General features: G+C 71.5%; 50 protein-coding genes and 1 other RNA gene (1 of these 51 running past the window's edge). 31 read left to right on the top strand and 20 right to left on the bottom strand.

Annotated features, from left to right (window positions below; translation table 11 throughout):
• The 5 genes from DEJ02_RS13295 to DEJ02_RS13275 form a co-directional block, all read left to right on the top strand.
• Window positions 1–271 carry the 3' portion of an Lsr2 family protein gene (locus DEJ02_RS13295; RefSeq protein ID WP_017888250.1) on the top strand. 80 nt of this gene lie to the left of the window's left edge, so only the last 271 of its 351 coding nucleotides appear in the window; its start codon lies off the left edge, out of view; it ends in the stop codon at window positions 269–271.
• A gap of 163 nt (window positions 272–434) precedes the next feature.
• Window positions 435–812, top strand: coding sequence for a YraN family protein (locus tag DEJ02_RS13290; RefSeq protein WP_244993148.1), 378 nt, complete (start codon window positions 435–437; stop codon window positions 810–812).
• On the top strand, window positions 809–2332 hold the full coding sequence (locus tag DEJ02_RS13285) for a YifB family Mg chelatase-like AAA ATPase (protein WP_111033395.1): 1524 nt from the start codon (window positions 809–811) through the stop codon (window positions 2330–2332). The genes DEJ02_RS13290 and DEJ02_RS13285 overlap by 4 nt, the downstream gene beginning before the upstream one ends.
• Window positions 2332–3567: a DNA-processing protein DprA gene (gene dprA, locus DEJ02_RS13280; protein WP_111033394.1), complete on the top strand. Its 1236-nt coding sequence runs from the start codon at window positions 2332–2334 to the stop codon at window positions 3565–3567. The genes DEJ02_RS13285 and dprA overlap by 1 nt, the downstream gene beginning before the upstream one ends.
• Before the next feature lie 25 nt (window positions 3568–3592).
• Window positions 3593–4525, top strand: a complete 933-nt coding sequence (locus DEJ02_RS13275; RefSeq protein WP_111033393.1) for a tyrosine recombinase XerC — start codon at window positions 3593–3595, stop codon at window positions 4523–4525.
• 65 nt (window positions 4526–4590) lie between these two features.
• On the opposite strand, the gene DEJ02_RS18505 is transcribed toward DEJ02_RS13275, so the two are convergent.
• Window positions 4591–5166 carry a murein hydrolase activator EnvC gene (locus tag DEJ02_RS18505; RefSeq protein WP_181440360.1) on the bottom strand — a complete coding sequence of 192 codons (576 nt, stop codon included), beginning with the start codon at window positions 5164–5166 and terminating at the stop codon, window positions 4591–4593.
• 334 nt (window positions 5167–5500) lie between these two features.
• On the opposite strand from DEJ02_RS18505, the gene DEJ02_RS13265 reads away from it, so the two are divergent.
• From DEJ02_RS13265 to DEJ02_RS13220, 10 genes are all read left to right on the top strand, one after another.
• Window positions 5501–6943: a sugar porter family MFS transporter gene (locus tag DEJ02_RS13265; protein ID WP_258378735.1), complete on the top strand. Its 1443-nt coding sequence runs from the start codon at window positions 5501–5503 to the stop codon at window positions 6941–6943.
• Between the two features lie 322 nt (window positions 6944–7265).
• Complete coding sequence (gene rpsB, locus DEJ02_RS13260; RefSeq protein ID WP_027465874.1) at window positions 7266–8183, top strand: 30S ribosomal protein S2; 918 nt, start codon at window positions 7266–7268, stop codon at window positions 8181–8183.
• 88 nt (window positions 8184–8271) lie between these two features.
• On the top strand, window positions 8272–9099 hold the full coding sequence (gene tsf, locus DEJ02_RS13255) for a translation elongation factor Ts (protein ID WP_027465873.1): 828 nt from the start codon (window positions 8272–8274) through the stop codon (window positions 9097–9099).
• Between the two features lie 127 nt (window positions 9100–9226).
• Window positions 9227–9946 (top strand): UMP kinase, encoded by a 720-nt coding sequence (pyrH, locus tag DEJ02_RS13250; RefSeq protein ID WP_071406376.1) that lies wholly within the window; start codon window positions 9227–9229, stop codon window positions 9944–9946.
• Between the two features lie 47 nt (window positions 9947–9993).
• On the top strand, window positions 9994–10548 hold the full coding sequence (gene frr / locus DEJ02_RS13245; protein WP_027465871.1) for a ribosome recycling factor: 555 nt from the start codon (window positions 9994–9996) through the stop codon (window positions 10546–10548).
• 65 nt (window positions 10549–10613) lie between these two features.
• Window positions 10614–11558: a phosphatidate cytidylyltransferase gene (locus tag DEJ02_RS13240; RefSeq protein WP_111033433.1), complete on the top strand. Its 945-nt coding sequence runs from the start codon at window positions 10614–10616 to the stop codon at window positions 11556–11558.
• Between the two features lie 77 nt (window positions 11559–11635).
• Window positions 11636–12184, top strand: coding sequence for a DivIVA domain-containing protein (locus DEJ02_RS13235; protein WP_111033391.1), 549 nt, complete (start codon window positions 11636–11638; stop codon window positions 12182–12184).
• 147 nt (window positions 12185–12331) lie between these two features.
• Window positions 12332–13246: a lytic transglycosylase domain-containing protein gene (locus DEJ02_RS18700; protein ID WP_245166192.1), complete on the top strand. Its 915-nt coding sequence runs from the start codon at window positions 12332–12334 to the stop codon at window positions 13244–13246.
• Window positions 13247–13258: 12 nt separating this feature from the next.
• Window positions 13259–13561: a hypothetical protein gene (locus tag DEJ02_RS13225; protein WP_110863985.1), complete on the top strand. Its 303-nt coding sequence runs from the start codon at window positions 13259–13261 to the stop codon at window positions 13559–13561.
• Entirely contained in the window at window positions 13558–14307 is a 750-nt protein-coding gene (locus DEJ02_RS13220) for an alpha/beta hydrolase (RefSeq protein WP_111033390.1), read from the top strand. Before DEJ02_RS13225 ends, DEJ02_RS13220 begins: the two co-directional genes overlap by 4 nt.
• Before the next feature lie 87 nt (window positions 14308–14394).
• On the opposite strand, the gene DEJ02_RS13215 is transcribed toward DEJ02_RS13220, so the two are convergent.
• The gene (locus DEJ02_RS13215; protein ID WP_181440359.1) at window positions 14395–16236 is read right to left on the bottom strand and encodes a hypothetical protein; all 1842 of its coding nucleotides are present in this window, start codon (window positions 16234–16236) and stop codon (window positions 14395–14397) included.
• 184 nt (window positions 16237–16420) lie between these two features.
• Here DEJ02_RS13215 and DEJ02_RS13210 point away from each other — a divergent pair, with 184 nt between their 5' ends.
• Together DEJ02_RS13210 and DEJ02_RS13205 are read left to right on the top strand one after the other, a co-directional pair.
• Window positions 16421–18163 carry a hypothetical protein gene (locus DEJ02_RS13210; RefSeq protein ID WP_111033389.1) on the top strand — a complete coding sequence of 581 codons (1743 nt, stop codon included), beginning with the start codon at window positions 16421–16423 and terminating at the stop codon, window positions 18161–18163.
• Window positions 18160–19170, top strand: coding sequence for a tetratricopeptide repeat protein (locus DEJ02_RS13205; protein WP_111033388.1), 1011 nt, complete (start codon window positions 18160–18162; stop codon window positions 19168–19170). Before DEJ02_RS13210 ends, DEJ02_RS13205 begins: the two co-directional genes overlap by 4 nt.
• Window positions 19171–19381: 211 nt before the next feature.
• On the opposite strand, the gene glgB is transcribed toward DEJ02_RS13205, so the two are convergent.
• The 3 genes from glgB to DEJ02_RS13190 all read right to left on the bottom strand — a co-directional run bounded on the left by glgB (window position 19382) and on the right by DEJ02_RS13190 (window position 26214).
• Window positions 19382–21943 carry a 1,4-alpha-glucan branching protein GlgB gene (gene glgB / locus DEJ02_RS13200; protein ID WP_111033387.1) on the bottom strand — a complete coding sequence of 854 codons (2562 nt, stop codon included), beginning with the start codon at window positions 21941–21943 and terminating at the stop codon, window positions 19382–19384.
• Window positions 21940–23940 (bottom strand): alpha-1,4-glucan--maltose-1-phosphate maltosyltransferase, encoded by a 2001-nt coding sequence (locus tag DEJ02_RS13195; protein WP_181440358.1) that lies wholly within the window; start codon window positions 23938–23940, stop codon window positions 21940–21942. The genes glgB and DEJ02_RS13195 overlap by 4 nt, the downstream gene beginning before the upstream one ends.
• A gap of 174 nt (window positions 23941–24114) precedes the next feature.
• The gene (locus DEJ02_RS13190) at window positions 24115–26214 is read right to left on the bottom strand and encodes a glycogen-debranching protein (protein WP_111033386.1); all 2100 of its coding nucleotides are present in this window, start codon (window positions 26212–26214) and stop codon (window positions 24115–24117) included.
• Between the two features lie 59 nt (window positions 26215–26273).
• On the opposite strand from DEJ02_RS13190, the gene DEJ02_RS13185 reads away from it, so the two are divergent.
• The 4 genes from DEJ02_RS13185 to DEJ02_RS13170 all read left to right on the top strand — a co-directional run bounded on the left by DEJ02_RS13185 (window position 26274) and on the right by DEJ02_RS13170 (window position 28789).
• Window positions 26274–27455, top strand: coding sequence for a cysteine desulfurase family protein (locus tag DEJ02_RS13185; RefSeq protein WP_111033385.1), 1182 nt, complete (start codon window positions 26274–26276; stop codon window positions 27453–27455).
• 15 nt (window positions 27456–27470) lie between these two features.
• Window positions 27471–27653, top strand: a complete 183-nt coding sequence (locus DEJ02_RS13180) for a hypothetical protein (RefSeq protein WP_111033384.1) — start codon at window positions 27471–27473, stop codon at window positions 27651–27653.
• Between the two features lie 119 nt (window positions 27654–27772).
• Window positions 27773–28234 carry a hypothetical protein gene (locus DEJ02_RS13175; RefSeq protein ID WP_258378734.1) on the top strand — a complete coding sequence of 154 codons (462 nt, stop codon included), beginning with the start codon at window positions 27773–27775 and terminating at the stop codon, window positions 28232–28234.
• Between the two features lie 57 nt (window positions 28235–28291).
• Entirely contained in the window at window positions 28292–28789 is a 498-nt protein-coding gene (locus DEJ02_RS13170) for a hypothetical protein (protein WP_111033382.1), read from the top strand.
• On the opposite strand, the gene DEJ02_RS13165 is transcribed toward DEJ02_RS13170, so the two are convergent.
• Complete coding sequence (locus tag DEJ02_RS13165) at window positions 28782–29417, bottom strand: hypothetical protein (protein WP_111033381.1); 636 nt, start codon at window positions 29415–29417, stop codon at window positions 28782–28784. The two genes, DEJ02_RS13170 and DEJ02_RS13165, sit on opposite strands and share 8 nt — an antisense overlap.
• 139 nt (window positions 29418–29556) lie before the next feature.
• Between DEJ02_RS13165 and DEJ02_RS13160 the strand changes: the two genes are divergently transcribed.
• Entirely contained in the window at window positions 29557–30063 is a 507-nt protein-coding gene (locus DEJ02_RS13160) for a GNAT family N-acetyltransferase (protein ID WP_111033380.1), read from the top strand.
• A 43-nt stretch (window positions 30064–30106) separates the two neighbouring features.
• On the opposite strand, the gene DEJ02_RS13155 is transcribed toward DEJ02_RS13160, so the two are convergent.
• The 4 genes from DEJ02_RS13155 to DEJ02_RS13140 all read right to left on the bottom strand — a co-directional run bounded on the left by DEJ02_RS13155 (window position 30107) and on the right by DEJ02_RS13140 (window position 34353).
• Window positions 30107–31030: a PfkB family carbohydrate kinase gene (locus DEJ02_RS13155; RefSeq protein ID WP_111033379.1), complete on the bottom strand. Its 924-nt coding sequence runs from the start codon at window positions 31028–31030 to the stop codon at window positions 30107–30109.
• A complete protein-coding gene (locus DEJ02_RS13150; protein WP_258378733.1) occupies window positions 31030–32514 on the bottom strand; it encodes a cytosine permease in 1485 nt (494 codons plus the stop codon). Before DEJ02_RS13150 ends, DEJ02_RS13155 begins: the two co-directional genes overlap by 1 nt.
• 106 nt (window positions 32515–32620) lie before the next feature.
• On the bottom strand, window positions 32621–33646 hold the full coding sequence (locus DEJ02_RS13145; RefSeq protein ID WP_181440357.1) for an ADP-ribosylglycohydrolase family protein: 1026 nt from the start codon (window positions 33644–33646) through the stop codon (window positions 32621–32623).
• Window positions 33643–34353, bottom strand: a complete 711-nt coding sequence (locus DEJ02_RS13140) for a GntR family transcriptional regulator (protein WP_220038387.1) — start codon at window positions 34351–34353, stop codon at window positions 33643–33645. The genes DEJ02_RS13145 and DEJ02_RS13140 overlap by 4 nt, the downstream gene beginning before the upstream one ends.
• A 176-nt stretch (window positions 34354–34529) precedes the next feature.
• On the opposite strand from DEJ02_RS13140, the gene prfB reads away from it, so the two are divergent.
• From prfB to DEJ02_RS13110, 6 genes are all read left to right on the top strand, one after another.
• Complete coding sequence (gene prfB / locus DEJ02_RS13135; RefSeq protein ID WP_071244840.1) at window positions 34530–35639, top strand: peptide chain release factor 2; 1110 nt, start codon at window positions 34530–34532, stop codon at window positions 35637–35639.
• Window positions 35640–35700: 61 nt separating this feature from the next.
• Complete coding sequence (gene ftsE / locus DEJ02_RS13130) at window positions 35701–36456, top strand: cell division ATP-binding protein FtsE (RefSeq protein ID WP_111023996.1); 756 nt, start codon at window positions 35701–35703, stop codon at window positions 36454–36456.
• Window positions 36453–37367, top strand: a complete 915-nt coding sequence (gene ftsX, locus DEJ02_RS13125; protein ID WP_027465852.1) for a permease-like cell division protein FtsX — start codon at window positions 36453–36455, stop codon at window positions 37365–37367. Before ftsE ends, ftsX begins: the two co-directional genes overlap by 4 nt.
• Window positions 37368–37498: 131 nt before the next feature.
• Window positions 37499–37975 (top strand): SsrA-binding protein SmpB, encoded by a 477-nt coding sequence (smpB, locus tag DEJ02_RS13120; protein WP_027465851.1) that lies wholly within the window; start codon window positions 37499–37501, stop codon window positions 37973–37975.
• 95 nt (window positions 37976–38070) lie between these two features.
• Window positions 38071–38447: a transfer-messenger RNA gene (ssrA, locus tag DEJ02_RS13115) on the top strand.
• A 162-nt stretch (window positions 38448–38609) separates the two neighbouring features.
• The gene (locus DEJ02_RS13110) at window positions 38610–39497 is read left to right on the top strand and encodes a hypothetical protein (RefSeq protein WP_111033375.1); all 888 of its coding nucleotides are present in this window, start codon (window positions 38610–38612) and stop codon (window positions 39495–39497) included.
• Window positions 39498–39513: 16 nt separating this feature from the next.
• On the opposite strand, the gene DEJ02_RS13105 is transcribed toward DEJ02_RS13110, so the two are convergent.
• From DEJ02_RS13105 to DEJ02_RS13085, 5 genes are all read right to left on the bottom strand, one after another.
• Entirely contained in the window at window positions 39514–40818 is a 1305-nt protein-coding gene (locus DEJ02_RS13105; RefSeq protein WP_111033374.1) for an LLM class flavin-dependent oxidoreductase, read from the bottom strand.
• The gene (locus DEJ02_RS13100) at window positions 40819–42204 is read right to left on the bottom strand and encodes an O-acetylhomoserine aminocarboxypropyltransferase/cysteine synthase family protein (protein WP_111033373.1); all 1386 of its coding nucleotides are present in this window, start codon (window positions 42202–42204) and stop codon (window positions 40819–40821) included. It abuts the gene before it with no gap.
• 88 nt (window positions 42205–42292) lie between these two features.
• Window positions 42293–43006: a M50 family metallopeptidase gene (locus DEJ02_RS13095; RefSeq protein WP_181440356.1), complete on the bottom strand. Its 714-nt coding sequence runs from the start codon at window positions 43004–43006 to the stop codon at window positions 42293–42295.
• 163 nt (window positions 43007–43169) lie between these two features.
• Complete coding sequence (gene glmS / locus DEJ02_RS13090) at window positions 43170–44984, bottom strand: glutamine--fructose-6-phosphate transaminase (isomerizing) (RefSeq protein WP_111033371.1); 1815 nt, start codon at window positions 44982–44984, stop codon at window positions 43170–43172.
• Window positions 44985–45386: 402 nt separating this feature from the next.
• Window positions 45387–48086 carry a LuxR family transcriptional regulator gene (locus DEJ02_RS13085; protein WP_111033370.1) on the bottom strand — a complete coding sequence of 900 codons (2700 nt, stop codon included), beginning with the start codon at window positions 48084–48086 and terminating at the stop codon, window positions 45387–45389.
• A gap of 536 nt (window positions 48087–48622) precedes the next feature.
• Here DEJ02_RS13085 and DEJ02_RS13080 point away from each other — a divergent pair.
• Entirely contained in the window at window positions 48623–50182 is a 1560-nt protein-coding gene (locus DEJ02_RS13080; protein ID WP_111033369.1) for an MFS transporter, read from the top strand.
• Window positions 50183–50200: 18 nt separating this feature from the next.
• Here the strand turns inward: DEJ02_RS13080 and DEJ02_RS13075 are convergent, their stop codons facing one another.
• The 4 genes from DEJ02_RS13075 to aroA all read right to left on the bottom strand — a co-directional run bounded on the left by DEJ02_RS13075 (window position 50201) and on the right by aroA (window position 54994).
• Window positions 50201–50989 carry an inositol monophosphatase family protein gene (locus tag DEJ02_RS13075; protein ID WP_111033368.1) on the bottom strand — a complete coding sequence of 263 codons (789 nt, stop codon included), beginning with the start codon at window positions 50987–50989 and terminating at the stop codon, window positions 50201–50203.
• A gap of 19 nt (window positions 50990–51008) precedes the next feature.
• Complete coding sequence (locus tag DEJ02_RS13070) at window positions 51009–52181, bottom strand: hypothetical protein (RefSeq protein WP_146249288.1); 1173 nt, start codon at window positions 52179–52181, stop codon at window positions 51009–51011.
• A gap of 377 nt (window positions 52182–52558) precedes the next feature.
• Window positions 52559–53605, bottom strand: coding sequence for a ribosome small subunit-dependent GTPase A (gene rsgA, locus DEJ02_RS13065; RefSeq protein ID WP_111033366.1), 1047 nt, complete (start codon window positions 53603–53605; stop codon window positions 52559–52561).
• Window positions 53606–53608: 3 nt separating this feature from the next.
• Window positions 53609–54994 (bottom strand): 3-phosphoshikimate 1-carboxyvinyltransferase, encoded by a 1386-nt coding sequence (aroA, locus tag DEJ02_RS13060; protein ID WP_111033365.1) that lies wholly within the window; start codon window positions 54992–54994, stop codon window positions 53609–53611.
• 135 nt (window positions 54995–55129) lie between these two features.
• Between aroA and DEJ02_RS13055 the strand changes: the two genes are divergently transcribed.
• Together DEJ02_RS13055 and DEJ02_RS13050 are read left to right on the top strand one after the other, a co-directional pair.
• Window positions 55130–55927, top strand: coding sequence for a sigma-70 family RNA polymerase sigma factor (locus DEJ02_RS13055; RefSeq protein WP_217499889.1), 798 nt, complete (start codon window positions 55130–55132; stop codon window positions 55925–55927).
• Complete coding sequence (locus tag DEJ02_RS13050) at window positions 55924–56166, top strand: zf-HC2 domain-containing protein (protein ID WP_027465838.1); 243 nt, start codon at window positions 55924–55926, stop codon at window positions 56164–56166. Before DEJ02_RS13055 ends, DEJ02_RS13050 begins: the two co-directional genes overlap by 4 nt.
• A 35-nt stretch (window positions 56167–56201) precedes the next feature.
• Here the strand turns inward: DEJ02_RS13050 and DEJ02_RS13045 are convergent.
• Window positions 56202–57671: LamG-like jellyroll fold domain-containing protein (locus tag DEJ02_RS13045; protein WP_309147172.1), on the bottom strand; the 1470-nt coding region annotated here is incomplete at its 5' end.

The following is a 57671-nucleotide window of genomic DNA, read 5'->3' as shown; positions in this document are numbered from 1 at the left end:
ATTCGCGTTCGACGGCTCGTCGTACGAGATCGACCTGTCGAACGACAACGTCGACAAGTTCCGCGAGGCGATCTCCGACTACATCGCCGCAGCGCGCAAGGTCTCCGGTCGTCGCACCGGCGGCGGTTCCGCGCCGAAGTCCGCCCCGAAGCGCGGCAACTCCGAAGAACTCGGCAAGATCCGCGAGTGGGCCAAGGAGAACGGGTACGAGGTCTCCTCCCGCGGGCGCATCTCGACGCAGGTGCAGGAAGCCTACGCAGCAGCGCACTGACGCTCGTCGCAGCAGGACCCGGGTGATCTCGATCGCCCGGGTCCTTCTTCTTTCCTCCACAGGGGCAATTCGTCCGCACTGATTCCACAGACTCTCCGAGTTCGCCGATCGGTGTGTTCGTTCCGGAGATCGTTGTCGTGGAGGCAACGACATGGAACAAGACGTGCAACGAGCACCGGGGCGGTCGCTCCGGAACGGCCGACTCGGACGATTCGGTGAAGAGCGAGCGGTGGCCTGGCTCGAAGCCCGGGGATTCCGCGTGCTCGAGCGGAACTGGCGATGTGCGCGTGGTGAGATCGACATCGTCGCGTGGGATTCCTGCACGCTCGCCTTCATCGAGGTGAAGACCCGTTCCGGTGCCGCCACCGGTCACCCGTTCGAGGCGATCACGGCGGCGAAGCTCACCCGGATGCGACGACTCGTGCCCGAGTGGTTCGACGCGCATCCCGAGGTCTCGGCGCGCGCGGTCCGGGTGGACGTCGTCGCGGTCCACGTCGACGGCCCCCGCACCGTCGTCGAGCACCTGGCGGGTGTGCTGTGACCGGCATCGGACGCGCTGCCGCGGTCGCGCTCCTCGGGGTCACCGGTCGACGCATCGAGGTCGAAGCGCACCTGACCAGCCAGCTCCCGGCGTTCAGCATCATCGGTCTGCCCGACACCTCGTTGGGCGAGGCACGGGAACGTGTGCGATCCGCGGCGGCCAACGCGGGGTGTCCGCTGCCCGCCCGCCGCATCACCGTGAACCTGACCCCGGCGGCGATCCCGAAACGCGGTTCGGGGTTCGACCTCGCCATCGCGATGGCCGTGCTCGCCGGTGCCGGTCTCGCGCCGGACGTCTCGGAGCGCATCGTCTACATCGGCGAGCTCGGCCTCGACGGCAGGGTGCGTCCGGTCCCCGGCGTGATCCCGATGCTGATCGCCGCGCGCGACGCCGGTGTGGACCGCGTCGTGCTGCCCGTCGGCAACCTGACCGAGGCCCGTGTGGTCGGCGGGGTCCGGATCCGGGGCGTGGACTCGTTGCGGGCGGCGGCGATCGACGCCGGGGCGCTCCTGCCGACGGTCGAGGTCGACCCGGTGCTGCCGGTCCCGGTCACGGCCGTGCCGCGTCCCGTGGCCGAGCTGTCGGACGTCGTGGGGAACCCGGTCGGCGTCCGAGCGCTCATCGCGGCGGCCGCCGGTGGACACCATGCCCTGCTGCTCGGTCCACCGGGCGCCGGCAAGACGATGCTCGCCGAACGGCTGCCCGGGCTGCTGCCCGACCTCGACGACGAGACCGCGCTCGAGGTCGCCGCGGTCCGGTCCGTCGCCGGGCTGGGCCCCGCGTCGTGGAGCACGAAGCCACCGTGGGAAGCCCCGCACCACTCCGCGTCGGCGGTCTCGCTCATCGGCGGCGGATCCGGGGTCCTGCGCCCCGGAGCCGTGTCGCGCGCCACCGGGGGCATCCTGTTCCTCGACGAGGCGCCGGAGTTCCCGCGGGCCGTGCTCGACGCGCTCCGGCAACCGCTCGAGTCCGGGCGGATCACGATCCACCGTGCGGCGGGAGCGGCCGAGTTCCCCGCACGCTGCCAGGTCGTCCTGGCGGCGAACCCCTGTCCGTGCGGCAACGCCGGTGGTGCGCACGGGCAGCCGTGCGAGTGCTCGCCGAGCACTGTCCGCCGCTACCTCGGCCGTATGTCCGGGCCGCTGCTCGACCGGATGGACATCCGGGTGCTGGTGCCCCGGGTGACGACGGGTCGGATGCGGGACGCGGACGGCAGCACCCCGACGACGGCGGTCGCGCGTGCGGCGGTCGCGGCAGCACGAGCCCGGATGGCGGAGCGACTGCGCGGCACAGGATGGACGCGCAATGCCGAGGTCACCGGGACGTGGCTCCGAGCCGAGGGACGCATCGAACCCGGGTCGACGGCGGACCTCGACCGCGCACTCGACCTCGGGACCCTGACGATGCGCGGGTGGGACCGTGTGATGCGCCTGGCGTGGACACTCGCCGACCTCGACGCGGTGGAGCGGCCAACAGCTGCGCACGTCCGGGGTGCCCTGGCCCTGCGGAGCGCGCTGTGATGCCGGCGGGCACGGAGCTCCTCGACATCGTGGCTCGCCTGCTCGGGCCCAGCGGTGCCGCGGTGGATCCGGTGCAGGCCGCGGCGCGGGTCGCGTGGTCGGCCATCGTCGAACCGGGTGACTCCGTCGCCGGAGAGCTCCTCACCGGCCTCGGACCCGAGCGTGCGCTCGGTGCGGTGCTGCTCGCCGCGCACGGAGACTTCGATTCGCTGCTGGGATGTTGCGTCGACGCCGAGGTGCCGGGTGCGGAGGACCCAGCGGTGCTGCTCGGCGTGCTGCAGACCGCGGTGGAACGCTGGCGGCCCCGATTGGCCGCTGTCGAGGTGGGCGACGTGCTCGCGGCGGCCGGTGCGGTCGGAGCCGGACTGCTGGTCCCCGAGAGCGACGGGTGGCCGACCGCGATGGACGACCTCGGGCCGCACGCCCCGGTGGTCCTCTGGACACGCCGCACGGGTGCACGCCTCGGCGAGGGGATGCCGGCGTTGGGGGTCGTGGGGTCCCGGGCGAACACGGTGGCCGGTGCCGAGGCCGCGGCGGAGATCACCTCGACGGCGGCGGACGCGGGATTCCTCATCGTGAGCGGGGGCGCCTACGGGATCGACGCGGTGGCGCACCGTGTCGCCGTCGCCGCCGAGACGCCCACGGTCGCCGTCCTGGCGGGTGGCATCGACCAGCTCTACCCGGTGGGCAACGCGCAGCTGCTCCACAACGTGGCGCGGCAGGGGGCGTTGCTCGCCGAGTCGGCACCGGGGACGCGACCGACGCGGTGGCGTTTCCTCGCCCGGAACCGGCTGATCGCCGCGTTGGCCGACGTCACGGTCGTGGTCGAAGCGGGCGCCCGCTCCGGGGCGCTCAACACCGCCCACCACGCCGCACAGCTCGGCCGGCCCGTGTTCGCGGTGCCGGGAGCGTTCGCGTCCTCGGCATCGGTCGGGTGCCACCGGCTCATCGCACAGGGGCGGGCGCAGATCGTCGTGCACCCCGGCGATCCGGTCGCGGCGACGAGACCGGCGACCGGGACGAGCGGTGGAGCGGTGCCGGACGAACCGCTCCTGTCCGGCCGGCAGGATCCCGAGGTGCTCCGGGTGCTCGATGCGCTCGGTCGTCGCGCTCTGCCCGAGGCCGAGATCGCCCGTCGGGCGGGCATGTCGACGGCCGACGTCGCCGACGCGCTCGCCCTGGCGCAGCTGCAGGGACTCGTCGTCGCGAGCGGCGGCGGGTGGGGCCGGGCGTGACGGTCGACAGCCGTACGCTGACGTCGTGGTTGCGCGGACGGACGGTCGACTGGTGGTGGCGGTGGACGCCTTCCTCGGGCACGCCCGGCACGCGCGTGGGCTCAGCGAGCAGACCCTCCGCGCGTACGCCAACGACCTCGAGCAGCTCGTGGCGTTCGCGGACGCCCGAGGGGTCGACCGCGTCGCCGACGTCGAGCTCGAGCTCCTGCGTGACTGGCTGTGGGACGCCGACCACCGGGGGCTCGCTCGGTCGACGATCGCTCGGCGGTCCTCGTCCGTGCGGGCGTTCACGCGGTGGGCGAGCGAGACCGGGGTGACGACGACCGACGCCGGGGTCCGGCTCCGTGCACCGAAGGGCGGGGCGCACCTTCCCCGCGTCGTGTCGGCCGACCAGGTGCGCGTCCTGCTCGACGGGCTCGGTGCCCGAGCGGCGACGGACGACCCGACGGCGCTGCGGGACCTGGCCCTGGTCGAGCTCCTGTACGCGGCGGCGATCCGGGTCAGCGAACTCGTCGGGATCGACGTGACCGACGTCGATCGCGGCCGCTTGACCGTGCGGGTGCTCGGCAAGGGCGGCAAGGAACGCGTCGTGCCGTTCGGGGTGCCGGCGCGGGACGCACTCGAGGCGTGGCTCGAGCGCGGACGGCCCGCCCTCGCCGCACGGGCCGAGGGACCGGCAGGCACGGCGCTGTTCCTCGGCGACCGTGGCGCCCGACTCGGCGTCCGCAGTGCCTACCGCGTGGTGGCGCGGTTGCTCGGTGACCTGCCGGGCGAGGGCCCGAGCGGGCCACACACCTTCCGCCACACCGCGGCGACGCACCTGCTCGACGGGGGAGCGGACCTGCGCGCGGTGCAGGAACTCCTCGGTCACGCCAGCCTCGGCACGACGCAGATCTACACGCACGTGTCGTCGGCGCGGCTGCGCGAGGTCTACCGGACGGCGCACCCGCGCGCCTGACGGCGTGCCGACGGGCGTACCGGTCGGTTCCGGTCAGTTTCCGATCGGCTTCCGGTCGGCTCCGCTCACCCGGGCCAGGCCGACTCGGGCAGGAGCACCGGCCACTCGGCGGGTGGCAGGTACGCCATCGGGTCGACGTAGCGACCGTCGACACGAGCACCGAGGTGCAGGCACGGCGCCGACGCCGGACAGTGCCCGATCGAGACACGGCCGACCGGCGTGCCCTGCACGACCTCGTCCCCGGCGGCGACCAGGGGTGTCACCGAGTCGAGGGTGCTGACCAGTCCGTCGCCGTGGTCGATCGTCACGACGGTGCGGCCGCCGACCGGGCCGGCGAACGCCACGGTGCCGTCGTCCACCGCCGAGGCAGTGCTGCCGAGGGCTGCCGGGACGTCGAGGCCCCGGTGGCCGGCGGCGTAGTCCGAGGACGGTGCTTCCCAGGCGCGCTCGACCACCCGCGACCCGGTGGGCCAGACCCAGCGAGCCTCGACCCGGCCCGAATCGGTCGCAGTGCCCACCGACGCCCCGGCGCCCACCGACGCCCCGGCGCCCGTCGACGGCGCGCCACCGAACACCACGGTCCCGCCCAGCACCGCCGCGCACACCACGGACAGCAGGACGGGACGCGCGCTCGATCGCATGTCCCCAGCCTGGGCAGTGGAACCCGGCCCCGGGGGCGGACGGGGGCGATCCGTGGAGGGGAAGCCGCGCCTCCAGGCCTGGGGAGGAATGTGCCGAGGACGGAAACGACAGAACCGACGTCGTACGACGGCGACAGTGTCGTTCCGCGTCGGCACCCAAGCGAGCCCGCCCGACCCCGCGCCGTCCCGATCACGCCCCCGGTTATGACCAGATCCCGAGCGAGGAGTACAGTCGGGGCCGCTCCGGAACACGCAACGCCGCTCGGACGGCGAACCAGCCGACCGCCGGGGCACCGTGCTGCACACCGGCACGGCGGCAGAACCCAGGAGCATCGTGTCCACCACGACCACCGGGCACGGCGAAGACCGTGCGTTCAAGGGGAAGGTCACCCTGTTCGCCATCGCGGCGGCGGTCGGTGGCTTCCTGTTCGGCTTCGACTCGTCCGTCATCAACGGCGCCGTCGACGCGATCAAGGGCGAGTTCAACCTCTCCGACGCGGCCAGCGGTTTCGCCGTCGCCTCGGCCCTGATCGGTTGTGCGTTCGGCGCCTACTTCGCCGGCCGCCTCGCCGACCGCTACGGCCGCACCCGGATCATGTTCTGGGCCGCGGTGCTGTTCTTCGTCTCGTCGATCGGTTCGGCGTTCGCGTTCGCGACGTGGGACCTCGTGATCTGGCGTCTCGTCGGCGGTCTCGGCATCGGTACCGCCTCGGTCATCGCACCGGCGTACATCTCCGAGGTCTCCCCGAAGGCGATCCGCGGCCGGCTGGCCTCGTTCCAGCAGCTGGCGATCACGCTCGGTATCTTCGCCGCGCTCCTGTCCGACCAGCTGTTCGCCGTCACCGCGGGCAGTGCCTCGGCCGAGGTCTGGGGCCTGGCCGCCTGGCGCTGGATGTTCCTGGTTGGGGTGATCCCCTCGGTCGTCTACGGCGTCCTGGCGATCACGCTGCCGGAGTCCCCGCGCTACCTGCTCACCAAGGGTCGTGCTGACGACGCGCGCGTCGTGATGGGCAAGATCGTCCCGCGCGACACCGTGAACACGAGCCTGGAGGAGATCCAGGACGGCATCGAGAAGGAAGCCAACGAGAAGAAGGGCTCCATCCGGGGCAACCGCTTCGGGCTCCAGCCGATCGTCTGGGTGGGCATCATCCTGGCCGTGCTGCAGCAGTTCGTCGGCATCAACGTGATCTTCTACTACTCGACGACGCTCTGGCAGGCCGTCGGCTTCAAGGAGGAGGACTCGTTCCTCATCTCCACGATCACCTCGGTGGTCAACGTCGCCGTCACCTTCGTGGCGATCTTCCTGGTCGACAAGGTCGGCCGCAAGCCGCTGCTCGTCACCGGTTCCGCGGGCATGTTCGTCTCGCTCACCATGGTCGCCATCGCGTTCTCGCAGGCGACGATCGTCGACGGCAGCCCGAGCCTCCCCGGCTCGTGGGGCGTCATCGCGCTGATCTTCGCGAACCTCTTCGTGGTGTCCTTCGGCGCCACGTGGGGTCCGCTCATGTGGGTCCTGCTCGGCGAGATGTTCCCGAACCGCATCCGCGCCACGGCGCTCGGCATCGGCTCGGCCGCCAACTGGATCGCGAACTTCATCGTGACGATCTCGTTCCCGGTGCTCTCGGGCTTCAACCTGACGGTCACCTACGGCATCTACGCGCTGTTCGCGCTGCTGTCGCTGTTCTTCGTCATCGCCAAGATCCCGGAGACCAAGGGCCGCTCGCTCGAGGAGATGGGCATCTCCGCCGACGGCGACACGGTGGACGCCAAGGCCTGATCGGCCGGTCGCGCACCGCGTCCGTTCCGCACGGATCGCCGGACAGGAGGCCCGGATCACGTCAGCCGCGAGGCGCGCGTGATCCGGGCCTCCCTTCTGTTAGCATCTATCCAGCAGCGTGCTGATGCGCGCTGACTTCGCGTGTCCACCAAGCCCTCACGGGCTCGGTACCCGACCACCGGTCCCGCTCTCACGAGCGGGCGGTCGCGTGCCAGGACACCAGGGACCACGACCGACGGTCGTGATCGACACAACCGCAACAGGTCCGCAGCGACGTGCGAGAGCACGGCTGCGCGCCGAGAACACAGAAGGAGGACGGCACATGGCCGTCGTCACCATCCGCCAGCTGCTCGACAGCGGCGTCCACTTCGGACACCAGACCCGTCGGTGGAACCCGAAGGTGAAGCGCTTCATCCTCGCCGAGCGCTCGGGCATCCACATCATCGACCTGCAGCAGTCGCTGGCCTTCATCGACCGCGCGTACGACTTCGTCAAGGAGACGGTCGCGCACGGTGGCACGATCCTCTTCGTGGGCACCAAGAAGCAGGCCCAGGGCTCCATCGCCGAGCAGGCGACCCGCGTCGGCCAGCCGTACGTCAACCAGCGTTGGCTCGGCGGTCTGCTCACGAACTTCCAGACGGTCTCCAAGCGCCTCGCGCGCATGAAGGAGCTCGAGGAGATCGACTTCGACGACACGACGAAGGGCTTCACCAAGAAGGAGCTCCTCATCAAGAAGCGCGAGCTGGACAAGCTCCACAAGACCCTCGGTGGTATCCGCAACCTCACGCGGACCCCGAGCGCGCTCTGGATCGTCGACACCAAGAAGGAGCACCTCGCAGTCGACGAGGCGCAGAAGCTCGGTATCCCGATCATCGGCATCCTCGACACCAACTGCGACCCCGACGAGATCACGTACCCGATCCCGGGCAACGACGACGCGATCCGCTCCGTCGGTCTGCTGACCCGCATCGTCGCCGACGCCGCGGCCGAGGGCCTGAAGACCCGCCACAACGGTGGCGACGAGGACGAGGCCAGCGAGCCCCTCGCCGAGTGGGAGCAGGAGCTCCTCGGTGGCGAGACCGCCGCCACGACCGAGGCGCCCGCCGCCCCGGTCGAGGAGAACGACGCTGACGCGCAGGTCGCCGCGAAGGAGATCGGCGAGCCGATCGCCGACGAGGCGAAGAACGCGGAGCCGACGGCCGAGGCCGAGGCAGCCGCGGAGACCACCCCCGCCGAGTGAGTCGCCGGGGCGCCGGACCCCACCGGGTCCGGCGCCCCGACTGCACTCCACTCTCCACACACGTACAGTCCAGAAAGGACTCCAGTCAATGGCAAACTTCACCGCTGCTGACGTGAAGAAGCTCCGCGAGGACCTCGGCGCCGGCATGATGGACGCGAAGAACGCGCTCGTCGAGGCCGACGGCGACTACGACAAGGCCGTCGAGCTGCTCCGCATAAAGGGTGCCAAGGCCGTCGCCAAGCGCGACGACCGTGCCACCTCCGAGGGTGTCGTCGTCGCGACCTCCGAGAACGGCGCCGCCACGGTCGTCGAGCTCGCGAGCGAGACCGACTTCGTCGCGAAGAACGAGAAGTTCACGACCCTCGCCGACAAGGTGCTGGGCGCGGTCGCCGCTGCCGGTGCCGCCGACGTCGCTGCTGCCAACGCCGCACCGCTGGACGGCAAGACCGTCCTCGAGGTCGTCAACGAGTCGGCTGCCGCGCTGGGCGAGAAGCTCGAGGTCCGCACGGTCCGCCGTGTCGAGGGCTCGGCCTTCGAGATCTACCTGCACAAGACCAGCCAGGACCTGCCGCCGCAGATCGCCGTCGTCATCGCGTACGAGGGTGACAACGCCGCCGAGGCACGTTCGATCGCACAGCACGTCGCGTTCGCGAACCCGACGTACCTGACCCGCGACGAGGTCCCGGCCGAGGCCATCGAGAAGGAGCGTGCGACCGTCGAGGCGATCACGCGCGAAGAGGGCAAGCCCGAGGCTGCGCTCCCGAAGATCGTCGAGGGCCGGGTGAACGCCTACATCAAGCAGGTGTCGCTCCTCGACCAGGACTACGCGAAGGACAACAAGATCTCCGTCGCGAAGGCCGCCGAGAACGCCGGCATCACGATCCAGGGCTTCGCCCGCGTCAAGGTCGGCGCGTAACGAACCCGTGACGGGGTCAGGAACCAACCAGGTTCCTGGCCCCGTTTTTCGCGCGCGCCGGCACGACACGCGCGCGACACATCCGCGAGTACATTTCCACGAGACCACGACGAAGGGTGCGGACCAGATGACCGACGAGAAGACCGGACGACGCCGCGTTCTGCTGAAGCTGTCGGGAGAGGCGTTCGGCGCCGGCTCCCTCGGGGTGAACCCCGACGTGATCGGCACCATCGCCAAGGAGATCGCCGTCGCCGCGCGCGAGGTCGAGATCGCGATCGTCGTCGGTGGGGGCAACTTCTTCCGCGGAGCCGAGCTCTCGCAGCGCGGCATGGACCGCGGGCGCGCCGACTACATGGGCATGCTCGGCACGGTGATGAACGCACTCGCGCTGCAGGACTTCCTCGAGCAGGCGGGCGCTGCGACCCGCGTGCAGTCCGCCATCGCGATGACCCAGGTCGCCGAGCCGTACATCCCGCGGCGCGCCGAGCGGCACCTCGAGAAGGGCCGGGTCGTCATCTTCGGCGCCGGTGCCGGACTGCCGTACTTCTCCACCGACACGGTGGCGGCGCAGCGTGCCCTCGAGATCAAGGCGGACGAGGTCCTCGTCGCCAAGAACGGCGTCGACGGCGTGTACACCGCCGACCCGAAGAAGGACGCCACCGCCGAGAAGCTGCACCACGTGACCTACCAGGACGCGCTGCTCAAGGGCCTCAAGGTCGTCGACGCCACCGCGTTCTCGCTCTGCATGGACAACGGCATGCCGATGCACGTCTTCGGCATGGAGGGCGACGGCAACGTCCAGGCCGCGATCCGTGGCGAGCGCATCGGCACCGTCGTCAGCAACTGACCCCCGGCGCTGACTAGACTCGACGCCAGTACCGAAGGAGTAACACCGTGATCAGTGATGTCCTGACCGAAGCCACCGAGAAGATGGCGAAGGCTGTCGAGGTCGCCAAGGACGACTTCTCGACCGTCCGCACCGGCCGCATCAACGCGGCGCTCTTCCAGAAGATCCCGGTCGAGTACTACGGCACGCCGACGCCGCTCGCGCAGCTCGCGTCGCTGCAGACGCCCGAGGCCCGCACGCTCATCGTGACGCCGTACGACAAGACGGCGCTCAAGGAGATCGAGCGCGCGATCGCGACCTTCCCGAACCTCGGCGCCAGCCCGACGAACGACGGCGACATCGTCCGCGTGACGATCCCGGAGCTCACCAAGGACCGCCGCAAGGAGTTCGTCAAGCTCGTGCGGACGAAGGGTGAGGACCACAAGGTCGTCGTCCGGAACATCCGCCGCAAGGCCAAGGACGACCTCGACGCACTCAAGGGTGAGATCTCCGACGACGAGATCTCGCGCGGCGACAAGGACCTCGAGGCCCTGACGAAGAAGCACGTCGACCAGATCGACGAGTCGCTGAAGAAGAAGGAAGCCGAACTCCTCGAGGTCTGATGCGTCGCTCCGACCAGGGCGATGACCGCCCCACAGCAGAGCACGGGCCCGCGTCGAGCGGGCCCGTGAAGAAGGGGCTCCGTCAGGACTTCGATGCGCGCGCACGAGCGGCGCGCACCGACTTCGAGGCGCAGCTCCGCCAGCGCAAGGCCGACTTCGGCGCGCGCAACGAAGCGCTGACCGCGCGGACCGGGCGCAACCTGCCGGCGGCGATCGGCATCGCGCTCGCGTTCGCGGTCGTGATGCTCGGCACGCTGCTCCTCTGGCCGCCGTCCTTCATGGTCGTCGCGGCGTTCCTGCTGGGCGTCGGCGTCTACGAACTCACGAGCGCGATGCGGTTCGCCGGCCGCGACGTCCCGCGGATCCCGAGCGTCGCCGTCGCGATCGCGATCGTGCCGGCGGCGTTCCTGCTCGGCCAGGTGGCGGCGCTGTTCACCCTGCTCGGCGGCATCGTCCTGATCAGCGTCTGGCGACTGCTCGAGGTCGCCGTCGCGCGGCAGAAGCCCCCGGCCGGCAACGTCGCCCGAGACCTCACGAACGGGTTGTTCGTGCAGGCCTACATCTCGCTGCTCGGCGCCTGCGTGGTGCTGCTCTCCGCCCAGCCGGACGGCAACCTCTGGGTGATCGGGTTCATCCTCGTGGTCGTCGCGGTCGACACCGGTGCGTACGCCACCGGGCTGAACCTCGGCAAGCACCCGATGGCACCCCGCATCAGCCCCAAGAAGACGTGGGAGGGCTTCGCCGGGTCCGTGGCGGCGAGCATCGTCGTCGGCATCCTGGTGGCCGTGTTCATGCTCGGGCTGCCCTGGTGGACCGGTGTCCTGCTCGGTGTGCTCATCTCCGGTTCGGCCACGCTCGGCGACCTGACCGAGTCGATGATCAAGCGCGACCTCGGCATCAAGGACATCTCGTCGTTCCTGCCCGGACACGGCGGCCTGCTCGACCGCATCGACAGCATCCTGCCGTCCGCCGCGGTGGCCTACGTGCTGTACCTCGTCGTCAACCACTGACGGCTGTCGGGCCGGGCTGAACGCCGCACTCAGCGCGTCCAGGTTGTGCCGGGGGTCCGGACTGGCAGAATGACGCCGTGGCCACCACCTTCCCGACCGCAGCCCGTTCCGCCCTCGGTTACGACGTCGACGAAGTCGAGCGTTTCCTCGAGGACGCCCGGCGCGCGTACTCCGCCGACGACAGCGCCCCCGGCATCGAGGCCGCGAAGATCCGCGCCACGGCGTTCTCGATGCGCAAGGGCGGCTACTCCACGTCGCACGTCGACGCCGCACTCGAGCGACTCGAGGACGCCTTCGCGGCCCGCGAGCGTGAGCGGGAGATGAGCGAGGTCGGCAAGAAGGCCTGGTACGCCGAGGCGCGGACGAAGGCCTCCGACGTCGTGGCGCGGCTCGAGCGGCCCGACGGGCAGCGGTTCAGCCGGGTCAGCGTGCTCGGCACCGGCTACCACCCGAAGGACGTCGACGCGTTCGCCGTCCGACTCGCCGGGTACTTCCGCGAGGGCAAGCCGCTCAGCCTCACCGAGGTCCGCTCGATCGTCTTCCGCCCGAAGCACGGCGGGTACCGCGAGGCGCAGGTCGACGCCCTGCTCGACGCCGTCGTCGAAGTGATGCTCGCTGTCCGCTGACGACGCGCTGTCCCCAGGTGCTTCGCTTTCCGTGATCGTTCCGTTACCCTGGTCCTACTCATGGGCAGGCACACGGCAGACTCAAGCTCCGACCGCGATACCCGCGAGCACCTCAGCCTCCAGGCTTCCGGTGAGCGCCGCGCGGCAATGCAGCGAACCCGCACGACGGAGACGTCGGCGTTCGGGGTGACCCCGCAGGCAGCGCCCGCGACGACGGGTCCGGTCGCCACGCCGAAGTCGGTGGCGGCGAACCGCGTCTCCGACGAGCGCGTGGCGTCCTTCGCCCACGATGCCCTGGTCGAGGCCGACCAGCGTCCCGCGAAGCAGCGCACCGCGACGGTGCAGCGCCGTGCGACGCCGAAGCTCGTGAAGCCCACCGCGTCGTCGGTGAACGCCGTCGCCCGCAAGCGCGCGGTCGCCCCGATGATGTCCTTCGTCGGCGTGTTCCTGTTCGTCGGCGGCTCGCTGTTCAACCCGCTGCAGGCCGACGTGGCACAGGCCGCCGTCGACACCCCGGTGCTCGTGAAGACGCCGCCGGCGCCGCAGCAGTACACCGCGCACGGCACCTACGCCGTGGCCGCCGCCGACCGTGACGGCTACGACGTCACCGTCCCGGCCCCGAAGGTCGTCAAGCCCGTCGTCGAAGAGGACGAGGCCGACGCCGACGCCGAGACCACCGACGACAGCGCGGACGCCGCGGCCACCGAGACCCAGCCGGTCTCGGCCGCCAACACGCTCGCCGCCACCGCCGCGACGCCCGACCCGGGCAGCGCGCAGGCGATCGCCCTGCAGCAGGTCACGGCTCGTGGCTGGGGGACCGACCAGTACAACTGCCTGGTCTCGCTGTGGAACAAGGAGTCCGGCTGGCGGGTGAACGCCTACAACCCCAGCGGTGCGTACGGCATCCCGCAGGCCCTCCCCGGCAGCAAGATGGCCACGGCCGGCGCCGACTGGCAGACCAACCCGGCGACGCAGATCACCTGGGGTCTCAACTACATCGCCGGCGTCTACGGCACCCCCTGCGGTGCCTGGGGACACAGCCAGGCCAACAACTGGTACTGATCGGCTGCTCGGGTGCCGCGCAGCAACCGGCCGCGGCGTCCCCGTGGTCGCGACGTCGAGCCTGACGAGGAGACCACCCTCGACCGGCTGATGAGCTCGTGGAAGCGCACCGAGGTCCGCCACGGTCGCGAGTACCAGGTGCAGCCGATCTCGGCCGCGTCGGCGCAGAAGGAGTACATCTGCCCGGGATGCGGCGGAAGCGTCCTGCCCGGCACCGCCCACGTGGTGGTCTGGCGTGCGGACGGCGTGCTCGGCGACGCCGCCGACCTGGCGTCGCGCCGGCACTGGCACAACCACTGCTGGAGCATCGCATGACCGAGCACGACGTGCCGCACGACACCGAGATCCGGTCGGCCACCGTGCTGCCGGCCCGTCGCACCGAGGTCGAGCTCGTCACGGACGACCACCTGACGCTCGTCGGTGAACTCGCCGAGCCGGCCGACACCCCGGCTCGCGGGACCATCGTCACGCTCCACCCCCTGCCGACCGCGCACGGGTTCATGGACTCGCACGTCCTCAAGAAGGCCGCGGCACGGCTGCCCGCCCTCGCCGACATCGCGGTGTTGCGGTTCAACTTCCGGTCCGTCACGTCGCCGCGCGGCACGTCCGAGGGTGTCTTCGGCGAGGGCGTGTCCGAGGGCTTCGACCTGCGCGCCGCCGTCGCCGAGGTCGTCGACCGCGGCCTGCCGACCCCGTGGCTGGTGGGGTGGTCCTTCGGCACCGAGGTGATCCTCAAGCACGCGCTCGAACACGTCGAGGCCGGCACGGTCGCCGGTGTCGTCCTGCTGTCACCGCCGCTGCACCGCACCTCGGACGAGGAACTCGCCCGTTGGGCTGCCGTCGAGGTGCCGGTCGTGGCGCTCGTCCCCGAGCACGACGACTTCCTGCAGCCCGAGGCCGCGGCGGCACGGTTCGCGCTCGCCCCGAACGTCCGGGTCGTGCCCGTCGACGGTGCGAAGCACCTGTGGGTGGGGGAGCGGTACGTGCGGATCGTCCTCGACGCGATCGCCGACCTCGTCGTGCCGGGCAGCGCCCCGCTGCCGACCCACTGGCCCGTCTGAGCACGTCCGTACGACGCCCTGCGGCCCGCCACCTGCACCAGGTGGGACGGCCTGGAGGCGCGGGTCGCGCCTCCAGGCCGTGGACCGTCAGCGGTCGGTCGCGTCCACGTCGTCGGCAGCGTCCGCAGCGGACGCTGCGGCGGGTGCCGTGCCGAGCAGGCCCGTGGCGTTCGTGAGGACCCCGCGGAGGTTCTCGAGGTAGCCCGCGACGGCTTCGCGTTCGGTGCGGATCGCCGCCAGGCGGTCCTCGGCCTCGGCGATGACGCCGGCGGTGCGCTCCTCGGCGTCGGCGACCATCCGGTGCACCCGGTCCTGCGCGTCGGCGACGATGGTGCGGGCGTGCTCCTGGGCCTCGGCCGTGCTGGTGCGCTCGAGGTCGTCGGCCTCCTGCTGCAGGCGTTCCGCGCGTTCGCGGGCCTCGGTCGCGCGGCGCGTGGCCTCGGCGAGCTGCAGGTTGGCCTCGTCCAGGTACTTCTGCGTCTCGGTCACGGTCTCGTGGTGCTTCCGCAGGTAGTCCTGCTCGGCGTCGTCGCGGCGGGAGGCGAGTTCCGACTCGAGCGTCGTCCGGGCCTCGTCGCGCTCCCGGGCGATCTCGGCGCGGACCTCGTCGCGCTCCTTGACCAGGGCGGCGCGTGCGGTGTCGATCTCCTGCCGCAGGGCGGTGCGCTCGGCCTCGAGCACCCCGAGCTCGGCGGTGCGACGGTCGGCGATCTCGGTGTCGACCTCGGCGTGCTCGCGCTCGCGTCGGGCGGCGATGGCGTTCTCGTGCTCCCGGACGGCACGCTCGGCTGCCGCGTCGGCCTCGGCGCGCTCCTGCGCGATCCGGGCGTCGTGCTCCTCGAGCTCCCGGGCGATCCGGTCGGCGGTCTCCTGCACCAGGCGCGCGTTCTCGACGCGGGTCTGCTCCTCGTCGACGCGGAGCTGCGCGTGGGCCGCCTCGATCTCCTGCTCGAGTGCGGTGCGGGCTGCGGCGAGTTCGCGGTCCCACTCGGCGCGGGCGGCGGCGAGTTCCTCGTCGAGCTCGCCGCGGCGGTCGGCGACCTCGGTGTCGAGCTCGGCGCGGCGGCGGGTCACCTCGGACTCGAGTTCGGCGCGACCGGTCTCGAGTGCCAGCGCGTGTGCCTGCTGCTCTTCGTCACGCTCACGGTGCCAGGCGGCACGACCCTCGGTGACCTCGCGCTCGAGGGCCTCGCGTCGGGTCGTCTCCTCGCGGTCGAGGTCCTCGGTACGGCGTGCGTGGTCGGCCTCGAAGACCGAACGGCGGTGCTCGGTCTCACGGTCGAGTTCGGCGGCGGCGGTGCGGGCGTCGGCGGACTCGCGCTGGGCGATCTCGCGCAGCTCGGCGACCTCGTGCTCGACCTGGGCGCGCAGCGCGTTCGTCTCGCGGATGGCGACGGAACGGACCTCGGCGGCCTCGGTCACGGCTGCCCCGCGGATCGCGGCAGCTTCGTTGCGGGCGTCCTGCGTGAGGAGACCGGCCTCGGCCCGGGCACGTTCGACGGTGTCGGCTGCCTCGGCGCGGGCGCGGGTCAGTTCGTTGGTGGCGCGGGTGCGGGCGTCCTCGAGGGTGTCGCGCGCTTCCTCCTGGGCCTCGCGGACGGTGCGCTCGGCTTCGGCGCGGCTCGAGGCACGGAGCCGCTGGGCGTCGATGTCCGCCTGACTGATGAGGCGGGTCGACTGTTCCTCGGCCACACGCAGGGTCGACTCGAGGCGGGTGCCCAGTCCGCTGTACGTGGGGGTGCCGGCTTCGTCGAGCTCGCCCTGCAGTTCGGACACCCGGGCCTGCAGGAGACGGATCTCCTTCGCGGCGTCGGCGCGGTCGTTGTTCGACTTGATGAGCTCGCGGCGCAGGTCGTTCAGCGAACGCTCCACCTCGTCGCGGCGGTACCCCCGCAGCTCGGTCCCGAACTCGGCCTCGTCGTTCGCCACGTGTCGCTCCTGGGTGCTCGGCGGAGGGCCTGGATCGGCCCGCGGTCGATTGTAGTGGCGGCCGGAGGGGGTCGTCTGAGTCCGGCGACAGCGCGGATTGATGCGCTGTCCAGCGTTGCTCGCTATCCTGAGTCGCTGATTCGCGCGCCGACATCCCCACCCCGGCGCGGTAGGGAGAGAGTTCGTGCGATTCGTCCTGGCGATCGTCAGTTTCGTCATCGGTCTGCTGCTCGTGGCGCTGGCGGTGGGACAGCGGACCGTGTTCGCGCCGCCGTCCTCGCTCGTGGCCGAGAGCTCGACGACCAGTTCCGCCCCGGTGACCGTGATCCCGGGGACGACGCTCAACGCCAACCCGGGCTACCAGCGCATCAACGTGTCCGGTTCCGGCAAGGTCTTCGCGGCCTACGGCAAGACCGCCGACGTCGACGCCTGGATCGGTGACGCCGAGCACACCACGCTCCGCTTCGACGCCGAGAAGGGCTCGCTGGTCGGGTCGACCTCGGGCAGCGAGACCAGCGTCCCCTCGCCGAAGGGCAGTGACCTCTGGTACCAGGAGTACGACGGTGCCGGACAGTTCACCGTCCGCCTGCCGCAGGACGTCTCGGTCCTCGTCGTGAGCGACGGCAAGGCCGCAGCGCCGAGCGACGTGTCCGTCACCTGGCCGCAGGACACCGCGACGCCGGCGGTCGGTCCGCTGCTCGTGGCCGGCGGCGTGTTCGTCCTCGGGGGCCTCGTGTTGCTCGTCCTCGCCTTCCTGCACCAGCGCCGTGGCCGCGGTCCCCGCCGTCGCAGTGGTGGCAGCCGCCCGCCGCGGGTGCGTGCGTCCCGTCGAGCCGCCGCCGCCGGAGCCCAGGTGCCGCGCCGCGGTCGTCGCGGCACGCGCGCGCTCATCGGCGTCCCGGTGCTGCTCGTCGGCGCCCTGACCCTCGCCGGCTGTTCCTCGGACTACTGGCCGCAGGGCGGCGACCCGTCGCTCGCCACGCCGACCCCGACGGCCACCGCCACGGGGGCTGCTGAGACGTCCGAGCCGACGGCTGCGACCAAGCAGCAGATCACCCGCATCGTGCAGCGCACCGCCGCCGTCGCGAAGCAGGCCGACGGGGCGCGCGACCGTGACCTGGTCAGGACCCGGTTCTCCGGAGCGGCGCTCGACCTCCGTCTGGCGAACTACTCGATCCGCGGCAAGGACTCGGACGTCAAGGCACCGCCGGCGATCTCGGCCGCGCAGGTGTGCGTCGCGCTGCCGCAGCAGACCGACACCTGGCCCCGAACGGTCTTCACGATCGTCGCCGAGGACTGTGACGCCAAGTCTGCGCCGCAGGCCCTGACCCTGGTGCAGGACACCGCCCGCGATCCCTACAAGGTGGCGTACGACGTCTCGCTCGAGGCCGACGCGAAGATCCCGAGCCTCGCCCCGACGACGATCGGTGCCGCCCTGCTCGCGCCGGAGTCGAAGCTCCTGACGATCCAGCCCGACCAGGTCGCGACCGCTTACGGCGACATCCTGTCGAAGGACACCGCCAGCGAGTACGCCGACCTGTTCGCGACCGAGGGCGATGCGCTCCGCACCACCATCGGCAAGGCGTACAAGGACAAGAAGGCCAAGGCCCTGCCGGACACGGCGAAGATCGAGTACTCGTCCGAGGTGCCCGCCGACTCCGCCGTCGCGATCGCGACCGACGATGCCGGCGCCCTGGTCTCCGCCGACCTGGACGAGATCGAGAAGGTGACCCCGACCGCGTCGGGCGCCGAGGTGAACACCGAGGGTGCCGTCAAGGCACTGTCCGGCGTGGACACGAGCAAGAAGGGCATCAGCGCGACCTACAGCGTCCAGCTGCTCTTCTACGTGCCGCCGGTCGCCTCGGATGGCAAAGTGGTCCTGCTCGGGTTCACACAGGGCCTGACCGCAGCGAGTGAGGTGCAATGAGCAACATCCCCCCGACCCCGTCCGGGCTCCGCGGAGCCGTGGACCTGTCGTCCCTCGTCGACCGCGCACAGCGGCCGCCCCAGCCGTCCGGTGCTCCCGCCCCGGCGGGTTCCGCCGGCGGAGCCGTTCCCGGCACCGAGGCCGGCGCCGGGAACGGTGCCGACCTGACCGTCCCGTCGCTCGTGATCGACGTCACCGACGCGACGTTCCAGGACGTCCTGGAGCTGTCGAACGTCGTCCCGGTCATCGTCGACATCTGGGCCGAGTGGTGCGGGCCGTGCAAGCAGCTCTCGCCGATCCTCGAGCAGCTCACCGCGGAGTACGACGGCCGCGTGGTGCTCGCCAAGGTGGACGCCGACACGAACCCGCAGCTCGTGCAGGCGTTCCAGGCGCAGTCGATCCCGACCGTCGCAGCCGTCATCGGCGGACGCCCGCTCGGGCTCTTCGTCGGGGCACTGCCCGAGGCGCAGGTCCGCGACGTCTACGAGCAGGTGCTCCAGGCCGCCGAGCAGAACGGCGTGGCCGGTCGCGTGACCGTCGACGGCGCTGCGGCAGTGGTCGACGCTGAGCAGGGCGAGCCCGAGCCGGAGCCACTCCCGCCGCACCACCAGGCCGCGTACGACGCGATCGAGCAGGGCGACTACGCCACCGCGATCGAGGAGTACAAGACCGCGATCCTGCAGGACCCGCACGACCAGATGGCCGTGGCCGGGCTCGCACAGGTGTCGCTGCTCGACCGGCTGAACGGCCGGACGGCCGACGAGATCCGTGCGGCCGCTGCCGCCGGCCCGCAGGACGTCCAGGCACAGCTCGCGGTCGCCGACCTCGACATCTCCGGCGGGCACGTCGACGACGCCTTCGGGCGTCTCCTGGACCTGGTGCCGACGGTGTTCGGCGACGACCGTGAGGCCCTGCGCGTCCGACTCGTCGAGTACTTCGAGCTCATCGGCAGCGAGGACCCGCGCGTCGTCGCGGCGCGCCGCCGCCTGGCGAACGCGCTGTACTAGACCTGCGGGGTCCGTAAGGCGAAGAAGACGCCGTCGTCACACCGAGACGCCGCCGAATCCGGCGGCGTCTCGGCGTCTCGGGGGCGTCTCGAGGACACGACGGCGTCCCGAGCACAACCGCTCGCCCGGCACGAGGCAAACGGGAGGCCCGGTGCCAGCTGGCACCGGGCCTCCCGTCTGTCCGTCGGCCGCGTCGAGGACGCTGACCGGGCTACTGGGCGAGCTTCAGCCAGACGGCGCCGAGCGGCGGCACCACGAGGTGCGCCGAGGCCGGGCGGCCCGCCCACGGGGTGTCCTCGGCGGTGACGACGCCGAGGTTGCCGACTCCCGAGCCGCCGTACTCGGCAGCATCGGTGTTGAGGACCTCGTGCCACTCGCCCGCGGTCGGCAGCCCGAAGCGCCGCTCCACCGGCACGCCGGAGAAGTTCACGAACACCGCGACCCGGTCGTCGCCGTCCTTCCGCAGGAACCCGAGGGTCGAGTGCGGTGCGTCGCCGCCCTCGAGCCACTCGAAGCCGTCGGCCGTCGAGTCGTGCGTCCAGAGCGCAGGGGAGTCCTTGTACACGCGGTTGAGCTCCGCGACGAGGTCCTGCACACCGCGGTGGCCGGGCTGGTCGAGGAGCCACCAGTCGAGGCCCTTCGCCTCGGACCACTCGGCGGGCTGCGCGAACTCCTGGCCCATGAAGAGCAGCTGCTTGCCGGGGTGCGCCCACATGAACGCCAGGTACGCACGCACGTTGGCGAGCTTCTGCCACTCGTCGCCGGGCATCTTGCCGTACAGGGAGCCCTTGCCGTGCACGACCTCGTCGTGGCTGATCGGCAGCGTGAACTGCTCGCTGAACGCGTAGACGAACGAGAACGTGATCTCGTCGTGGTGGTAGCTGCGGTACGCGGGGTCGCGCTGCACGTACTCGAGCGAGTCGTGCATCCAGCCCATGTTCCACTTCTGCCCGAAGCCGAGTCCGCCAGCGCTCGTCGGCTGGGTCACGCCCGGCCACGAGGTGCTCTCCTCGGCGATCATCACGATGCCGGGGTAGCGCTTGTACGCCGTCGCGTTCGTCTCCTGCAGGAACGAGATCGCGTCGAGGTTCTCGCGGCCGCCGTGGACGTTCGGCAGCCAGTCCGTTCGGGAGTAGTCGAGGTACAGCATCGAGGCCACCGCGTCGACCCGCAGGCCGTCGATGTGGAACTCCTCGAACCAGTACAGCGCGTTCGCGACGAGGAAGTTGCGTACCTGCGGCTGTCCGAAGTCGAACACGTAGGTGCCCCAGTCGAGCTGCTCGCCGCGGCGGGGGTCCGGGTGCTCGAACAGCGCGTAGCCGTCGAAGCGACCGAGGGCCCATTCGTCCTTCGGGAAGTGCCCGGGGACCCAGTCCATGATCACGCCGATGCCGGCGGAGTGCAGGCGGTCGATCAGGTAGCGCAGGTCGTCCGGCGAACCGAAGCGCGCGGTCGGTGCGTAGTAGCCGGTGACCTGGTAGCCCCACGAGCCGCCGAACGGATGCTCGGCGAGCGGCAGGAACTCCACGTGGGTGAAGCCGGTGTACTCCATGTGCCCGATGAGCTGGTCGGCGACCTCGCGGTACGACAGGCCGGGGCGCCACGAGCCGAGGTGCACCTCGTAGACGCTCATCGGGGCGTCGTGCGTGGTGGTCTGTGCGCGGCGTTCCATCCACGCGGCGTCGCCCTCGGACCACGTGTACGTGGACTCGGTGACGACGGAGGCCGTGGCGGGCGCGATCTCGGCCTCGCGGGCGAACGGGTCGGCCCGCTCCACCCAGCCGGAGTCGGTGAGGATCTGGAACTTGTAGCGCTGCCCGACGACGGCGCCGGGCCAGAACAGCTCCCAGACGCCGAGGTCGCTCAGACGGCGCATCGCGGTGGTGCGGCCTTCCCAGCCCTCGAAGTCGCCGATCACGCGGACGGCGGTGGCCCGGGGCGCCCAGACGGCGAACGCGACACCGTCGACACCGTCGACCGTGCGGGCGTGTGCGCCGAGGTGGTGCCAGAGCTGCTCGTCACGGCCCTCGCCGAACAGGTGCAGGTCGAGCTCGCCGAGCGTCGGGGCGAACCGGTACGCGTCGTCAGTGGTCCAGGTGGCGTCGTCCTCGTCCGTGGACTCGTCGTAGTCGTACTCCGACTCGACGCGGTAGCGACCGAGGGTCTCGGCAGTGGCGCCGGCCCAGAGCCCGTCACCCTCGTGCGTGAGCTCGATGTCGTCGCCGTCGGGGCGCACGAGGCGCACCGCGCGGGCCAGGTGCCGGACGACGCGGACGCTGGTGCCGCCGTCGACCGGGTGCGGGCCGAGCACGTCGTGCGGCTGGGACCAGCGGCCCTCGGCCACCTGCAGACGCAGCCAGTCCTCGATCGGAGCCGGACGCGGATCCGTGGCCGTACCGGTGGCGGCAGCGGCGGCCGGAGCCGAGGCAGCAGCCGACGCCGAAGCAGCGGCGCTGGGGGCGACGGGCGCGTCGACGGAGGCCGGGCGGACCACGGGGGCGGCGCCTCCGGTCGGGGCCGTCGGGGTGTCGGACGCCGAGGCGGCTGCCACGGACGGCTGCCGCGGGTGCGTCGGGTCGGCGGGGTGCCCGGCGAGCGTGGCGGACTCCGCCACGCCGCGGTCGGGCGCCTCGCGCTGCGCCGGCGGAGCGCCGGGCAGGTCCTCGTCGGGCGCGGACACCTTCGGCTCGTACCGCGGCACGGCCGGCGGCGGAGGCGGCACCGGCGGGACGGCCGGTCCGCGCTTCGTGGGGTCGGTCGGTTCGGGGGTCATCGGTGGGGTCCTTCCACGACGAGCAGGTGCACGGGCTCCTGGAACGCGTCCAGGCGGACGTAGTTCGACGCGCCCCAGGTCCAGCGCTGACCGGTCACGACGTCACGGACGTCGAACAGGCCCTCGGTCGGCAGACCGAGTGCGGCGAGGTCCAGGTGCACGGTGGTCTCACGGGCGGAGTGCGGGTCGACGTTGGCGACCACGATCACGGTGTCGGGGCGCCCTGACCGGATGTACTCGCCCGACAGGTGCTTCGAGTAGACGACGATCGCCGGGTCGTCGGCGGCGTGCACGTGCAGGTTCCGCAGCTGTCGCAGCGCGGGGTGCGCCGCACGCAGGCGGTTGAGCATCGTCACGTACGGCGCCAGGGACGCACCCTCGGCCTCGGCCAGGGCGAAGTCGCGCGGCTTGTACTCGTACTTCTCGTTGTCGATGTTCTCTTCCGAGCCCGGACGGGCGACGTCCTCGAACAGCTCGTACCCGGCGTACATGCCCCACGTCGGAGCACCGGTGGCGGCGAGTGCCGCGCGCACCTTGTAGCCGGCACGGCCGCCGAACTGCAGGTACTCGGTGAGGATGTCGGGCGTGTTCACGAAGAGGTTCGGGCGCAGGTAGTCGCTCGTCTCGTGCGAGAGCTCCGTGAAGTAGTCCTCGATCTCGTCCTTGGTGTTGCGCCAGGTGAAGTACGAGTACGACTGCTGGAACCCGGCCTCGGCGAGCGCGCGCATCATCGCCGGGCGGGTGAACGCCTCGGCGAGGAACACGGTGTCGGGGTGCTCGTCGCGGATCTCACGGATGACGCGTTCCCAGAACCAGAGCGGCTTGGTGTGCGGGTTGTCGACGCGGAAGATGCGGATGCCGAAGTCGATCCAGTGGCGCAGGACACGCTCGACCTCGGTGACCAGGCCCTCGGGGTCGGTGTCGAACTGGATCGGGTAGATGTCCTGGTAGCGCTTCGGCGGGTTCTCGGCGGTCGCGATGGAGCCGTCGGCACGCTGCGTGAACCACTCCGGGTGCTGCGTGACCCAGGGGTGGTCGGGGGAGCACTGCAGCGCGAAGTCGAGCGCGACCTCCATGCCGGTGTTCTTCGCCGTCTCGACGAAGTCGCGGAAGTCGTCCTCGGTGCCGAGGTCGGGGTGGATCGCATCGTGCCCGCCCTCGGGGGAGCCGATCGCCCAGGGGCTGCCGGGGTCGTTCGGCCCGGGCGTCAGCGTGTTGTTCGGCCCCTTGCGGGCGGTGGTGCCGATGGGGTGGATCGGCGGCAGGTAGATGACGTCGAAGCCCATCCGGGCGACGGCGGGCAGACGGCGGGCCGCGGTGCGGAAGTCGCCGCTCTTCCAGGAGCCGTCGGGGTTCTTCTTCGCGCCTTCGGAGCGGGGGAAGAACTCGTACCAGGCACCGACGCCGGCGCGGGTGCGTTCGACGTCGAGCAGCTGGGTGGCGGAGTGGGTCCGGAGCGAGGTGAGCGGGGCTTCCTCGACCTCGGCGACGATCCGCGGGTCGTCGACGGCGGCGAGGCGCTCGGCCGGGTCGAGGTCGGTGTCGCGGACGCGTGCGGAGGCTCGGGTTGCGGCGGGGGAGTCGGTCTCCTCGGCCAGCCGGTCGAGCAGCACGGCACCGTCGAGCAGGGTCGCCTCGGTGTCGACGCCGGCCGCGATCTTCAGGCGTGCGCCGTGGAGCCAGCTCGCCCAGTCGTCGGAGTACGACTCGACGTGCCACGTCCAGACGCCGACGTGGTCGACCTGCACCGTGGCTTCGTAGCGGTCGGTGCCGGGGGCACCGAGGGTCATGGGGACGGTGCGGGTTCCACCGTCTGGGCGTTCGAGGACGAGGTCGGCGCCGATGATGCCGTGTCCTTCTCGGAAGACGGTTGCACCGAACGTGATCACCTCGCCGTCGAATGCCTTGCCGGGGAAGCCGTTCGGCGTCCTCGGGGCGAGCTCGGTGATCGGGATGCGCCCGATCTTCGGGCGGCGGGGTCGGTCTGCGGTGGCCACGGAAGCGACGCTACCCGGCGAGCGGCTCCGCGTTCCCCGGAATCGGCCCGCTGTGGAGGGCCGGGCGCGCCGTGGAGCCTGTTGAGGACCGGACGCAAGGCCCGTGGCGGGGCCGCCACGGGCCTCCCGTCCGCCACTCGGTCGCGATGCCGGGCCGCACCCGCCTGCTCGGCGCTACGCCACCTCGAACAGGTGGATGCCGGGGCCGTAGGCGGTGAAGACCTGCCCGGCGGGACGGAGGCGCTCGTGGTCGCGGTGCTTCTCGCTCGACCAGGCCAGGCGGTACCCGAGGACGTCCTCGCGCACCGGCAGGGTCAGGTCGCGGGTGCGGCCGCTGCCGTGCACGACCACCAGGACGCGGTCGAAGGGCTCGTGTTCGGGCGTCGACTCGACGAAGTACTGCAGGGCGCGGTGCACAGGCTGGTCCCAGCCCTCGATCGTCATCGGGTGCCCGTCCGGCCCGTACCAGGACATGCGAGATGCCCCGGGGGTCTCCTGCCCCTCGACGCCGAAGCGGGTGGGGCGGAGCGACGGGTGCGCCTGCCGGAACCGGGCCAGCGCGGCGACGGCCTCGGTCATCGTCTCGGCGTCCTCGTCGTCGGACCAGTCCACCGGGGTCAGGTCGTCGGACACCACGTAGGCGTTGTTGTTGCCGTGCTGCGTGCGGCTCCGCTCGTCGCCGGCGGTGAGCATCGGCACCCCGGCGGAGAGCATCAGGGTCGCCACCAGGTTGCGCATCGACCGGCCGCGCGCGGCGCGGACCCCGCGGTCGGCGGTGTCGCCCTCGATGCCGTGGTTGAACGAGCGGTTGTCGTTCGAGCCGTCGCGGTTGTCCTCGCCGTTCGCCTCGTTGTGCTTGCCGTCGTACGACACCAGGTCGAGCAGGGTGAAGCCGTCGTGCGCGGTGACGAAGTTGACGCTCGCCAGCGGTCCGCGGTCGGCGCCGAAGACGTGACGCGACCCGGTCAGGGCTCCGGCGAGCGCGCCGATCCCGGTCTGCGGCAGGCCGGTGCGGCGCTCCTCGGCGATGTCGGTGAGCCAGAACTGGCGGACCGTGTTGCGGAACCCGTCGTTCCACTCGCTCGTGCGGTGGCCGGCCGCGCCGAACTCCCCGGTCTTCCAGCCGTCCGGGCCGACGTCCCACGGCTCGGCGATCACCAGGGTGTCCTGCAGGTCGGGGTGGTTCCGGATGCGCTCGAGCAGTGGGTGCGACGGGTCGAACCGGTGTTCGCCGTCGCGGGCCAGGGCGGCCATCAGGTCGAAGCGGAACCCGTCGACCTGCACCTCGCGCGCCCAGTACACCAGGCTGTCGACGATGAGGTCCGCCGTCGCCTCGACCGAGGTGTCGAGCGTGTTCCCGCACCCGGTGGTGTCGTAGTAGGTGTCACGACGGGGCGGGTCGGTCTGCGCCCAGCGGTAGCGGTTCGCGCCGTCGATGCCGCGCAGGCTCGTCGTCGGACCACCCAGGCCCTCTTCCGCGGTGTGGTTGTAGACGACGTCGAGGACGACCTGGATGCCGGCCTCGTGCAGCAGCCGGACCATGCCCTTGAACTCGCGCAGGACGGCGTCGGCGCCCTCCTGCTGCGCCGGTGCCGAGGCGTGCGCGGCGTGCGGGGCGAAGAACCCGAGCGTGTTGTAGCCCCAGGCGTTCTGCCGGCCGGCGTCGCGGAGCCACCGCTCGGTGTCGAACGCCTGCACGGGCAGCAGTTCGAGCGTCGTGACGCCGATGCGGTGCAGGTGCGCGATCGTGCTCTCGTGGGCGACCCCGGCGTACGTGCCGCGCAGGTGTTCCGGCAGGTGCGGGTTCGCGGCCGTCAGGGTGCGGACGTTCGCCTCGTAGACGACGGCACGGTCGAGCGGGACCTGCGGCTTCACGACGCCGCCCCAGTCGAACGCGTCGTCGACGACCACGCTGGTCCACCGGGGGCCGACCGCTTCGTCGTCGCCGGTCGGCAGGATGCCCCGCGCGTACGGGTCGAGCAGCGGACGCGTCGGGTCGAACTCGTGCCGCGGCCCGACCGGCCCGTCGACGAGCAGGTGGTAGCGGTCGCCGGGCACGATCCCGGGGACCTCGCCGGTCCACACGTCCGTGTCCGGCACCCGCTCGAGCGCGTACCGCGTCGGCAGCACGTCGGAGGGGTCGGCTCCGTCGGCGCTCCCCGCGCTCGCCACGACCAGGACGACGCCCGTCGCCGTCGCGGACCGCAGGGTGAACCGGGGGACGGTCCCGCCCAGGGAGAACCCCGGCGTCAGGTCGATCGCTGTCTCGTGCACGCGACAAGGGTACGAGGACCGGCGCGTATCCTGGACACTGCTCGATCCAGGGGGTGCATTTGTCGGTCTACCTCGACCACGCCGCGACGACGCCGATCCTGCCGGAGGCGCTCGCCGCCTTCACCGATGCCCTCAGCACCGTCGGCAACCCGTCGTCCATCCACAGCGCCGGTCAGCGCGCCAAGATGCTGCTCGAGGACGGCCGCGCCGCCGTCGCCCGCTCGCTCGACGCCGACCCCGTGGAGGTCGTGTTCACCTCCGGCGGCACCGAGAGCATCAACCTCGCCGTGAAGGGCCTGTTCTGGGCTCGCCAGCGCGACCGCCAGCGGCCCCGCATCGTCGTCCCGGGTGGCGAGCACCACGCCACCGTCGACACCCTGACCTGGCTGGAGACGCACGAGGGCGCCGTCATCGACGTGGTCCCGTTGGACGCGCAAGGTCGCGTCGACCTCGCCGGACTGGAGGCGCGGCTCGCTGACGCCTCGGACGTCGCCCTGGTCACGTTCCTGTGGGCGAACAACGAGGTGGGCACCATCCAGCCCGTGTCACGGATCGTCGAGCTCGCGCACGCCGCCGGCGTGCCCGTGCACAGCGACGCGGTCGCCGCCTACGGGCAGGTGCCGGTGTCGTTCGCCGGGTCCGGCCTCGACGCCCTCAGCGTCTCCGCGCACAAGATCGGCGGGCCCGTCGGCATCGGCGCACTCGTGCTCGGGCGGAAGGCCACCGTCGAACCCCTCATCCACGGCGGTGGGCAGCAGCGGCAGGTGCGGAGCGGCACGCAGGACGCCCCGGCGGCTGCGGCCTTCGGTGTCGCGGCCAGCGCGGTCGTCGCCGAACCGATGCCGCACCCGTCGCTCGTCGCCCTGCGGGACCGCCTGGTCGCCGGGGTCCGTGCGGCCGTGCCGTCAGCGGTGCTGATGGGGGACCCGGCCGACCGGCTGCCGGGCAACGCGCACTTCACGTTCCCCGGCTGCGAGGGCGATTCGCTCCTGTTCCTGCTCGACGCCGCCGGGGTCGCGGTCTCGACCGGGTCGGCGTGCCAGGCCGGTGTGCCCGAGGCGTCGCACGTGCTGCTCGCGATGGGACTGTCGGAGCAGGATGCCCGTGGTGCGCTCCGGATCACGCTCGGCCACACGACGACCGATGCCGACGTCGACGCGTTCCTGACGGCGCTGCCCGACGCTGTCGCACGGGCCGGTGCCGCGGGGATGGCGTCGAGGGAGCCGCTGCTCGGGCGGTAGTGGTTGACTCCGGGCATGCTTCGCTCGTCCGCCGTGTGGGTCGTCTTCGCCCTGCTCGGCATCGTGTTCCTCGCAGTCTCGGTCGCGCTGTTCACCCAGTCGGGATCGCGGCCCTTCGGGTTCGTCACCTGCATCTGCGCTGTCGTCGTCCTGGTCAGTGCCTGGGTGGGACACCGGCGATCTCAGCTGCGACGCTGACGCCGCCCATGACAGCGTGCATCCCGGAACCTCGAACGCCGCACACGCGGGGGACGGGCACCACGGACGACGTCGAGGGTGGCCCCGGATGGCGGATCCGGTCCGCCGATCTCCGTCCGGTGATCACCGACCTCGTTGCGTTCAGCGCCGGGTTGGCCGACGACCCACTCCGTGAGGAGATCGAGTTGCTGTGGACCGGCAAGGCGGGTGATGCGCTTCGTCGCCTCGAACGGGTCGCCTCGACGCAGCGTGTCCGAGCATTGCGGGCCGACTGTCACCGTGACCTCGGCGACACTCGCGCTGCAGTGCGCGAGTACGACCTCCTCGTCGCCGAGTGCATCGGCACGACTCGCGAGGCCACGATGCGGCAACACCGGGGCAAGGCGCTGCTCGCAGCCGGGAGCGTCGACCGTGCCGTCGAGGACTTCACACTCGCCGTCGCGCTCAGACAGGCCAGTGATCCGGTGCTCCTCGCGTCGGCCGAGCAGGCACTGGCGGTTGCGCGGTCTCAGGCAGGTGACGGCACTTCGGAAGTGCTCACCGGGAGCGGCCAAGTTGACGGACGTCCGCCGGTAGCCTGAGCCCGTGACCACTCCCAGGCCACAGGGCAGCGCCGATCTGCGCCGGAAGCACTGACCGTGGTCACGAGTGGCGGCGAGCACCACCCGCGAAACGGCACCCGGCGGGACAGCCGCTGGGCCGTCCCGATCCGTCGGGTCTTCCCCTGGTGGTACCTCGGCGGTGCGGTGGCGACGCTGGCGATCCTGGTCCTGGTCGATCCCGGCGGCAGCCAGGCCACGGTGGCGTTCTGGGGGCCGATGATCGGGATCACGATCCAGGACCGCGAGCGAGCTGCGCGTGCTCGACTGGACCGCGGACTCCCGGTCGACCGACGGTCGCTCCTGTCGCCTCCGTCGCTCGAACCGACCTGCGCGGTGTTGCTCACCGGCGTGGCCGTCGGACTCGGCATGCTCATCAACGCGCTCTTCGGGCACGGCACGTCCGCCACGACGTGGGTCGGGGCGGGGGTGTTCCTCGGGAGCGCCGCGTCCTTGGTCGGTCTCCTGCTGGTCCTGAGGAGCCGACGCCGCCGACGGTCGAGCGGTGCGGGCGGCCAGCCGGACGACGTCAGCTGACTGGGCGCTCCGAGAGGAACCGCCCGGCTCGTCGGTACTGCAGGGCCAGTTGTACGAGCCCGAGCACCACCGTGAACGACGCGACGAGCTCGATCAGCTTGATGGGCAGACTGTCCGTGCTCACCGCTGTCGAGGCGGCGAACAGCATCACGGCGCCGAAGATCGGCAGGATCCCGAGCGTGGCTCGACGGTTCTGCACGGCCACCGCGAAGACGATGTCCGCGTGCTCGTCGTCGATCGGCTCCTGGCCGGCGATCTGACGCCGCACCGACCGCTGCTCCGCGCGGGAGAGCGGGCTGCTCACCGATCGCCAGCGAGTGACGTAGTGACCGGAGCGGTAGGCCCACACGAAACCGACGATGCCGACGACCAGCCCGAGCAGCAACAGCAGGAGCTGGACGAGCAGCTGCACGCCATCGCCGCCACTCGCGTGGCTGCTCCCGGTGGCCGGCACCAGCACCAGTGCCAGGACCACCCCGACCGCCCACGACACCAGGACGAGTGCCCCCGCCCACACGAACACGCGGGTCCGGCGGCGGCGGAGCCCGTCGTCACTCTGGCCGTCGGCGAGCCGGGCGGCGGCTGCCCAACGCTCGGCTCCGGCTGGGTCGGTTGCGGGGCTGGTCATCGTTCGGGTCCTGACGTCGAGAGTCTCTCGACTCTACGGGTCACGGTCGGTGCGGGTCGCGCGTGCGACCCCGGAAGCGACCGCGGTCGAATCCGCACGAGGGGATCGCCACCGACCCGCTTCGTTGTGATACTTGGACATGCTCGAGTTGGTGAGGCCGCAGACGGCGTTGTACGAGGCGTGGGCCGAAGCGCATGCCGAGTGGGGGCCGGGCGTGCACGAGGACGGATTCGGGATCACCGCCCAGGACGACGTCGGCGACGAGGACGGGTTCCGCACCTGGGTCGGCCGACTGCACGCCAGACCCGGGCCCCTCTGGTGGATCGTCGAGGACGGCCGCGTCCTGGGCGGGATCGCACTCCGGGCGCCGGGAGACGCGGCCGGCGTGCAGCGGTTCGGCCACGTCGGGTACGGGATCCGCCCGTCGGCGAGGGGCCGAGGCGTGGCGACCTGGGCGCTGGGCCAGGTGCTCGCGCACGCATCGCGCGTCGGGATCGACCCGGTGATCGCCGTCTGCCGTGATGACAACAACGGCTCCATCGGGGTGTTGGAGCACTACGACGCCGTCCTGCTGTCGACCGAGCGCCGCGGCGGTGTGCGGCTGCGACGGTACGCGATCGCCAGATCGCACCGGAGGCCCGGGTAGCCGACCGAGCGCACGACCACCCCGAGGAACACCTGTCGGCGCGTCACGCGAGCCGGGCGAGGAGCGCGTCCGTCTCAACTGCGGTCGGTGCTGTCGCCGGACCGTTCCTGGTGACCGCGAGGGCTGCCGCAGCGTTCGCCCGTCGGACGGCGTCGACGAGGACCGCACCTCGGGACAGCGCAGCCACGAGCACTCCGCCGTGGGCGTCTCCCGCGCCGTTCGAGTCCACCGCAGCGACCCGGAAGCCTGGCACCAGCACTGGTTCCAGGCCGGGCTCGACGACCCAGCAGCCGGCTGCGCCGTCGCGGGCCAAGGCGGTCCCGCGGGCGGCCGCGGCGATGGAGGCGACCGCCTCGGGGAGTCCCGCGGACGTGGGAGCCATGAGCCGCGCCTCCCGCCCGTTGGCGCTGACCACGTCCGCACGCGCCAGGACGGGGCCGAGCACCGCCGGGGGCAGCGTGTCGACCAGCGGCGACGGGTCCAGGACGACGCGGACGGAGTCGGGGACCGTCCCGAGCCAATCGGCGATCGCCTGCCCGTTGACGGCGTGCGCGAGGCCGTAGCCGGACACGAACACCGTGTCGTCGGCGACGAGGGCGATCCGGTCGAGGTCGGCGCGGCCGAGCTGGCCCTCTGCGCCGACGCTCGTGACGAAGGTCCGCTCCGTCGACGCGTCCACGAGTGCGACGCAGTACCCGCTGTCGACGTCGGCGAGACCGGGTTGCAGGACGTCCACGCCCGACGCCGCGAGTGCGCGACGCACCACGTCGCCGAACGGCCCGCTGCCGTACTGGCCCCCGAAGGCGACGTCGAGCCCGTCCCGGGCGGCGGCGACCATCGTGTTCAGGCCGCCGCCCGCGGTGATCTCCGACGCGGAGGCGATGACGTCGCCGCCCGGATCCGGGATCGCGTCGACGCGCATGACGATGTCGACGATGACGTTGCCGACCGAGACGAGGCGGGGCATCAGGCGCTCGCCCCGGCGTCCGCGGTCGTGGCCGGCTCGTCCTCGGTGAGCCGTCCGCGTGCTCCGCCGGTCAGCAGGTAGACCGCGGCAGCGACGATGAACGTGACGACCCAGCCGAGGCCGTTCGCACCGATCCACGTTCCGGAGAACGCACCGACGAAGACGGGGGCCGCATCACCGACCTGCACCTCGGTGAACAGGAAGCCGATCACGATCGCGACGATCCAGGCGGCGAGGGCACCCCAGGCCACGCCGCCGCGGTACCAGTACCGGCCGCCAGCGCGCAGGTCGAGGAGCGCAGCAGGGTCGTACCAGCGCCGCCGCACCATGTCGGCCATGAAGACGCCGAGCCACGCGGTGATCGGGACGGCGAGGACGGAGATGAACGTGATGAAGGGCGCGTAGAAGCCGTCGGCGACGAGCATGAAGTACATCGCGCCGAGTGTGGTGACGACCACGTCGACCGCGACCGCCCAGACGCGCGGGACCTTGATGCCGAGGGTCAGCGTGGTGAGACTCGCCGAGTACACGGACAGGTGGTTCGACAACAGGAGGCCGCCGAACGCCGCGATGAGGTAGGGGATCGCCATCCAGCTGGGCAGCAGGTCGCGGATCGCGGCGACCGGGTCGCCCGCCTGCGCCAGGGTCGGGTCGCCGGCGGAGACGAGTGCGCCAAGACCGACCAGGACGACGAGCGGGATGCCCGCACCGGCGGCGCTCGACGCGATCAGGGCGCCTGCCTTCGACGAGGTGCGGGTGTAGCGGGCGATGTCGGCTCCGGCCGTGGCCCAGCCGATGCCGGTGCCGGCGGCGATTGTGCCGATGCCGATGACCATCGCGGCGACGGGGCCCGCGGGCTGGGACCCGACGACGTCCCAGTCGACGCGGAGCACGAGGAAGACGGCGACGAACACGTTGAGCGCGCCGAACACCCACGTCGCCCACTTCTGGACGGCGACGATGAACGCGTGCCCGAGGCCGGAGACGAGCACCGTGGCGACGACGAACACCAGGATCGCGACGATCGTCAGCACCGGGTTCGCCTTCGCGTCACCGCCCGTGCCGAAGAGGATCGTGAACAGCGACAGCAGCACGAACGCCGCCGTGGTGGTGTTCACCGTCTCCCAGCCGAGCCGGGACAGCAGTGACACGAACGTCGGGCCGATGTTGCCCCGGACGCCGAACACCGCTCGACTGAGCGTGAGGCCAGGAGCCCCGCCGCGACGACCGGCGATCGAGATGACGCCGACGACCGCGAAGGACCCGGCGGCGCCGATGACCGCGACGAGCAGCGCCTGCCAGATGGTCAGGCCCTGGAACGCGACCAGGGTCGCACCGAGTGGGAGGCCGAGGATGGAGATGTTGGCGGCGAACCAGACCCAGAACAGCGCGCCGGGCGTGCCGGTTCGTTCTTCCCGGGGCACGGGCTCGATGCCCCGCTGCTCGATCGTCGTCAGCGTGCCGCTGCTGAGGGTGGTGGGCATGTCGGACATGGTTCGGTTCCTCTTACGTCGTCGGAAGGATGGTGCGCGAAACCGGGCGTCGGCCTGTCGGGACGACGCCACAGCGTGGGGGAGGAGTGGGGGCGGGTCAGCTGCCCGTGCGGAGGGTGAGGAGTCCGTCGACGACCTGGTCGAGCCGGACGTCGTTGACGGTGGTCACGGTGACGACGGCGTCGCTGGGCCAGACGACGGGTCCGTGGACGGCGCCGAGCACCGCACCGGCCATCGCGGCGATCGTGTCGGTGTCGCCGCCGAGTGATGCCGCCGAGCAGAGGGTCTGCCACGGGTCGAGGTCGAGGGCGACGAGGGCGAGTGCGGCGACGACGGACTCCTGGCTGGCCACGCTCGTGCCGATGAGTCGCGTGATCGTGTCGACCTGCGCGGACGCAGGCACGGTCGGCAGGTGCTCACGTGCCCACGTCGTCCTCGCGGCGATGTCCGCGCCGGCGACCCAGTGGCCGCGCTCCGCGCCGATGGTGGCGGCGGCGACCGCGGCGTCGAGCGCTCCGGCGCGGGTCGCCCCGTCGATGCCCGCGCTCACGGCCGCGGCGATCGCGCTCGCTCCGGCGATGCCGAGTCCGGTGTCGTGCGTGACGCGGCTGGCGTCCTGGACGGCGTCGACCAGGTGGACGAGGTCACTCGACGGCACCGCGACACCAACCGGTGCGATGCGCATGGCGGCCCCGTTCGTCGTGCCGGTCGAGCCCGCCTCGGACGCGGGGACGCCAGCGAGGATCCGCTGCACCGCGGTCTTCGTGCTCGGGCCGAGCAGGTCGAGCGAGCCCTTCGCCTCCATCCCGCGCTCCCAGGCGATGAGTGCCTCGGCGAAGCGGACGGGGTCCAGTCGTCCGTTGCCCTCGAGCAGCAGCTCGGCGAGCATCAGGGCCTGTTCGGTGTCGTCAGTGATCGTGCCCGCGGGCATGCCGGTGGCGATACGCTGGTGCGGTCCGGCGTCGACGAATCCGGTGATGGCCCCGTGGTCGGCGAGGATCTGCGCGCGGGACATCGACTGGGTCGGCATGCCGAGGGCGTCACCGATGGCCAGGCCGGTGAGGGCAGCGAGGGCGTGGTCTCGGAGGGGGTGCTGGTTCACGGGGTCCTGTCGCGGGGTCATGACGTGGTCCCGAAGCGCATGTGCAGTCGGAAGCGGTCGGGATCGAGGAGACTGTCGACGCGCTCGACGAACGCGCCTTCGGCCGTGCGTGTGACGCGGCGGCTGCGCAGGAACGGCGTGCCCGCGGTGCGGTCGAGCAAGGCTGCGTCGTCGATGTCGAGCGGGACGACGTCGATCCACTGCTCGGCGCTCGCCGGCACCAGACCGGTTTCCGCGATCGTGGCGGTGAGGGAGCCGTCGACGAGTCCGTCGGTGGTCGAGGCCGCCAGTCGTCCCAGGTGCGGTACGACGCTTCGCTCCAGGGACACCGGGCTGCCGCCGACGACGACGCGGAGCCGATCGACTGCGACGAAGGTCGCTCCGGCGGCGTCGACCTCGGCTTGCAGTTCCGCATCGTCGAACCGCTCGATGCGCAGAGTTCGGGTCGACACCTCGGTCCCCGAGGCGGCGATCGACCGTGCCCAGCCACCGCGTGGGTCGAGGGACGCCCCGTCGAAGGTGACGACCGAGCCGACACCGCCACGGGTGGCGATGTACTCGTCGTCGGCGAGGTCGGCGAGGGCGGCTCGGACGGTGCCGCGACTGACCGCGAAGCGCACGGCCAGGTCGTTCTCACCGGGCAGGCGCTCGCCCGCTCGGTACCGCCCCGTCGCGATCTCGTCGCGGAGCGCGTCGGCGACGAGACGTCGCTTCGATGTGACTGGCATGTGGTGATCGTACATGTACAGAACCTGTCCGATCCTGCGATGCGTTCAGTGGATGTCCCGGATGTCCTGGGTGGTCTCGTGGCGGGTGAGTGGAGGAGCACCGCCGCCAGCGGGACGGACCCGCACCGGGCCTCCCGGTCGGCCGAGTCGGACTCGCGCCGGTAGGATCGATGACCATGGTCGAACTGGACTTCACCGAGCAGCTCTCCGCCCTTCGCGAGACCTTCGGCAACATCCGCTCGGTGGTCGACGTCGACCGCCTGCAGCGTGAGATCGCCGACCTCAGCGAGCAGGCCGGGGCCCAGGACCTCTGGGACGACGTCGACCACGCGCAGCAGGTGACGAGCGCGCTCTCGCACCGCCAGTCGGAGCTGAAGAAGATCACCGACACCGAGCAGCGCATCGACGACCTCGAGGTGCTGGTCGAGATGGCGAACGAGGGTGACGACCAGGAGTCCGCCGACGAAGCGCTCGCCGAGCTCAAGGCGATCCAGAAGATGATCGGCGACTTCGAGGTGCAGACGCTCCTCGACGGTGAGTACGACGACCGTCCGGCGGTCATCACGATCCGCGCCGGCGCGGGTGGGGTCGACGCGGCGGACTTCGCCGAGATGCTCCTCCGGATGTACCTCCGGTACGCCGAGCAGCACAACTTCAAGACCACGGTGATGGACACCTCGTACGCCGAAGAGGCGGGCATCAAGTCCGCGACGTTCGAGATCGACGCCCCGCACGCGTTCGGCACGCTGTCGGTCGAGGCCGGCACCCACCGCCTGGTGCGGATGTCGCCGTTCGGTGCCGCCGGCAAGCGCCAGACGTCCTTCGCCGCGGTCGAGGTCATCCCGCTCATGCCGGAGACCGCCGTCATCGACATCCCCGAGAACGACATCCGCGTCGACGTGTTCCGCTCGTCGGGCCCCGGCGGGCAGTCCGTCAACACGACCGACTCCGCGGTGCGCCTGACGCACATCCCGACCGGCACCGTCGTCTCGATGCAGAATGAGAAGTCGCAGATCCAGAACCGTGCGGCCGCCATGCGCGTGCTGCAGTCGCGCCTGCTCCTCCTGAAGAAGGAAGAGGAGAACGCAAAGAAGAAGGAACTCGCCGGCAACATCACGGCGAGCTGGGGCGACCAGATCCGCTCCTACGTCCTGGCGCCGTACCAGATGGTCAAGGACCTCCGGACGGAGCACGAGGTGAACAACCCCTCAGCCGTGTTCGACGGCGATCTGGACGGCTTCATCAACGCGGGCATCCGCTGGCGCAAGCAATCCGCTGCCGAGTAGGGGTTCCTGAGCCGCGCGCCTCGCTTGCTTTCCAAGCGGGGCGACCTACCCTGATCCGGTCATGATCAAATTCGACCAGGTCACCAAGGTCTACTCGGGCAACCCGAGTCCGGCGCTCGACAACCTCACCCTCGAGATCCTCAAGGGCGAGTTCGTGTTCCTCGTGGGCGCGTCCGGTTCCGGCAAGTCCAGCTTCCTGCGCCTCGTGCTCAAGGAGGAGAAGCCCACGAGCGGGCAGATCCACGTGCTCGGGCAGCGCCTCGGGTCCCTGGCATCGCGGAAGGTCCCGTACTTCCGCCGCAACCTCGGGGTGGTCTTCCAGGACTTCCGTCTGCTGCCGAACAAGAACGTGTTCGACAACGTGGCGTTCTCGCTGCAGGTCATCGGCAAGAGCAAGGGCTTCATCAGCGAGGCCGTGACCGACGTGCTGAAGCTCGTCGGTCTCGCCGGCAAGGCCTCCCGCATGCCGCACGAACTCTCCGGTGGTGAGCAGCAGCGTGTGGCCATCGCCCGCGCCGTCGTGAACAAGCCGGCGATCCTGCTGGCCGACGAGCCCACCGGGAACCTGGACCCCACCACGTCCGCCGGCATCATGGCGCTCCTCGAACGCATCAACCAGGGAGGCACCACCGTGCTGATGGCGACGCACGACGCCAGCATCGTGAACCAGATGCAGCGTCGGGTCATCGAGCTCTCGAACGGCACCGTCCTGCGCGACGAGCAGTCCGGCGGCTACCAGACCCAGGCCGTCCCGATCCAGCGAGGCACCGTGTCCAACACCACCGGCATCCAGACGATCCCGGGGCTCATCCGATGAGGCTCGGGCTCGTCATGTCCGAGGTCGGCTCGGGCCTGCGGCGCAATGCGTCGATGGTCGTCTCCGTCGTCCTCGTGACCTTCATCTCCCTGACCTTCGTCGGCACGGCGATCCTGCTCCAGATGCAGATCAACCAGATGAAGGGGTACTGGTACGACCGGGCGCAGGTCGCCGTCTACCTGTGCACCGACACCGACACCACGGGCAACTGCACCGGCGCGAAGGCCACCGCCGACCAGCGCGAGCAGGTCCAGGCGCAGCTCGACTCGTCGACGCTCAAGCCGTACATCGAGAAGACCTACTACGAGAACCAGGACCAGGCCTTCACCCGGTTCAAGGAGCAGTTCAAGGACTCGGCCGCGACGGAGTTCGTCAAGCCGGAGTACCTGAACGAGACCTTCTGGGTGAACCTGAAGAACCCGTCGCAGGCAGACGTCCTGGTCGAGAGCCTGTCGAAGGTCGCCGGCGTGCAGAGCGTCGTCGACCAACGCGGGTACCTGCAGCCGATCTTCAACCTGCTCAACGCGTCGTCGTACACGGCGATCGGCATCGCGGCCCTCATGCTCGTGGCGGCGGTGCTGCTCATCGCGACGACGATCCGCCTGTCGGCGTTCAGTCGACGGCGAGAGCTCGGCATCATGCGGCTCGTCGGTGCATCGAACCGGTTCATCCAGACACCGTTCGTGCTCGAGGGGGTGATCGCCGCCGCCATCGGAGCCGTCCTCGCCGGTGGCGCCATCACCGCCGTGGTCTGGTTCTTCGTCCGGAACTTCCTGGCGGAGCGCTTCACCGGCACGGCGTTCATCGGCATGGGGGACGCGGCCATCGTGGTCCCCGCGGTGATCGTGATCGGGGTGCTCCTCGCCGCGGCGTCGGCGTCGATCGCCATCCGCCGGTACCTGAAGGTCTGACGCAGCACAGCATCCGCGAGCGGGCGGCGCGCCGGGAAGGTGCGCCGCCCGCTTCGTGTTGAGTAGTCTGTAGGGCTGCGCGGAACCACCCAGGCAGCGCACTGCACCGGTCACCATCGAGAGGAGTCGTCATGGCGAAGGAACGCGGGGAGAAGATCGTCGCGACGAACCGTCGCGCACGGCACGACTACCTCATCGAGGACACGTACGAAGCGGGCATGGTCCTGTCCGGCACCGAGGTGAAGTCCCTGCGGATGGGGCGGGCGTCGCTGGTCGACGGGTACGCCTACATCGACGGTGGCGAAGCGTGGATCGACGCCGTGCACATCCCGGAGTACACCGAGGGCACGTGGAACAACCACTCGCCCCGTCGGAAGCGCAAGCTGCTCCTGCACAAGCAGCAGATCGTGAAGATCTCGCACAAGACGGCGCAGGGCGGCTACACCCTCGTGCCGCTGCAGATCTACTTCCACGACGGTCGGGCCAAGATCGAGATCGCCGTCGCGAAGGGCAAGCGCGAGTTCGACAAGCGTCAGGCCCTGCGCGAGAAGACCGACAAGCGTGAGGCCGAGCGGGCCATGCGCACCCGGAACCGCGTCGGAGAGTAGCGCCGACGCACCTCCTCGGCTAGACTGAGGGACTGCTCCGACAGGGGCATTGGCAACTCAACAGCGTGACAGCGGCTCGCACGTCCGGCCCGCATGGGGATGATCGGTTTCGACATTGCCTGTGTGCCGACGGGAAGCGGGCCGAGGACCCACGGTTATCTCGTAAACGATCCGTGGAAAACAACAAGTGCCAATTCCAAGCGCACTGACTTCGCTCTCGCTGCGTAAGCAGCCCAGCACATGAAGTCCGTCGGCCAGGTGACCGTCTTCTAACCTGATCCCGACGTCATCCAGAGGACTTGCTGCACGGTTGCGCCTCAGGGCCGTGCGGGACTTGCACTGAGACTGGGCCCGTCGTCCTAGAAGCCGGTAGCAAAGGACGGGGCCGAGCAGAACGAACTATCCGGATACGCCCGTAGAAGACGTCGAATTGCAGCGATGGACGGGGGTTCGATTCCCCCCATCTCCACCATTCGCCGAACGACGAGCCGCTGTCACGCTGCGCCACCTGAACGCCCCGGCACCGTCCCCTGGACAGTGCCGGGGCGTTCGCTGTTCCGGCACGTCCGAGGACTACGCTCCGGAGCAGGCGCGCAGAACACGCTCGCGTCGAACCCGAACGAGAGGTCAGCACGTGGTGCAGGAGATCGCGATCCGTGTCCGTCTGCGGGAGCAGGAACGAGTGGTGCTCAGCGAGTACGAGCGGATCGTGGGCTCCGTCGCCACGGTGGCCGCCCTCGCCGCATGGCTGCCGAACCCCGACACCCGCCTGGTCGTGCGCGGCCGCGGCGCCGAACCGGTGCGGCTCGAGACCGTCACGTACGGCTCGGTGGTCGAGATGCTCGTCGTGCTCGACCAGCGCTCCGTCGGGGTCGATTGTGCTGCCGCCGCCATCGCCGCGCTCATCGAGTCGGTCCGCCACGAGCACGTCGCCGACGACGTCTCCGGGGTCGCCGGGGAACTCGATCGGCTCGATCGCGCTGCCCCGCGCGGACGGTCCACCGTGGAACGCGCGCTGCGCACGTTCCTCGAGGGGGCACGGTCCGACGTCCTCGAGCGCAAGACGACCACCCGGGTCCGCACCGCGCAGGCGTTGCTCCGGCTCGCCGAGGCGGACGCGGTCCTGACGGTCGAGCGGGTCGCCGACGCCCTGGCACCGGTGCTCGAGGAGCACGCGGTCGACGTCGAGCTGGACACCGGCTCGGCCGTGGTCGTCGAGCCGATCGACGGGGTGGAGTCGCCGGAGACGGAGACGGAGACGGAGACCGAGGCCGCGTCCGACGACGCCGACGCCGACGTCTCGCAGGCGGGTCCGGAGGCCGTGTCGACCGTCCTGCCGCTGCCGACGGGTGCGAGCAAGGCCAAGTCGAAGAAGGACGACGGGAAGAAGAAGTCCAAGAAGGACGACGGGAAGAAGAAGTCCAAGAAGGACGACGGGAAGAAGAAGTCCAAGAAGGACGACGGGAAGAAGAAGTCCAAGAAGGACGACGACGCGAAGAAGAAGTCCAAGAAGAAGAAGTAGCTCGCAGCCGCTCCCGCTAGAAGTCGAACAGGTTCGCTCGGATCCCTCCGGCGCCGTACTCCCGTCGCAGGAGCCCTCGGCGCCGGAGCACCGGCACCAGGTCGCCGAACATCCGGTGGATCTGCGCCGGGTGCAGATCGCCCGAGAAGATGATCCCGTCGTTGTCGGCGTCGCTGCCGAGCTCCTCGATGAAGTCCGCGAACTCGTCCGCCGTCCCGACGAACCCCGAGCGTGACGCGATCCGCCCCTGCCGCGCCTTGCGGGTGAGAAGCTCCCGCAGCGGTGCGTCCGGGGTGTCCCCGAGCAGCCCGCGGATCGTGCCGGCCGAGACGTGCTCACCGAAGGTCCCGTCGGGCACCGGGGCGTCCAGGTCGAGCGCGAGCAGGTCGGTCTCGGAGTCGCTCGACCACGCGATGGCCGCCGCACGCAGGGCCTCGTCGGTGGGGTGCTCGGACGCCGCGACGATGCGGTCGGCCTCCTGCGGCGAGGACACGATCACGGGCTTGAGCACGAACAGGATCCGCAGGTCCGCGGTGGACCGCCCTGCGGCCTCGGCTGCCGCGATCACCCGTGCTCGGTACTCCGTCACCGCGGCGGCGGACAGCGGCGCGAGTGCGAGCTGCACGTCCGAGTGGGTCCCGGCGAACGCGAGCCCTCGGCCCGAGCCACCGGGGGAGACGACCACGGGGTCCGACGCCAGCGGCAGGGCGTTGAGCGGACCGTCGGCGGTGAAGTGGGTGCCCTCGTGGTGGAACGCGTCGAGCGCATCGCCGTCCGCGAAGTGCCACGAGTCCGGTGCGCCGACGTACGCGTCGCCCCACGAGTGCCAGAGCCGGCGGAGCAGCGTGATCCACTCCTCGGCGCGGTCGTACGCCTGGTCGTGCGGCAGTGGCGGCAGGCCGGCGTGGCGTGCGCTGCCGACGTCGGTGACGACGTTGATGCCCAGCCGGTCCGAGGACAGGTGCGCCAGGGTCGCGAACTGCCGTGCCGCCAGGTACGGCGGGGTGATGCCCGCGTTGACGGTCGGCGCGATGCCGATGTGCGAGGTGGCGGCGAACAGGTACGGGGCGAGCAGCAGCGGGTCGTGCTTCGGGCCGCCGTACGCCTGCCGGATGCGCAGGTCGAGGGTGGCGGGGGAGCCGAGCGAGACGGCGTCCTCGGCGATGACCAGGTCCATGCCGGCCTGCTCGAGCGTCCGGACGGACTGCTGGTACAGGTCCGGCTTCGTCCAGTCGTGGCCCCAGTCCCAGTCGGACCGTCCCCACGCCTGCGGGCCGAAGCCGCGCGAGAAGAAGTACCCGAAGTGCTGCAGCTCGGCCATTCAGCGCTCCTGCCGGTCGAGGGCCGGCCCACCGACTGCCGTGCGCTGCGCGTCGGACGCTCCACGTGCCTCCAGGCCGGCGGCGGCGTCTGCGGACCGCAGCGCGACGAGCCCGCGTTCCAGGTCGCGGAGCAGGTCCGCGACGTCCTCGATGCCGACCGACAGCCGGATCAGGCCGTTGTCGATGCCCTGCTCGGCTCGCTCTTCCGGCGTGCGGCCGGCGTGCGTGGTGGTGGCCGGGTGCAGGATCAGCGAGCGGACGTCGCCCAGGTGGGTCATCCGGCTGAACAGCTGCACGGCGTCGATGAACGCCCGCGCGGCGGCTTCGCCACCGGCGAGCGTGAAGGCGAAGACGGACCCGGCCCCGCGGGGCAGGTAGCGCTGGGCGAGGTCGTGGAACGGACTGGAGGCCAGGCCCGCGTGGTCGACGCTCGTCACCTCCGGCTGCTGGTCCAGCCAGGACGCGACGGCCAGCGCGTTCGCGCAGTGGCGTTCCACCCGCAGTGACAGCGTCTCGATGCCCTGGCGGAGCAGGAACGCGTTGAACGGCGACGGCGCCGGGCCGATGCGCGCGGCGACGACGTCGCGGGCGAACACGGCGAAGGCCCGGTTGCCGTACCGCTCGACGTAGCTCTCGCCGCCGAGGGACCGTTCGGGGCTGGTCAGGTGGGTCCAGCGCTCGGGGGCGGCGGACCAGTCGAACCGGCCGCCGTCGACGACCACACCGCCGAGTCCGGCACCGTGGCCGGACAGGAACTTCGACGCCGAGTGCACGACGATGTCCGCACCGTGCTCGACCGGGCGCACCAGGTACGGCGTGGCGAGGGTGTTGTCGACGATCAGCGGGACGCCCGCGCGGTGCGCGGTCTCGGCGACGCCGGTGATGTCGAGGACGTCGTTCTTCGGGTTCGGGATCGTCTCGGCGAAGAACGCCTTCGTGTTCGGCCGGACCGCGGCGGCCCAGGCGTCGAGGTCGCGGGCGTTGGTGACGAAGTCGACCTCGATGCCGAGCCGACCGAGGTTCTGCAGCAGCAGCCCGCGCGTGCCCTCGTAGATGCTCCGGGCGCTGACGACGTGGTCGCCGGCCTGCAGCAGGCCGAGGAACGCCACGGTCGCCGCAGCCTGACCGCTGCCGACCAGGATCGCCTGGACACCGCGTTCGAGCAGCGCCACGCGACGCTCGACGTCGGCGTTCGTGGGGTTGCCCAGGCGCGTGTAGGTGTATCCGTCGTCGGTGTCGGCGAAGCGGTCGCGGGCCTGGTCGAAGTCGTCGAACAGGAACCCGGAGGACATGTGGATCGCGGGGACCCGGGCGCCGTGCCCGGCGTCGGGCACGAAGCCGCCGTGTACCTGCTCGGTCGCGAAGCCGTGGTCGTCGGTCGCCATGGGACACCTCCGGGGGTCGTCTGGCGGTAGCCTCGCAGCCGCTCGGCGCGGACAGGCGATTGCGGCCCCCGGTTACGCGAGCGCAGCCTCAGACGAGCGCGCGGACCCCGGTGACGACGGTGTCCCAGACCTGGAGCAGCGGCTCGCGCGCCAGCCACACCGCGACGGCGTTCACGGCGACGAACAGCACGAACCAGACGGACGCCGGCACCCGCATCTCGGCCGCGGCGATGTGGAAGTCGGTCTGCACCCGGGCGCCGGTGAGCAGCCACCGACCGACCTGCACCACCGAGCGCAGGCCGTCGACGACGAAGAACGCCCCGACGGCCGCGACGACGAGGACGGTCGCCTCGGACGGGCGGACGGCCACCCACAGGGCGAGCGCGTCGAAGCCGAGCACGACGAGCAGGCCGAACCAGTTCCGGACGAACGCCAGCGCCACGAGCCCGATGACCGCGAGCACCACCACGGGCAGCCAGCGGGAGCCGTGCAGCACCCCGGTCACCAGGAGCACGCCCGCCCACAGGGGTGCGCTGTAGCCGGCGTACAGGTTCAGGATCCGCACGAGCCACCGGATGCCGCCGGGCACCCGGCCGAGCTGGACCCAGGCCTCGCCGGACCCGTCCGGGTGCAGCTCGATCCGCTGGATCCGCCCGCCGAACGGCACGACGACGATCGCGTGCCCGACCTCGTGCGCGATGGTCGCGGCGATGCGGGCCACCCGGCCGACGAACGGCACGAACGGCAGGACGGCGCCGACGAGGAGCGCGACGAAGACGAGGGGCGGGGCTGCGGTGGTCAAGTGACCAGCATCGCAGCCCCGCCCAGGAAGACCCTGCGGGATCGGCGTCAGGGGAGCACGGGCGTCGTCAGCACCACCGTGACCAGGACCACGGTGCCGGCGATCGCCAGGGCGGTGAGGACGGCGAGGAAGACCGTCAGGCGGTTCACGCGTCGGCGCCCGGCTATTCGACCGTCACCGACTTCGCCAGGTTCCGGGGTTTGTCGACGTCGCACCCGAGCTGCAGGGCGAGTTCGCGGGCCAGCATCTGCAGCGGCACGACGGCCTCGAGCGGACCCCACGGCGCGGTCATCGCACCCCAGGCCAGGTCACCGGTGCCACGACGGCCGAGCGCGGGGATGTCCGCGGACTCGCCGCCGATCGTGATGACGAAGCCACCGCGTGCGCGGACCTCGGCGATCGCCGACTGGATCTTCGGCTCACCGTGGTCGATGACGACCACCGGGGTGCCGTCGTCCACCAGCGCGAGCGGCCCGTGCTTGAGTTCGCCGGCGGGGTACGCCTCGGCCCAGCGGTAGCTGAGCTCCTTGAGCTTCAGGGCGCCCTCGGCGGCGTACGGCAGTCCGGCGCCGCGGCCGAGGAACAGGAAGCCGGTCGCCTCCTTGACGCTCGACACCAGCAGCGGCATCCGCTCGGCGGACACCCGCGCGGCGTGCTCGATCCGTGCCGGCAGGTCGAGCAGTTCATCGACGAGCACCTGCGCGTGCGACGGTTCGATGCGACCGGAGGCCACCATCGCGGAGATCATCGCCGCGACACCGACGACGACCTGCGCCGTGAACGTCTTCGTGGCGGCGACCCCGATCTCCGGGCCGGCGTGGCAGTCCAGCACGGCGTCGGCCCGTCGGGCGAGCGAGGAGTGCATGTTGTTCGTCAGCGCGAGCACCGGGTGGCGGTCCTCGAACCGGTCCAGGGCGCGGAGCACGTCAGCCGTCTCGCCGGACTGGCTGATCGCGACGACCAGGGTGCCCGGGCCGAGCACGGCCTGGTCGGCCTCGCTCGCGACGACGATGTCGGTCGGCACGCCACCGATCCCGCGCAGCGCGGTCGCGATCACCTGGCCGGCGTTCAGTGACGTGCCGCAGGCGACGACCGCCAGCCGGTGGAAGCCGGCCAGGCCGAGGCCCACCCACATGCTGCCGTCGGCGGTGCGGCGGGTCACCCGGTCCAGGATCGTCGCGACGACGTCGGCCTGCTCGTCGATCTCCTTCGCCATGTGGTCGGTGTGGTCGCCGAGGTCGAGCGCGGCGGCGGCGAACGGGGACGGCGTGGGGAACGGCACGGGCACCGTGATCCCGTCGGACGACCAGGTCCAGGCCTCGCCGAGCTCGACGACGTCGCCGTCGCGCAGCGCCACGAACGTCTCGCACCACTCGGCGATCGCGCCGATGTCGCTCGCCACGAAGTCACCGCGGCCGGAGCGGGCGACGACGAGCGGCGAACGGTCCGCCGCCACGACCATGCGGCCGTCCCGGGCGTCCAGGACGACGATCGCCCACGAGCCCTCGAGCTGCGCCGTCGCGATCTGCACCGCGAGCATCAGGTCCGGGTCGACCGTCAGGGCGCGCTCGACCAGGTGCGCGATGACCTCGGAGTCGACGTCCGACCGGAAGCGGTGGCCCTGCGCCTCGAGCGTCTGCCGCAGCCGCTCCGCGTTCTCGATGATGCCGTTGTGCACGATCGAGATCCGGCCGGTGCAGTCGGCGTGCGGGTGCGCGTTCGCCTCGCGCACGGCACCGTGCGTGGCCCAGCGGGTGTGGCCGATGCCGACGCCGGTGAGCGCGTCTCCGGAGCGTGCAGCGACGAGGGTGCGCAGGTCGCCGACGCGGGAGACCGAGCGGATCGTCTCGGTACGGCCGACGGCCGTCCGGACAGCGATGCCGGCGGAGTCGTACCCGCGGTACTCGAGTCGTTCGAGTCCGTCGAGCAGGTAGGGGGTCGCGTCGTCAGACACGCGGGCCGCGATGATGCCGCACATCGGCTGTCCCTTCGGGGGAACGAGGGTGGGTGGAACGGGGCGGTGGAACTGGTTCGGCACCGACCGCCGTCGGGTCTGCCGCGCGTCCAGGGCCTCCCGGCCCGGGAACCGACGCCCGTCCTCGGATCAGGCGAGGACGGACGTCGGTGTCGTTGGGCCGAGGGGTTCGGGTACGGGACGGGGTACCGCGGGCTGGCCCCCGGGGGAGGGGCACGGCGGTCGGTGCAGGAGAAGCCTCACCCGCCGCCGACCACACGGCAACACCCGTCGGACGCTCTTGCGGTTCCCCGCGTGCGGGGGCACACCGCGCTGCGGTCGCGTGCGGACTCCCGCAACCGCGCGCAGACAGGAGGCCCGGTACCAGCTGGTACCGGGCCTCCCGTCCGTCCTGTGGTGCGTCTCCTACGTGAGGAGCGCGACCAGGTGCGATCGCGACCGCGCGCCGACCTTGCGGTAGATCTGCGTGAGCCGCAGCTCCACCGTGCGCTGCGACATGAACAGCGACGAGGCGATCTCGCGGTTGCGGTAGCCCTCGGTGACCTTCTGCACCACCGCACGCTCCTCGGCTGTCAGTGACGTGAGCACCGCCGACGCGTCGGGAGCGCTGCGCGGCGTCCCGGGGAACGCCGGCGAGAGCACCGGTGCGGACCGGATCGACGACGAGCCGGTGCCGAACTGCGGCATCGCCGCAGCCGGCGCCGGCGTCACGAGCGGTCGACGCAGGCCGGCCGCCTCGTACGCCGCTGCGGCCGCCGCGCCGAGACGCGGCCGTTCCGCCGGGTTGCCGACCGCGGCCAGCGCCGCGAACGTGCGAGCCCGCTCGTACTGCGAGTCGTGCGGCTGGAACAGCTCCAGCGCACGGCGACGGGCCGGCTCGCGGGTGGTGTCGTCGGCGACGAGCGCGAGGCTCCGCGCCAGCACCAGGGCACCCCAGCGCCCGGGCCGGGCGTGGTGGTCCGCCGCCAGGCGGGCCGTGATCGTCCGGGCGTCGTCGATCCGTCCGAGCCGCACGTACGCCTCGACCAGGTCGCCGAGGTGCCGGAGCACCGCGGGGTTCCGGAGCGACCGACCGATGGCGTCGGCTGCCTCGAGCGCGGTGGCTGCCTCGTCGAGGCGGCCGTCGAGCAGCAGGACCTTGCCGCGGAGCGCGTGCAGCTTCGCCGTCGCACCCCAGAGCCGACTCGTCGAACGGTGCGCGAGGCACCGGTCCACGACGTCGAGCGCCTCGGCGGAACGGCCCTCGGCGAAGTGCCGCCACGCGACGGCGATCGCCCGGGAGGGCTCACGCAACCGCTCGGCGACGGACGAACCGGACTCCCACACGTCGATCGCGCGGAGCGCCTGCCGGAAGTTGCCGGAGCGCACCTCGTTCTCGGACGTCAGGTAGCGGGCCGCCTCGGTCCACACCGCTGCGGTCTCCGGCCCCCGGGCGAGCACGAGTGCGAACACCCGTCGCGCGCTCCGGTAGCGCTCGCTGATGCTGAGCGCGTGGGCGAGGAGCAGCAGGGCCGGGTCGGACATCGCCACGAGCTCCGACGTCGCGAGCCCGTCGTGCAGCTCGGTGTCGGGCGGCAGCACGCCGTCCACAGCGGCGATGAGCTCCCGCGCGGTCGTCGTGATCTCGAGGGTGTGCGCGGACGCCGACCCCTCGAGCGGTTCGATCCGGTGCAGCAGGTCCTTCGCCTGGTCGAGCTCCCACGCCTCGGCACGGAAACACGCCACCATGGCCATCAGCCCGGCGACGGCGTCCACCTCGGCCGGCTCGGTCGCGTCGACGGGGACGAGCAGCTCGTCCGCGTGCACGGCGTCACCGCTGAGGTACTCGGCCGAGTACTGCAGGCGGAGCCGGCGGACCTCGTTCGGCGTCGTCCGGAACGGACGGAGCGCCGCGAGGTACCGCGCGGCGAAGCCGAGCAGGCGCTTGCCGAGCATGGCCTCCGCGACCCCGAGGAGCGCGACGTGCTCGTCCTCGGTCCCGCCACCGATGTGCAGGGCACGCTCGGTCAGCGCGATCGCGGCGTGCACGTTGCCGTCCACGACGTACGACCGTGCGGCCTGGAGCAGTGCGACCACGTCGGGGACGTCGTCGACGAAGCTCCGGTGCCACGCGGCCGACCGCGGGTCGGTCTCCGCGCTCGCCGTCGCCAGTTCGGCGTGTGCCGCACGACGGTCACGGGCGGGCATCCGCCAGTAGAGCGCGGAACGGACGAGCGGGTGCCGGACGGTGACGCTCTGGCCGCGGACGGTCGCGAGACCGGCCCCGACCAGGTCGTCCAGCTCGTCGCGGTCCCACGCCGTGGTCTTCGCGACGGGCACCAGGGCGAGCTTCGCGAGGACGTCCAGATCGCGTCCCGCGGCGGGCCCGAGTGCGAGTGCCGCGATGGCCTCGGTCGTCGGAGTGGGTCGGAGCGGGAGCACGATCGGCTCCGCGCCGGTGAGCTGCTCCCGGGTGAGCACCGCGAGCTGTTCGCGGAGCGCGCCGGGGTTGCCACCGGTCTCCTCGGCGAGGACGGCGAGGACGCCGTCGTTCGCCTCGGCCGGTGCCATGGCCCGGGCGAGGACCAGGGCCTCGTCCGACGGCAGCGGTTCGATGCGCAGGATCGGCAGGGCCGCGAGCGGACCGTCCGAGGGCACCGAGCGGACCGTCGCCACGACGCGCAGGGCGGTGCCCGCGAGTCGTCCGGCGAGGAACGCGATGAGTTCCTGGCTCTCCGCGTCCATCCGGTCGAGGTCGTCGATGAGGACGAGCGTCGGCGGGAGGGTGAGGGCGTGCACGGCGTCGAGGAAGTCGTGCGCCGCCGCCAGCCCGGCGGTCACGGCGGCCGCGGTCCCGCCTGCCTGCAGCAGGTGGGCGATGTGCGCGGTCGCTCGGGGGTCGTCGAGCGCGGTGAACAGGGAGGTCACCCCGGCCAGTGGCCAGCGGGATTCACTCCCGTTGACACCGACCCGGACGACGGGGAGGGAAACGCGGTTCGAGACCGCGTCGAGGACGCTGCTGCGTCCGGAACCAGGGTCGCCGACCACGACCATCGCGGACTCCCGTGGGAGCACTGCGAGGGTCGCGATCCGGTCGACCTCGAGACGTCGACCGGTGAGTGCCATGACTCACCGGCCTCCGGGTCCGGAGGCGGATGCTGCGAGGAGGGCGTCGGCGAACACGGGGGTCGCTGCGACGGGGCGCACTGAGGCGGACCGGACTGCTGCACGGCGGGTGACCGTGGCGGAGTGCGGACGAGCGGCGGCGACTGAGCGCGCGCCGGAACTGTCGTGGATTGGATGCGGTCGACGAGTGTGGGTGCACTCGGTTCCGCTCGGGAACGATGATGTCATCGTCTGTATCACCCCTCGGGTTAGGGTCTTCGGACGAACACGACCGGTCTGTTCCGCCGTCCGGATCTAGGGAATCCGAGAGCGTCACGTGACCTGCCGTCTGGAGCACGATAACTCAGGTACCGGCCCGCCGAGCGGACTCGCGTCGACGGATGTCCAGAACCGTGCCCCCAGTACGGGGGGCCACGAGGGGGGACCGCTCCCGCTCACCGCCGGGCTTCGACGCGTGCCGGTCGGGACCGTCGGAGTCGACCGGGGTACAGCTCTGTCCGGACCTCGTTCGTCGTCGCAGGTGTAGCCAGGACGGGATGTCCAACGCCGAACCGACCGACGCCCGCCTCGATGACCGCACCCGGTGGCGGGCCTTCGCCGTGTGCGTGGCGGTGGCGGCCCTGACGATCCTCGACCTGTCCAAGGTGAACGTCGGGCTGCCCTCGATCGAGCAGTCCCTCGGGGCCACCAGCTCGTCGCTCCAGCTCATCGTGGCGGGGTACGCGCTGGCGTTCGGCCTCGCCCTCGTGCCCGCGGGTCGGCTCGGGGATCTGAAGAGCCGGCGCGTCATGTTCATCGTGGGGCTCAGCGCGTTCACCGGATCGAGCCTGCTGTGCGCCGTCGCACCGAACATCGAGGTCCTGATCGTCACGCGGATCCTGCAGGGCTTCGCCGCCGGGATCCAGATGCCCCAGGTCATCGGACTCGTGCAGCAGCTGTTCCGCGGGCCGGAGCGGGGCCGCGCGTTCGGGCTCTTCGGGGCGATGATCGGCATCTCCACCGCCCTCGGGCCGACCATCGGCGGTGGCCTCATCGCGATCGGCGGCGAGGAGTCCGGCTGGCGGCTGCTGTTCTGGATGAACGTGCCCCTCGGGATCGCCGCACTGCTCTTCGCCGTCCGCCTGCTGCCGAAGGGTGCCCAGGGGAAGGCGCAGGACCGTGAACTGGACGTCGTCGGCATCCTGCTGCTCGGCGTGGCGATCATCACCCTGATGCTGCCGTTCGTGCTGACCAGCGGCGGGGGTGGTTCCGCGACCCGCTGGTTCTGGCTGGTGGGCTTCGCGGTGTTCCTCGTGCTGTTCGTGCTCTGGGAGCAGCGGTTCAAGCGGCAGGGCAAGTCGCCCGTGGTCCACTTCGAGCTGTTCCGGCTGTCGTCGTACCGCAACGGGCTGTCGATCGTCGCCGTCTACTTCGCGGCGCTGCCGGCGTCGTTCCTCATGGTGACGCTGTACCTGCAGGAGGGCCTCGGGCTCTCGCCGCTGTTCGCCGGCATGGTCAGCATCCCCTTCGCCGCGACGAGTGCTGTGGGCTCCTACATCGGCGGACGGATCGTCGACCGGGTCGGGCGGGCGCTGGTCGTCGCCGGGCTCGGGATGGTCGTCGTCGGTTTCCTGCTGCTCATGGTCGCCGCCGTCGCCACCCCGCCGGAGGTCACCCCGTGGGCGATGGCGGGCGCGTTCCTGGTCGGCGGACTCGGTGGCGGGTTCGTGGTGTCGCCGAACCAGACCCTGACCCTGGCCGAGATCCCCGTCGAGCAGTCCGGGGTGGCGGGGTCGATGCAACAGCTCGGGCAGCGTGTCGGCACCGCGATCGGCACCGCGGTCGCGACGAGCATCTTCTACGGGATCGTGCGGAGCGAGGCGGCGGGCTCGGGTTCCGGTGGGTCCGGCGCTCGTCTCGACGCGTACCACGACGCGTTCCGCAGCGGCACGACGTTCACGGTGTCGCTGATGGCGCTCGCACTGGTGCTGGCCGGTGCGGACCTGGTGGCGCGTCGTCGGGCGGCGCGGCGGTCGGACGGGGACGCCGAGCACTCGGACGCGGCTGCGGGGTCCGCCGAGCGCACCGGGGCGTCCGGATCCGCCGAGCGGGGCTGACCTGCCCGCCGACCGTGCCTAGGAGTCGCGGCGGATGACCTCGACGACGGCGTCGTGCACCAGGCCGTTCGAGGCGAGTGCGCTGCCGTGCCACGGCCCGGGATCGCCGTCGAGCGAGGTGAACCGGCCACCGGCCTCTTCGACGATGGGGACGAGGGCTGCGATGTCCCACGGCTTCAGGTCGGGTTCGCCGGCGACGTCGAGGACGCCCTCGGCCACCATCATGTACGACCACATGTCGCCGTAGGCCCGGGTCCGCCAGACCCGGCGTGACAGGTCGACGAGCGGCTCGAGGCGGTCGTCGTCGTCCCACTGCTGGATGCTGTTGTAGCTCAGGCTCACGTCGGCGAGCTCGGTCACGCCGGAGACCCGGAGCGGTCCGTCCAGCGAGAACGCGCCGGAGCCCTCGGCCGCCCACCAGCGCTTGCCGAGGGCGGGAGCGCTCACGACGCCGAGCACCGGGCGGCCGTCGACCGCGAGCGCGATGAGGGTCGCCCACACCGGCACGCCCCGCAGGTAGTTGGCGGTGCCGTCGATCGGGTCGACCACCCACTGGCGGTGTCCTTCGCTGACGGCCTCGGCCCCGGTGTCCGCCGTCGTCTCCTCGCCGAGGAACGCGTCGTCCGGTCGCTCGGCGGCGAGCCGCTCGCGCAGGGCTCGTTCGACGGCCTGGTCGGCGTCGGTGACGTGCGTGCTGTCGGCCTTCTTCGTCACGTGCAGGTCTGCGGCACGGAAGCGCTCGAGGCTGATCGCGTCGGCGGTGTCGGCGAGGGAGCGGGCGAAGTCCAGGTCGGCGCTGAGGTCCACGTCGCCCAACCTACCGTCGCTACGCGGCGACGACCTCTTCTTCCTCGAGCCGGGTGACCTCGCGCTTACGGGCGATGCGGGTCCGGCGGGCGACGAGCCCGTGCACCACGACGCAGAGCAGGAGCGCGGCGGCCAGCCAGAGGGCGAGCACGAGCGACGACCGGCCGAGCGAGGCGTCCGGGAAGTACTGCAGGTCCTGTGCGGCCTGCAGCCACGCGGCACCGCTCCAGAAGGTGTGCAGGGCGGCGAAGAACCCGGGCTGGAACGCCGGCTGGAAGATCCCGCCGGAGGACGTGAAGTTCAGCATCACGAAGAGCATCGTGAGGATCGGGGTGGTCCACCGTCCGAGCACGGGGTGCAGCCCGACGCCGAGCGCGACGATGATCGCGTCGTAGAGCCAGGCGAACAGGAACACCTGCCAGTGGTGGGTGGTGATGACGCCGTAGATCGGTCCGGCAACGATCACGCCGATGCCGGCGACGACCCCCGCGGTGGCGAGCCCGATGACCGCGGTCCACACGGCGCGGAGCTTCGTCGCGACCGAGGCCACGGCGATCGCGGACGCGTACCCGCCGACGCTCAGGGCCACGAGCAGGAAGAACAGCCCTTGGCCGGTGGTGTCCTGGTTGCCCGTGGGCACGACGTCGACGACCCGGAACGGCACGTGCTGGTCGTAGGCGATCGGCAGGAACACCTTCTGCGCGGCGCTCGCGGTGGTCTCCGACGCGGCGGTCGAGACGTAGAGCGTGGCACCCGTCGCCGTCGGCGCGTACACCGCGGCGAGGTCGCGGTCGCGCACCTGCTGCTCGGCCGCCTTCGTCGAGGCGACGACGTGGGCCACGAGGGCGCCGTCGGACTGGTCGGTCACGGTCTGGGCGAACACCTGGGTGGCGGCGCCCTGGCCGACGATGCCGACCGGCAGTTCCTGCGGGGCCGGGGCGTGGAAGGCACCGAGGTAGGCCAGGCCCATGCCGGCGGCCAGGAACAGCGGCACGAGGATGTGCGAGGCGAACGTCAGCAGCACGCGACCGAGGCCGGCGGGGCGCAGGACGCTGTCGGACCGCTGCGGCTTCGGGGCTCGTGGGGACTTGTGGGTGGGGGAGTGGTGCGCGTGCGACGTCGTCGTCGTGCTCGGGGACGGGGCGTCGACAGCGGGGGTCGGCGCAAAGTTGTACTTTGCAACTTCAGACACGACTGCAACTGTACAACTCCGATGCGCGCTTGTCGACGCCGGCCCCGTACGGAGGCGTCGTCCGGTGCGAGGTTGCCCACTCCGTGCGAGGCCCGCGAACCCGCACGGAGTGCACAACCTCGCACCGTTCATGCGCCCCTCGCACGGTGCGAGGCTCGCACGGTGCGAAGGGGCACGGCGCGAGCAGGCGCCGGAGTGGTCACGACTCACCGCGCGCCGGCGCACGAGTGGTCACGAACGGTCGAGTGCCGCCCCTCCATTCGACAGTTCGTGACCACTCGACGCACGCACCGCGGGGTGTCGTGACCAGCCGCCGCCGCCGACCAGCCGCCGCCGACCGACCAGCCGCCGACCGCCCGGCCAGCACCGCCAACGCGCTACTCGGAACCGGGGTCGGACGCACCCATGCCGGTCAGCAGCGCCCGGAACGAGTCGAGCCGCTCGACGCCGGTCGGCCCGAGCTCCCCGTCCTGCACCCGGTCGACGATCTCCCAGTCGTGCGCCTGCGCCAACGGGATGCCGTCCCGCGCGGGCCGCACCGGCACGGCGTGCGACGCGAACGCCCGGAAGACGTTCGCGGGGTCGACGTGCCCCAGGCCGAACGACCGCACACCCGGCGTGTCGATGATCCACCCGCCGTCACGGACCTGCAGCGCGATCGACGACGACGACGTGTGCCGCCCCCGACCGGTCACCGAGTTCACGACCCCGATCGCCCGCGTCGACCCGGTCAGGGCGTTCACCAGCGTCGACTTGCCCACACCGGAGTGCCCGACGGTCACGGTCACCTTGTCGTCCAGGAGCTCGTGCAGCGCCTCGAACGGGACATCGTCCGATCGGCTCGTCACGATTCGCAGATCCAGGCACGCGAAGTGCGCCAGGAACGCAGCCGGGTCGGCGAGGTCGGTCTTCGTGATGCAGAGGATCGGGTCGAGGCCGGCGTCGAACGCGGCCACCAGGTACCGGTCGATCAGGCGGGTGCGCGGCTCGGGGTCGGCGGCGGCCACCACGATGAGCATCTGGTCGGCGTTCGCCACGATGACGCGCTCGACCTCGTCGGAGTCGTCGGCACTCCGTCGCAGCAGGGTGGTGCGTTCGGCGACCTTCACGATGCGCGCGAGCGATCCGGGGTCACCGGAGACGTCCCCGACGAGCGACACGTGGTCACCCGTGACGACGGACTTCTTGCCGAGCTCGCGAGCCTTCGTCGCGGTGATGACGTGGTCGTCGATCAGCACGCCGAACCGCCCGCGGTCGACGTTCGTCACCCAGCCGACGGGGGCGTCGTCGTACGTCGGACGGGTCTTGGTGCGCGGTCGGTTGCCCTTCGGGTTCGGACGCACCCGGACGCTCGACTCGTCGTACTGCCCGTACGGCTCGTCCGCGTCGGAGTCGTCACCGTCGGCGTCGTCCCACCAGCTCATGCGTCAGCCCCCACTCACCGGTGCAGCGGTCACCGAGGACGCCACGAGCGCGGCCCACAGCTCCGGGAACTGCGGCAGCGTCTTCGCGGTCGACCCGATGTCGTCGACGGCGACGCCGTCGACGACGAGGCCCACGATCGCCCCCGCGGTCGCCATCCGGTGGTCGTCGTACGCGCCCCAGGCGCTGCCGTGGAGCGGCGCCGGCTCGATCCGTAGGCCGTCGTCGAGTTCGTGCACCGCGCCTCCAGACCGGTTGAGGTCCGCCGCCAGCGCGGCCAGGCGGTCCGTCTCGTGCCCCCGCAGGTGACCGATCCCGGTGATCTCGCTCGGGCCGTCCGCCAGCGCGGCCAGCGCGACGAGCGCCGGGGCGAGTTCGCCGCCGCGGCTCAGGTCGAGTTCGAGACCCGGCAAGGAGGCCCCACCCCGGATCCCGACGCCGCCGTCGACGACCAGGTCGTCACCGTCACGGGCCACGCTCGCCCCCCACAGGGGCAGGAGCGTCTCGAGGTCGGCGCCGACCTGCGTCGTCTCGGTCGGCCAGGTGCGGATGCGCACCGTGCCGCCGGCGACGAGCGCGGCGACCGCGAACGGCGCCGCATTGGACAGGTCGGGCTCGATCGTGACGTCACGCGCGCCGATCGGGCCGGGGTGCACGACCCACTCGCCGACCGACGGCTCGTCGACCCGGACGCCGCGGGCGCGGAGCGCCGCGACGGTCATCTCGATGTGCGGCATGCTCGGCAGGCGTTCGCCCACGTGGGTGAGGTGCAGGCCCTCGTCGAAGCGGGGCGCCGACAGCAGCAGGCCGGAGACGAACTGCGAGGACGCCGACGCGTCGATCGTCAGGGCACCACCGCGAACCGAGCCGGTGCCGGTGAACGAGAACGGCATCGAACCGCCGCCGTCGTCCGTGACGTCCACACCGAGGTCCACGAGTCCCTGCACGATGGCGTGCATCGGCCGCTTGCGGGCGTAGGGGTCGCCGTCGACCGTGACGGGCCCGACGGCCAGGGCGGCGAGCGGCGGCAGGAAGCGCATCACGGTGCCGGCCAGCCCGCAGTCCAGGCGGACGTCCCCGTGCATCGGGGCGGGCGTGATCCGGAGGTCCGGGCCGTACGGGTTCGGGGCGGTGCCGGCCGCCGGCTCGAGCTCCTCGATGCCGACGCCGAGCGCACGGAGGCCCGCGATCATCAGCGCCGAGTCACGGGAGTGCAGCGGGAGCCGGATCGTCGAGGGGCCGTCCGCGAGGGCCGCGAGCACGAGCTCCCGGTTCGTCAGCGACTTCGACCCGGGCAGCGCGACGTCACCGCGCAGCGGACCCCCTGCGACCGGGGCGATCCAGGGGTCGGCGGGTTGGGCCCCGCTGTGGGAATGCGTCGTGTCTGCCATCGGTTCACCAGGGTACTGAACGCACCGGGAGGATCAGTGGCGACAGCAACACTCGCACGAGAGCGGACCGGCACGGCAACCGTGCTGACCGCGGTGCCGACGACGCTCGGCACGCTCGGCCTAGACTTGGCGGCGATGACGACCGACGAACCGCAGGCAGCTCCGCACCACCTGGTCGACGAGACCGAGGTGCAGCTCGACGCCGTCGAAGAGGAGCACGAAGCCCTCGACGACGCCGCAGACGAGCCGGTGGACGCGAAGACCGTCTCCGAGGCGGAGCTGCGGTCCCTCTTCGAGGACCAGGCGCTGCCCTTCATGGACCAGCTCTACGGTGCGGCGATGCGGATGACCCGCAACCCGGCCGACGCGTCGGACCTGGTGCAGGAGACGTTCGTCAAGGCCTTCGCCGCGTTCCGCCAGTTCAAGCAGGGCACGAACCTGAAGGCCTGGCTGTACCGGATCCTGACGAACACGTTCATCAACACGTACCGCAAGAACCAACGGAACCCGTACCAGGGCACCATCGACGAGCTCGAGGACTGGCAGCTCGGCGGCGCCGAGAGCGTCACCCAGTCGATCTCCGCCCGGTCCGCCGAGGCCGACGCGATCGACCACCTGCCGTCCTCCGCCGTGAAGGACGCGCTGCAGGCCATCCCGGAGGACTTCCGGATGGCCGTGTACTTCGCCGATGTCGAAGGCTTCTCGTACCAGGAGATCGCCGACATCATGAAGACCCCCGTGGGGACGGTCATGAGCCGCCTCCACCGTGGCCGCCGGCTCCTCCGTGGGCTCCTCGCGGACCACGCCCGTGAGACCGGCATCGTCCCGGACGCAGCGTCGACGGCGACGATGCGTGGACGGGGACGAGGCGCGGCACAGACGACGAAGGCAACCGCGGCCACGGGTCGCACCGGACGGAAGGACGCACGATGAGCGGCTGCGACTGCTCGAAGGCGAAGGCCGAGCTCGAGGAGTTCCTGCACGACGAGCTCCGCCACGAGGACGCCGCGGACATCCGCGAGCACATGGACGGCTGCGAGGACTGCCAGACCGAGCACCGCGTCGGCGTCGTGCTCATGGAGACCGTCCGTCGCGCCTGCAAGGAGACCGCTCCCGACCAGCTGCGCAGCGAGATCCTCGCGCGCATCCGGGTGGAGCAGGCGACGCACTGACGCCGCGCCCGTCCGGGGCGAGCGGGTCTGCGGGATCACCTCCCTCGGGCGTGGTGCTCGCGGACGGCTGCGGGTGTCAGCACGGTCGGGTGGACCCGTACGGTGTCGATCGACCCGACGAAGGTGTCGACGGTCGGTGTGTTCGGCCAGGTGGGGTCGATGAGCCCGTGGCCGGCTCGCCAGAAGCCGTTGTACGACGCTGCGGATGCGACGTCGGTCCGCGCAGCGACCAGGGCGCCGTCGAGCCACAGCTCGAGCTGACCCGTGCGGAACTGTCCGACGGCGTGGTGCCACGACGAGTCGTCGACCCTGGCGGTGCTCTGCACGACCTTCGCGACCGTGCCGTCCCAGACCCCGAACACCAGGTGTCCGTCCGGTCCGGTGTAGAAGTTCCGGTCGTAGGCGCTCGTGGCGCCGGTCGCCCGCTGGGCGAAGCCGATGATCCGGCCCTGTCGGTCGGTCCGGAACCACAGTTCGAGCGCGAAGACCTGCGGCGCCGCTCCCGCGGCCTTCGTGTGGACCACCCCGTCGGCACCGGAGCCCGACCCGAAGCTGATGAACGGGTTCTCGTCACACGAGCCGTCGACCCGGGTGACGCCGGCGCCGAGCGTCCCGTCCCGCCCGAGGCCCGACGTGTCCAGCACGTTGGGGCCGTTCTTCTCGGCGAAGTCCCACGCGAGTGACGTGCCGGGTGCGGGCTGGTGGAAGCACCCGAAGCCGCCGGTGCCGAGCGCCGAGGCGGTCCCGGTCGAGCCGCTGAACCCGGCATCGGCACCGGCGCCTGCTCCGGCGAGCAGGGTGAGGGTGATGGCCGCCGCCGTGAACACCGCGACCGGCGCGGTGGTCGACGTCGGGGTGGTGACGGTCGCGGTCCTGGGCTCCGCGACCACGGGCGAGTGGAGATCGCGTCGAGGCGTGCCGCAGGTGCGGCAGGGGCGACCGGCGGCGACGTCCCGATCAGCACGCCCGGCGACGACGAGCACGGCGGTGACGACGCCGGCCAGCAGCAGGGCGGTCCAGTCGCCCCCGCGGATCCAGACGCCCGGCAGTCCGATCCACGGGAACCGCAGCACCCCGACACCGAGGACCGCCGCGGGTTCGACGGCCGTGCGGTCGGCCGTCGGGTTCGCATCCCCGCGCAGACGCAGGCCCCCGTCCGGTTCGATGCGCTCGAGCCGGTGCAGACGGAGACGATCCCGGTGGTCGGGGTCCTCGACGAGCAGCACCCGTCCGGCCTCGAGGTCGTCCGGTCCGACGGGCATCGCGGCGACGACGTCGCCGGTCCGGATGCCGGGGGCCATCGAGTCGGAGACGACCGTCGTGATGTGCCACCCGAGCGCCGCGGGGAGCGACTCCCACAGTGCGAGCAGCAGCACCGACCAGAGGACCGTCCGCGCCGAGACCGCGAGGAGCAGCCGGGGCAGGTCGCCGACGCATCGGACGTGACGGCGGGTGGCGACGTTCGGCATCGGCTGCTCCTCGGATCGGGCGGGACGGTCCTCTGG

This window comes from Curtobacterium sp. MCLR17_042 (assembly GCF_003234695.1).
Taxonomy (GTDB): Bacteria; Actinomycetota; Actinomycetes; order Actinomycetales; family Microbacteriaceae; genus Curtobacterium; species Curtobacterium flaccumfaciens.
This window is presented reverse-complemented; position numbering and strand designations above follow the sequence as displayed.

What these genes read in the sequence shown, in the direction of transcription:
- aroA (WP_111033365.1), bottom strand. Translation starts at nt 54,994, where the DNA reads ATGGCAGACACGACGCATTCCCACAGCGGGGCCCAACCCGCCGACCCC.
- ftsX (WP_027465852.1), top strand. Translation starts at nt 36,453, where the DNA reads ATGAGGCTCGGGCTCGTCATGTCCGAGGTCGGCTCGGGCCTGCGGCGC.
- prfB (WP_071244840.1), top strand. Translation starts at nt 34,530, where the DNA reads ATGGTCGAACTGGACTTCACCGAGCAGCTCTCCGCCCTTCGCGAGACC.
- DEJ02_RS13220 (WP_111033390.1), top strand. Translation starts at nt 13,558, where the DNA reads ATGACCGAGCACGACGTGCCGCACGACACCGAGATCCGGTCGGCCACC.
- DEJ02_RS13100 (WP_111033373.1), bottom strand. Translation starts at nt 42,204, where the DNA reads ATGGCGACCGACGACCACGGCTTCGCGACCGAGCAGGTACACGGCGGC.
- DEJ02_RS13150 (WP_258378733.1), bottom strand. Translation starts at nt 32,514, where the DNA reads ATGCCCACCACCCTCAGCAGCGGCACGCTGACGACGATCGAGCAGCGG.
- DEJ02_RS13145 (WP_181440357.1), bottom strand. Translation starts at nt 33,646, where the DNA reads ATGACCCCGCGACAGGACCCCGTGAACCAGCACCCCCTCCGAGACCAC.
- DEJ02_RS13105 (WP_111033374.1), bottom strand. Translation starts at nt 40,818, where the DNA reads ATGGCCGAGCTGCAGCACTTCGGGTACTTCTTCTCGCGCGGCTTCGGC.
- DEJ02_RS13080 (WP_111033369.1), top strand. Translation starts at nt 48,623, where the DNA reads ATGTCCAACGCCGAACCGACCGACGCCCGCCTCGATGACCGCACCCGG.
- DEJ02_RS13055 (WP_217499889.1), top strand. Translation starts at nt 55,130, where the DNA reads ATGACGACCGACGAACCGCAGGCAGCTCCGCACCACCTGGTCGACGAG.
- rpsB (WP_027465874.1), top strand. Translation starts at nt 7,266, where the DNA reads ATGGCCGTCGTCACCATCCGCCAGCTGCTCGACAGCGGCGTCCACTTC.
- DEJ02_RS18505 (WP_181440360.1), bottom strand. Translation starts at nt 5,166, where the DNA reads ATGCGATCGAGCGCGCGTCCCGTCCTGCTGTCCGTGGTGTGCGCGGCG.
- DEJ02_RS13140 (WP_220038387.1), bottom strand. Translation starts at nt 34,353, where the DNA reads ATGCCAGTCACATCGAAGCGACGTCTCGTCGCCGACGCGCTCCGCGAC.
- glgB (WP_111033387.1), bottom strand. Translation starts at nt 21,943, where the DNA reads ATGACCCCCGAACCGACCGACCCCACGAAGCGCGGACCGGCCGTCCCG.
- DEJ02_RS13160 (WP_111033380.1), top strand. Translation starts at nt 29,557, where the DNA reads ATGCTCGAGTTGGTGAGGCCGCAGACGGCGTTGTACGAGGCGTGGGCC.
- pyrH (WP_071406376.1), top strand. Translation starts at nt 9,227, where the DNA reads ATGACCGACGAGAAGACCGGACGACGCCGCGTTCTGCTGAAGCTGTCG.
- DEJ02_RS13050 (WP_027465838.1), top strand. Translation starts at nt 55,924, where the DNA reads ATGAGCGGCTGCGACTGCTCGAAGGCGAAGGCCGAGCTCGAGGAGTTC.
- smpB (WP_027465851.1), top strand. Translation starts at nt 37,499, where the DNA reads ATGGCGAAGGAACGCGGGGAGAAGATCGTCGCGACGAACCGTCGCGCA.
- DEJ02_RS13085 (WP_111033370.1), bottom strand. Translation starts at nt 48,086, where the DNA reads ATGGCACTCACCGGTCGACGTCTCGAGGTCGACCGGATCGCGACCCTC.
- tsf (WP_027465873.1), top strand. Translation starts at nt 8,272, where the DNA reads ATGGCAAACTTCACCGCTGCTGACGTGAAGAAGCTCCGCGAGGACCTC.
- DEJ02_RS18700 (WP_245166192.1), top strand. Translation starts at nt 12,332, where the DNA reads ATGCAGCGAACCCGCACGACGGAGACGTCGGCGTTCGGGGTGACCCCG.
- DEJ02_RS13180 (WP_111033384.1), top strand. Translation starts at nt 27,471, where the DNA reads ATGCTTCGCTCGTCCGCCGTGTGGGTCGTCTTCGCCCTGCTCGGCATC.
- DEJ02_RS13205 (WP_111033388.1), top strand. Translation starts at nt 18,160, where the DNA reads ATGAGCAACATCCCCCCGACCCCGTCCGGGCTCCGCGGAGCCGTGGAC.
- dprA (WP_111033394.1), top strand. Translation starts at nt 2,332, where the DNA reads ATGCCGGCGGGCACGGAGCTCCTCGACATCGTGGCTCGCCTGCTCGGG.
- glmS (WP_111033371.1), bottom strand. Translation starts at nt 44,984, where the DNA reads ATGTGCGGCATCATCGCGGCCCGCGTGTCTGACGACGCGACCCCCTAC.
- DEJ02_RS13165 (WP_111033381.1), bottom strand. Translation starts at nt 29,417, where the DNA reads ATGACCAGCCCCGCAACCGACCCAGCCGGAGCCGAGCGTTGGGCAGCC.
- ftsE (WP_111023996.1), top strand. Translation starts at nt 35,701, where the DNA reads ATGATCAAATTCGACCAGGTCACCAAGGTCTACTCGGGCAACCCGAGT.
- rsgA (WP_111033366.1), bottom strand. Translation starts at nt 53,605, where the DNA reads ATGAGCTGGTGGGACGACGCCGACGGTGACGACTCCGACGCGGACGAG.
- DEJ02_RS13155 (WP_111033379.1), bottom strand. Translation starts at nt 31,030, where the DNA reads ATGCCCCGCCTCGTCTCGGTCGGCAACGTCATCGTCGACATCGTCATG.